At 41.1% G+C, this 57,671-nt stretch carries 52 protein-coding genes and 1 pseudogene (1 of these 53 running past the window's edge); 26 read left to right on the top strand and 27 right to left on the bottom strand.

From position 1 onward, the window contains the following. Positions 1 to 97: 97 nt before the first annotated feature. On the bottom strand, positions 98 to 724 hold the full coding sequence (locus ACFQZJ_RS19235) for a DUF4870 domain-containing protein (protein ID WP_379936600.1): 627 nt from the start codon (positions 722 to 724) through the stop codon (positions 98 to 100). A 520-nt stretch (positions 725 to 1,244) separates the two neighbouring features. Here ACFQZJ_RS19235 and ACFQZJ_RS19240 point away from each other — a divergent pair. The 4 genes from ACFQZJ_RS19240 to ACFQZJ_RS19255 all read left to right on the top strand — a co-directional run bounded on the left by ACFQZJ_RS19240 (position 1,245) and on the right by ACFQZJ_RS19255 (position 3,807). Further along, entirely contained in the window at positions 1,245 to 2,318 is a 1,074-nt protein-coding gene (locus ACFQZJ_RS19240) for an IS110 family transposase (protein WP_379936601.1), read from the top strand. A 254-nt stretch (positions 2,319 to 2,572) separates the two neighbouring features. Beyond that, entirely contained in the window at positions 2,573 to 2,725 is a 153-nt protein-coding gene (locus tag ACFQZJ_RS19245; protein WP_379936602.1) for a hypothetical protein, read from the top strand. A 203-nt stretch (positions 2,726 to 2,928) separates the two neighbouring features. Continuing rightward, positions 2,929 to 3,447: a hypothetical protein gene (locus ACFQZJ_RS19250; RefSeq protein WP_379936603.1), complete on the top strand. Its 519-nt coding sequence runs from the start codon at positions 2,929 to 2,931 to the stop codon at positions 3,445 to 3,447. Positions 3,448 to 3,516: 69 nt separating this feature from the next. Continuing rightward, on the top strand, positions 3,517 to 3,807 hold the full coding sequence (locus ACFQZJ_RS19255; RefSeq protein WP_379936604.1) for an STAS-like domain-containing protein: 291 nt from the start codon (positions 3,517 to 3,519) through the stop codon (positions 3,805 to 3,807). A gap of 310 nt (positions 3,808 to 4,117) precedes the next feature. On the opposite strand, the gene accC is transcribed toward ACFQZJ_RS19255, so the two are convergent. From accC to pdxA, 6 genes are all read right to left on the bottom strand, one after another. Beyond that, positions 4,118 to 5,470, bottom strand: coding sequence for an acetyl-CoA carboxylase biotin carboxylase subunit (accC, locus tag ACFQZJ_RS19260; RefSeq protein WP_379936605.1), 1,353 nt, complete (start codon positions 5,468 to 5,470; stop codon positions 4,118 to 4,120). Positions 5,471 to 5,561: 91 nt separating this feature from the next. Then, entirely contained in the window at positions 5,562 to 6,056 is a 495-nt protein-coding gene (accB, locus tag ACFQZJ_RS19265; RefSeq protein ID WP_379936606.1) for an acetyl-CoA carboxylase biotin carboxyl carrier protein, read from the bottom strand. A gap of 36 nt (positions 6,057 to 6,092) precedes the next feature. After that, positions 6,093 to 7,085 (bottom strand): beta-ketoacyl-ACP synthase III, encoded by a 993-nt coding sequence (locus ACFQZJ_RS19270; RefSeq protein WP_379936607.1) that lies wholly within the window; start codon positions 7,083 to 7,085, stop codon positions 6,093 to 6,095. Between the two features lie 235 nt (positions 7,086 to 7,320). Beyond that, positions 7,321 to 7,518, bottom strand: a complete 198-nt coding sequence (gene rpmF / locus ACFQZJ_RS19275; protein ID WP_379936608.1) for a 50S ribosomal protein L32 — start codon at positions 7,516 to 7,518, stop codon at positions 7,321 to 7,323. Between the two features lie 9 nt (positions 7,519 to 7,527). Further along, positions 7,528 to 8,058 (bottom strand): YceD family protein, encoded by a 531-nt coding sequence (locus ACFQZJ_RS19280; protein WP_379936609.1) that lies wholly within the window; start codon positions 8,056 to 8,058, stop codon positions 7,528 to 7,530. A gap of 124 nt (positions 8,059 to 8,182) precedes the next feature. Then, complete coding sequence (gene pdxA / locus ACFQZJ_RS19285; protein WP_379936692.1) at positions 8,183 to 9,229, bottom strand: 4-hydroxythreonine-4-phosphate dehydrogenase PdxA; 1,047 nt, start codon at positions 9,227 to 9,229, stop codon at positions 8,183 to 8,185. A gap of 139 nt (positions 9,230 to 9,368) precedes the next feature. Here pdxA and ACFQZJ_RS19290 point away from each other — a divergent pair, with 139 nt between their 5' ends. Then, the gene (locus ACFQZJ_RS19290; protein ID WP_379936610.1) at positions 9,369 to 9,959 is read left to right on the top strand and encodes a riboflavin synthase; all 591 of its coding nucleotides are present in this window, start codon (positions 9,369 to 9,371) and stop codon (positions 9,957 to 9,959) included. A gap of 200 nt (positions 9,960 to 10,159) precedes the next feature. Here ACFQZJ_RS19290 and ACFQZJ_RS19295 read toward each other — a convergent pair whose 3' ends face one another. The 5 genes and pseudogenes from ACFQZJ_RS19295 to ACFQZJ_RS19315 form a co-directional block, all read right to left on the bottom strand. After that, entirely contained in the window at positions 10,160 to 11,356 is a 1,197-nt protein-coding gene (locus tag ACFQZJ_RS19295) for a hypothetical protein (protein ID WP_379936611.1), read from the bottom strand. Beyond that, positions 11,353 to 12,189, bottom strand: a complete 837-nt coding sequence (locus tag ACFQZJ_RS19300) for a type 1 glutamine amidotransferase (RefSeq protein WP_379936612.1) — start codon at positions 12,187 to 12,189, stop codon at positions 11,353 to 11,355. Before ACFQZJ_RS19300 ends, ACFQZJ_RS19295 begins: the two co-directional genes overlap by 4 nt. Before the next feature lie 65 nt (positions 12,190 to 12,254). After that, complete coding sequence (locus ACFQZJ_RS19305) at positions 12,255 to 13,352, bottom strand: carboxylate-amine ligase (RefSeq protein ID WP_379936613.1); 1,098 nt, start codon at positions 13,350 to 13,352, stop codon at positions 12,255 to 12,257. Positions 13,353 to 13,619: 267 nt separating this feature from the next. Next, positions 13,620 to 14,564, bottom strand: a pseudogene (locus tag ACFQZJ_RS19310) (ATP-grasp domain-containing protein); the annotation flags it as partial. 211 nt (positions 14,565 to 14,775) lie between these two features. Then, the gene (locus tag ACFQZJ_RS19315; RefSeq protein ID WP_379936614.1) at positions 14,776 to 15,486 is read right to left on the bottom strand and encodes an alpha/beta hydrolase-fold protein; all 711 of its coding nucleotides are present in this window, start codon (positions 15,484 to 15,486) and stop codon (positions 14,776 to 14,778) included. 178 nt (positions 15,487 to 15,664) lie between these two features. Here ACFQZJ_RS19315 and ACFQZJ_RS19320 point away from each other — a divergent pair, with 178 nt between their 5' ends. After that, positions 15,665 to 16,420 (top strand): alpha/beta hydrolase, encoded by a 756-nt coding sequence (locus tag ACFQZJ_RS19320; protein WP_379936615.1) that lies wholly within the window; start codon positions 15,665 to 15,667, stop codon positions 16,418 to 16,420. Between the two features lie 4 nt (positions 16,421 to 16,424). On the opposite strand, the gene ACFQZJ_RS19325 is transcribed toward ACFQZJ_RS19320, so the two are convergent. The 3 genes from ACFQZJ_RS19325 to ACFQZJ_RS19335 form a co-directional block, all read right to left on the bottom strand. Beyond that, a complete protein-coding gene (locus tag ACFQZJ_RS19325) occupies positions 16,425 to 16,799 on the bottom strand; it encodes a DUF2237 family protein (RefSeq protein ID WP_379936616.1) in 375 nt (124 codons plus the stop codon). Positions 16,800 to 17,044: 245 nt separating this feature from the next. Further along, the gene (locus ACFQZJ_RS19330; protein WP_379936617.1) at positions 17,045 to 18,091 is read right to left on the bottom strand and encodes an acyltransferase family protein; all 1,047 of its coding nucleotides are present in this window, start codon (positions 18,089 to 18,091) and stop codon (positions 17,045 to 17,047) included. A 41-nt stretch (positions 18,092 to 18,132) separates the two neighbouring features. Further along, the gene (locus tag ACFQZJ_RS19335; protein WP_379936618.1) at positions 18,133 to 19,944 is read right to left on the bottom strand and encodes a sodium:solute symporter family protein; all 1,812 of its coding nucleotides are present in this window, start codon (positions 19,942 to 19,944) and stop codon (positions 18,133 to 18,135) included. 93 nt (positions 19,945 to 20,037) lie between these two features. Between ACFQZJ_RS19335 and ACFQZJ_RS19340 the strand changes: the two genes are divergently transcribed. Both ACFQZJ_RS19340 and ACFQZJ_RS19345 read left to right on the top strand, forming a co-directional pair. Continuing rightward, positions 20,038 to 20,775: a sulfite exporter TauE/SafE family protein gene (locus ACFQZJ_RS19340; protein ID WP_379936619.1), complete on the top strand. Its 738-nt coding sequence runs from the start codon at positions 20,038 to 20,040 to the stop codon at positions 20,773 to 20,775. A gap of 185 nt (positions 20,776 to 20,960) precedes the next feature. Then, entirely contained in the window at positions 20,961 to 21,152 is a 192-nt protein-coding gene (locus ACFQZJ_RS19345; RefSeq protein WP_379936620.1) for a hypothetical protein, read from the top strand. Positions 21,153 to 22,095: 943 nt separating this feature from the next. On the opposite strand, the gene ACFQZJ_RS19350 is transcribed toward ACFQZJ_RS19345, so the two are convergent. Further along, entirely contained in the window at positions 22,096 to 22,485 is a 390-nt protein-coding gene (locus ACFQZJ_RS19350) for a hypothetical protein (protein WP_379936621.1), read from the bottom strand. A 337-nt stretch (positions 22,486 to 22,822) separates the two neighbouring features. Between ACFQZJ_RS19350 and ACFQZJ_RS19355 the strand changes: the two genes are divergently transcribed. From ACFQZJ_RS19355 to ACFQZJ_RS19370, 4 genes are all read left to right on the top strand, one after another. Beyond that, positions 22,823 to 23,263 carry a thioredoxin family protein gene (locus tag ACFQZJ_RS19355; protein WP_379936622.1) on the top strand — a complete coding sequence of 147 codons (441 nt, stop codon included), beginning with the start codon at positions 22,823 to 22,825 and terminating at the stop codon, positions 23,261 to 23,263. A gap of 86 nt (positions 23,264 to 23,349) precedes the next feature. Then, the gene (locus ACFQZJ_RS19360) at positions 23,350 to 24,246 is read left to right on the top strand and encodes an FAD:protein FMN transferase (RefSeq protein ID WP_379936623.1); all 897 of its coding nucleotides are present in this window, start codon (positions 23,350 to 23,352) and stop codon (positions 24,244 to 24,246) included. Continuing rightward, positions 24,243 to 24,455, top strand: coding sequence for a DUF4266 domain-containing protein (locus ACFQZJ_RS19365; protein ID WP_379936624.1), 213 nt, complete (start codon positions 24,243 to 24,245; stop codon positions 24,453 to 24,455). The genes ACFQZJ_RS19360 and ACFQZJ_RS19365 overlap by 4 nt, the downstream gene beginning before the upstream one ends. An 84-nt stretch (positions 24,456 to 24,539) precedes the next feature. Then, positions 24,540 to 25,865, top strand: coding sequence for a DUF3570 domain-containing protein (locus tag ACFQZJ_RS19370; protein WP_379936625.1), 1,326 nt, complete (start codon positions 24,540 to 24,542; stop codon positions 25,863 to 25,865). Between the two features lie 44 nt (positions 25,866 to 25,909). Here the strand turns inward: ACFQZJ_RS19370 and ACFQZJ_RS19375 are convergent, their stop codons facing one another. Continuing rightward, positions 25,910 to 26,143, bottom strand: a complete 234-nt coding sequence (locus ACFQZJ_RS19375) for a hypothetical protein (protein ID WP_379936626.1) — start codon at positions 26,141 to 26,143, stop codon at positions 25,910 to 25,912. 327 nt (positions 26,144 to 26,470) lie between these two features. Between ACFQZJ_RS19375 and ACFQZJ_RS19380 the strand changes: the two genes are divergently transcribed. Continuing rightward, positions 26,471 to 28,054, top strand: a complete 1,584-nt coding sequence (locus ACFQZJ_RS19380; protein ID WP_379936627.1) for a sulfatase — start codon at positions 26,471 to 26,473, stop codon at positions 28,052 to 28,054. A gap of 140 nt (positions 28,055 to 28,194) precedes the next feature. Further along, entirely contained in the window at positions 28,195 to 28,668 is a 474-nt protein-coding gene (locus ACFQZJ_RS19385) for a GAF domain-containing protein (RefSeq protein ID WP_379936628.1), read from the top strand. Between the two features lie 128 nt (positions 28,669 to 28,796). Here ACFQZJ_RS19385 and ACFQZJ_RS19390 read toward each other — a convergent pair whose 3' ends face one another. The 4 genes from ACFQZJ_RS19390 to ACFQZJ_RS19405 all read right to left on the bottom strand — a co-directional run bounded on the left by ACFQZJ_RS19390 (position 28,797) and on the right by ACFQZJ_RS19405 (position 33,335). Continuing rightward, positions 28,797 to 29,885 carry a sulfatase-like hydrolase/transferase gene (locus ACFQZJ_RS19390; RefSeq protein ID WP_379936629.1) on the bottom strand — a complete coding sequence of 363 codons (1,089 nt, stop codon included), beginning with the start codon at positions 29,883 to 29,885 and terminating at the stop codon, positions 28,797 to 28,799. Between the two features lie 175 nt (positions 29,886 to 30,060). After that, on the bottom strand, positions 30,061 to 31,059 hold the full coding sequence (dusB, locus tag ACFQZJ_RS19395; protein WP_379936630.1) for a tRNA dihydrouridine synthase DusB: 999 nt from the start codon (positions 31,057 to 31,059) through the stop codon (positions 30,061 to 30,063). Between the two features lie 282 nt (positions 31,060 to 31,341). Then, positions 31,342 to 31,893 carry an HNH endonuclease gene (locus ACFQZJ_RS19400; RefSeq protein WP_379936631.1) on the bottom strand — a complete coding sequence of 184 codons (552 nt, stop codon included), beginning with the start codon at positions 31,891 to 31,893 and terminating at the stop codon, positions 31,342 to 31,344. 215 nt (positions 31,894 to 32,108) lie between these two features. Next, the gene (locus ACFQZJ_RS19405) at positions 32,109 to 33,335 is read right to left on the bottom strand and encodes a M28 family peptidase (protein WP_379936632.1); all 1,227 of its coding nucleotides are present in this window, start codon (positions 33,333 to 33,335) and stop codon (positions 32,109 to 32,111) included. 32 nt (positions 33,336 to 33,367) lie between these two features. On the opposite strand from ACFQZJ_RS19405, the gene ACFQZJ_RS19410 reads away from it, so the two are divergent. From ACFQZJ_RS19410 to ACFQZJ_RS19430, 5 genes are all read left to right on the top strand, one after another. Then, positions 33,368 to 34,486, top strand: a complete 1,119-nt coding sequence (locus ACFQZJ_RS19410; RefSeq protein WP_379936633.1) for a TolB family protein — start codon at positions 33,368 to 33,370, stop codon at positions 34,484 to 34,486. A 269-nt stretch (positions 34,487 to 34,755) separates the two neighbouring features. Continuing rightward, entirely contained in the window at positions 34,756 to 35,502 is a 747-nt protein-coding gene (locus tag ACFQZJ_RS19415) for a prolipoprotein diacylglyceryl transferase family protein (RefSeq protein ID WP_379936634.1), read from the top strand. After that, entirely contained in the window at positions 35,489 to 36,880 is a 1,392-nt protein-coding gene (locus ACFQZJ_RS19420; protein ID WP_379936635.1) for a radical SAM protein, read from the top strand. The genes ACFQZJ_RS19415 and ACFQZJ_RS19420 overlap by 14 nt, the downstream gene beginning before the upstream one ends. An 88-nt stretch (positions 36,881 to 36,968) precedes the next feature. Further along, positions 36,969 to 37,265, top strand: coding sequence for a hypothetical protein (locus ACFQZJ_RS19425; RefSeq protein ID WP_379936636.1), 297 nt, complete (start codon positions 36,969 to 36,971; stop codon positions 37,263 to 37,265). 249 nt (positions 37,266 to 37,514) lie between these two features. Further along, entirely contained in the window at positions 37,515 to 38,456 is a 942-nt protein-coding gene (locus ACFQZJ_RS19430) for a helix-turn-helix domain-containing protein (protein WP_379936637.1), read from the top strand. Here ACFQZJ_RS19430 and ACFQZJ_RS19435 read toward each other — a convergent pair. Both ACFQZJ_RS19435 and ACFQZJ_RS19440 read right to left on the bottom strand, forming a co-directional pair. Continuing rightward, a complete protein-coding gene (locus ACFQZJ_RS19435; protein ID WP_379936638.1) occupies positions 38,453 to 40,852 on the bottom strand; it encodes an outer membrane beta-barrel protein in 2,400 nt (799 codons plus the stop codon). The two genes, ACFQZJ_RS19430 and ACFQZJ_RS19435, sit on opposite strands and share 4 nt — an antisense overlap. Before the next feature lie 93 nt (positions 40,853 to 40,945). Next, on the bottom strand, positions 40,946 to 43,327 hold the full coding sequence (locus tag ACFQZJ_RS19440) for a TonB-dependent receptor domain-containing protein (protein ID WP_379936639.1): 2,382 nt from the start codon (positions 43,325 to 43,327) through the stop codon (positions 40,946 to 40,948). A 242-nt stretch (positions 43,328 to 43,569) separates the two neighbouring features. On the opposite strand from ACFQZJ_RS19440, the gene lepA reads away from it, so the two are divergent. Then, positions 43,570 to 45,366 carry a translation elongation factor 4 gene (gene lepA, locus ACFQZJ_RS19445; protein WP_379936640.1) on the top strand — a complete coding sequence of 599 codons (1,797 nt, stop codon included), beginning with the start codon at positions 43,570 to 43,572 and terminating at the stop codon, positions 45,364 to 45,366. A gap of 459 nt (positions 45,367 to 45,825) precedes the next feature. After that, complete coding sequence (locus tag ACFQZJ_RS19450; RefSeq protein WP_379936641.1) at positions 45,826 to 46,059, top strand: GTP-binding protein LepA; 234 nt, start codon at positions 45,826 to 45,828, stop codon at positions 46,057 to 46,059. Positions 46,060 to 46,187: 128 nt separating this feature from the next. On the opposite strand, the gene ACFQZJ_RS19455 is transcribed toward ACFQZJ_RS19450, so the two are convergent. Further along, positions 46,188 to 46,421: a hypothetical protein gene (locus ACFQZJ_RS19455; protein WP_379936642.1), complete on the bottom strand. Its 234-nt coding sequence runs from the start codon at positions 46,419 to 46,421 to the stop codon at positions 46,188 to 46,190. 288 nt (positions 46,422 to 46,709) lie between these two features. Then, positions 46,710 to 48,569 carry a cation:proton antiporter gene (locus ACFQZJ_RS19460; protein ID WP_379936643.1) on the bottom strand — a complete coding sequence of 620 codons (1,860 nt, stop codon included), beginning with the start codon at positions 48,567 to 48,569 and terminating at the stop codon, positions 46,710 to 46,712. 321 nt (positions 48,570 to 48,890) lie between these two features. Here ACFQZJ_RS19460 and ACFQZJ_RS19465 point away from each other — a divergent pair, with 321 nt between their 5' ends. The 3 genes from ACFQZJ_RS19465 to ACFQZJ_RS19475 all read left to right on the top strand — a co-directional run bounded on the left by ACFQZJ_RS19465 (position 48,891) and on the right by ACFQZJ_RS19475 (position 53,357). Further along, positions 48,891 to 49,751, top strand: a complete 861-nt coding sequence (locus tag ACFQZJ_RS19465) for an MBL fold metallo-hydrolase (protein WP_379936644.1) — start codon at positions 48,891 to 48,893, stop codon at positions 49,749 to 49,751. Between the two features lie 98 nt (positions 49,752 to 49,849). Continuing rightward, positions 49,850 to 51,481: a S8 family peptidase gene (locus ACFQZJ_RS19470; protein ID WP_379936645.1), complete on the top strand. Its 1,632-nt coding sequence runs from the start codon at positions 49,850 to 49,852 to the stop codon at positions 51,479 to 51,481. Between the two features lie 10 nt (positions 51,482 to 51,491). Beyond that, positions 51,492 to 53,357: a M1 family metallopeptidase gene (locus ACFQZJ_RS19475; protein ID WP_379936646.1), complete on the top strand. Its 1,866-nt coding sequence runs from the start codon at positions 51,492 to 51,494 to the stop codon at positions 53,355 to 53,357. Between the two features lie 184 nt (positions 53,358 to 53,541). Here ACFQZJ_RS19475 and ACFQZJ_RS19480 read toward each other — a convergent pair whose 3' ends face one another. After that, positions 53,542 to 54,747: a succinylglutamate desuccinylase/aspartoacylase family protein gene (locus ACFQZJ_RS19480; protein ID WP_379936647.1), complete on the bottom strand. Its 1,206-nt coding sequence runs from the start codon at positions 54,745 to 54,747 to the stop codon at positions 53,542 to 53,544. Between the two features lie 3 nt (positions 54,748 to 54,750). Further along, positions 54,751 to 56,676 carry a CBS domain-containing protein gene (locus ACFQZJ_RS19485; RefSeq protein ID WP_379936648.1) on the bottom strand — a complete coding sequence of 642 codons (1,926 nt, stop codon included), beginning with the start codon at positions 56,674 to 56,676 and terminating at the stop codon, positions 54,751 to 54,753. Between the two features lie 58 nt (positions 56,677 to 56,734). Between ACFQZJ_RS19485 and rnpA the strand changes: the two genes are divergently transcribed. Together rnpA and ACFQZJ_RS19495 are read left to right on the top strand one after the other, a co-directional pair. Next, a complete protein-coding gene (gene rnpA, locus ACFQZJ_RS19490; protein ID WP_379936649.1) occupies positions 56,735 to 57,142 on the top strand; it encodes a ribonuclease P protein component in 408 nt (135 codons plus the stop codon). A 72-nt stretch (positions 57,143 to 57,214) separates the two neighbouring features. Then, a protein-coding gene (locus ACFQZJ_RS19495) for a S41 family peptidase (RefSeq protein ID WP_379936650.1) crosses the window boundary here: on the top strand, positions 57,215 to 57,671 show its 5' end (the start). It continues 1,172 nt past the right edge of the window; 457 of the gene's 1,629 nt are visible here — the first part of the coding sequence; the start codon lies at positions 57,215 to 57,217; its stop codon lies beyond the right edge, outside the window.

Below are 57,671 nucleotides of genomic sequence, written 5' to 3' on the forward strand. Positions count from 1 at the left end.
AAAAGCACCGCAGAGCGCCTTATATGAATCCGTTTTTTTCGGGATTAATGACTTGTGCAACGGTTACTTGTGTTGTACTCTGGCTTTTTCCGTTCTGCTAAGAAACCATTTTTAAAAACTTAATAGAAGGGAAATATTTCAATTTTTTTCCATCCTGAATTCGAAACGTATTGAGCATTATGAAAGTAATATTTGCTAAATACATAAGTATCCAAATGATTTTTGCATCTGTCCAATGGTCATACCCAAAATTTACGTATGACCCATCGTTAATAATATTTAGTATTGGCTCAATTAATGAAAATAAAAGAGGTTTGATGAATAAAGGAATAAGAAAGAACAAGATTACCCAGGTAATTTCAAAGTTAATTACCTCTTTAGCTATTCTATCGATATCTTTTATCTTGTCTTTTTTTGAAACCCACATTAAGGTTGGCACTAATATTCCGAGTATTGGAAAAAATATGAATGTTAGGGCTGATAGGTTTAATTTCTTTAGAAAATCAATATCTTCCACAGCAGTCCATTCTAATAGTTCATTGGGACTGACTTTCAAAGCAACGGCCAATTTTTGGCATGTATCTCCATTTGGAGCGGTTTCGCCTTTTTCGATTCTTTGGATAGTCCGTATGCTTAAACCCGATTCTTCAGCCAGAAACTCCTGAGATATTCTTTGAATGTTTCTAAGTTTCTTTACTCGATTACCTAAATTTTGTTCCTGCATAATACTTAAGTTAATTATTATGAAACAAAATTATGAAGTCCTACTCTTTTTGATAATGTCATAATACCGACATCTTTACGACATTTTTGTCAATATCCATTTTGGTTGGCTTGTACTAGGTTTATTTATAGCCCTAAGCTTTTTCAAGCTTGCGTACAACGGTTTAGCTCGTATGTTTGGTATTTAATATGAAGATAAGATATTTAGAACAATGAACTGGTTTAAAAAGGAGAGTGATTTCGAGGTTCGGCTAGATACATTTAGATGATATCGTTGCATTGGTTTCATACTCTTCTTAAGCTAATGCTTTAAATCATTAGCTTAGATATTTAATAACAAGCTTAAATAGAAGGGATAGCGAGTTCTCGGCCAGATACATTGAAAAATGATATCGTTTCATAGAAATCCCACCCTTCTATAATTTTCTTAGAGTCTGAACAGTACCTAGATCCTATAGAGCAGAGATCGAATCAAATGCGAGCAAAGATGCTAAAGAGAATTCAAGCTTTAAATAAATGATATGGAAAAGCGTTTAAAACAAAGTTTAGGTATTGATGTTTCAAAGTTAAATTTGTCACTGTCCTTAGGTTTTCTAACAGATACCTTAGCGAAAGAGTTTCTCTCACATGAAGATGTGTCAAATGATGTGTCAGGCTACAAAATGCTTTTGAAATGGTTAAAAAAATCAGTTGATAGTAGTGTTGATTTTTTGATAGTTATGGAAGCTACAGGAGTGTATCATCAAGGTATAGCGCATTATCTGCATGATAAAGGTTATGCTGTTAGTGTGATGCAGTCAGGTCGTGTAAAGCGTTATGCGCAGAGTTTAGATCAGCGTTCAAAGACAGATGCTTTAGATAGTAGAATGCTCAGTATGCTGGGTCTGGAAAGGAATATCCGTCTTTGGCAACCGCCCAGTGAAGAGCTACAACAACTAAAAGGTTTGAGCAGGGAGCGTAGCTCTTTGTTAAAGGATAGAACGGTAGAGACCAATCGTCAAGGCGCTATTTCGTGTAGTGTTCATAGCAACTCCAAAGCTTTGAAAAGACATAATAACAGATTGAAGCTTCTCAAGGCCCAGATAGCCATTATCGAAGAAGAGATGCAAGAATTGGTATCTAAAAGTGAAGAGCTGGAAAGAAAGATCGGTTTTCTGACCAGTATCCCTGGTATCTCTTTCAAATCAGCAGCTGGTGTAGTAGGGGAGACCTTAGGTTTTGAATCCATAGTGAATGCAAAACAACTTACAAGTTATGCAGGTTATGATGTCGTGTTAAGAGAATCTGGTAATTTTAAAGGCAAGACTAGGATTAGTAAACGAGGTAATAGTCACATCAGGGCGGCATTACATATGCCATCGATGACTTGTGTGCGTTGTAATCCAACATTGAAGGTTTTTTACAATAGACTTAAGCCTAAAAAAGCAAAGCCACTGGTGGCCTTGGTAGCGGTCCAGAGAAAGCTGTTGATATTGATGTACACCTTATGGAAAAACGAAGAAGTTTACGATGCAAAGTTTGAAACAAAAAAGCAGCAAAAGCATGAAGCCCTTGCTGCGCAGGATAACAAATTGATTGCTCAACTTGTTTCCTAAAATTTTAAAGAAAAAACTTGTTTTTTAACGGTTTAGCTAAGCGTAGTGCGGAGGCAAGGAAACCTTTTGTTTCCGTCGTAGCACGAAGCTAAAGCTTATTGTTTAGTTTTATTTTTTACTATCCAAAGCTAAATCAATAAGATTTAGCGACTTCATAAATATACACAGACCATTCGGTTTTGCCCTAAAGTCCGCATTAAGTTTAGGTATTGTTAGCCACTGGCTTTTCTCTATATTTGATTATAAAGTTAATTATGAACACGTATATTTTAAAAGTCCCTTCGTCTCAAAGAGCCGAAGATTGGTTCAAATTTGTTAACGAAAGTATTCAAAATACGGATGATATAGATTCTTTGGTGGTGGACTTCAATGATGTCCGATTTATGGAGACGGATGATTCATTCTAGCATGTTTAATTGAAAGTTTTTACATTACCAAGTGTGATATATCATTTACAGGAGGAACGGAAGGTTTCAATAATCATTTGTTCAATATCAAGTTTAAAGAATATTGGAAAGATGGTTTTGATAGAAGCAAGTTCACTTTGTCTTATAATCAAACGACATTATGTTTATGGAAGATTTCCGAAAATATGATATACTCCTATTCAATGTATGCAAGAAAGTATTTTGAAAGATTTACTGATAATAAGGATTTAATTCCAATGTCAGCCAATATGGACGAAGTGTTTAACAATATTTTTGACCATTCAAAATCTCCAGTTACTGGTTATATTATAACCCAATATTACCCAAGGAACAATAAAATATCATTTTCTGTTTGTGATTTTGGTGTTGGAATACCAAATTCAATCAAAAATGCTAATTTGGAAGACAGCCTCAATTATGAAGGATGGAAAGCAATTTTGAAGTCTTTAGAAAAGGGGTTTTCAATAAAATCAACACCAAGAAACCGAGGTTTCGGTTTGAATAATTTATTAGAGCTAACTGAAAGCTCCAACGGTGTCCTTCAAATAATATCTAATGATGGTTTAGTATTCAAAAAAGCTGGAGAAATGTATAAGGCTGGTAATTTAGATTTTAACTTTAAAGGAACCTTAATTAAGGTAGAAATTGACCTAAATACCTTTGAAGAGAAGGATGAAACGGATGATATATTCGGCTTTTAGCAAAAGTTTATTATATTTATGTATACTTTTGCACGGAATTTGAACGTTATGATTTAAATATTTTTTCTTATGAAAACCTTGATTTTAAAAGACATAGTGAAAAATTCAAGTTCAGTAGATGAGGGTTTTGTTTTGTTCAATCATTTGAAAAATGCTTTTCTTAACAATCAAACAATCATTTTACAAGTTGATTCTGATTTGTCATTATCGTCATCTTTCCTTAATTCTTCGGTTGGTGAATTCCTAGACGCTTATGGTTTTTCTAATTTTAGAAAGACTCTAAAATTCAAGGGGTCGAAAACTCAGTTCGAAAGATTTAATAAATATATCAAAGAATATAGAGATTTGTTTTTGGCCTAATTTGCTGATAGCTTGTGCCCCAACAACAGAATATAGTAACAAGTTTCTATATACCTATTTTAAAAACTAAGATACCAAAATCACAAATAGGTACTTACGGGAATCTGTAAAAGACTATTCATTTCTATAATGTGATGATTAAATTTTTGGGAAACCAATAGAAAAATAAATAATGGACTTCGACTGCGCCCAACCTAACATATTTTATTCGTAAAAATGCAACAACACGCCTTGGAGCTACTGCCAGAAATACATACTTTGCTTATCTCAAAAAAAAACTCCGACCTACTGGCCGGAGTTTTTATACTCTTTAATCCTTTGGTTCCGGGGCCATGACAAAATCGTCCATAAAAGCCGTGGTATAGTTTCCGGCCAGATAATCCGGATGTTCCATCAATTGTCTATGGAAAGGAATCGTTGTTTTTATACCTTCGATGACAAACTCGTCCAAAGCGCGTTTCATCTTATTGATCGCCTCTTCGCGGGTCTGTGCCGTAGTAATCAACTTGGCGATCATGGAGTCGTAGTTGGGCGGTATGCTGTAACCACTATATACGTGGGTATCCATACGCACACCATGACCTCCAGGAATATGAAGGGTGGTAATCTTACCCGGTGAAGGCCTAAAGTTGTTGTAAGGGTCTTCCGCATTGATCCTGCACTCTATAGAGTGTAGTTTGGGATAGTAGTTCTTGCCCGAGATCGGAACACCTGCCGCCACTAAAATTTGTTCCCGGATAAGATCATAATCAATTACCTGTTCCGTAATCGGATGCTCTACCTGAATACGTGTGTTCATTTCCATAAAATAGAACTTCCGGTGTTTGTCTACCAAAAATTCTACGGTACCGGCTCCTTCGTATTTTATATATTCCGCTGCTTTTACCGCAGCATCGCCCATAGCATCGCGAAGCTTATCCGTCATAAAAGGAGAAGGGGTCTCCTCCGTAAGTTTTTGGTGCCGTCTTTGTACCGAACAATCCCGTTCGGATAAATGACAGGCTTTGCCGTACTGGTCGCCCACCACTTGTATTTCTATATGTCTGGGCTCTTCTATGAGCTTTTCCATGTACATACCCCCATTTCCAAAAGCCGCGGTAGATTCTTGTACGGCACTCTCAAAAAGCTCCTCCATTTTATCTTCGGACCAAACGGCTCGCATTCCTTTACCACCACCACCGGCCGTAGCTTTGATCATAACGGGATAGCCCATTTTAGCGGCTATTTTTTTGGCGTCTGCAACATCTTTCAATAGCCCTGCAGACCCTGGCACACACGGGACTCCTGCCTCTTTCATAGTAGCCTTGGCCGTAGCCTTGTCTCCCATGCGGTCTATTTGATCGCCCGAAGCGCCAATAAACTTAATATCATGCTCCGCACATATTCTGGAAAATTTGGAATTTTCGGATAAGAATCCGTACCCCGGATGTATAGCATCTGCATTGGTAATTTCGGCAGCGGCTATGATGTTGGGGATTTTAAGGTAGGATTCACTACTTGGAGCGGGGCCTATGCAAACAGCTTCGTCCGCAAAACGCACGTGCAGGCTTTCTTCGTCTGCCTTGGAGTAAACGGCCACGGTCTTAATGCCCATTTCCTTGCAGGTACGTATTACGCGCAAGGCAATCTCTCCTCTATTTGCTATCAGTATTTTTTTGAACATAGTATTTGAGTTTAAGAGTTTATGGTTTAGTAGTCCAGTGCACCAATATCAACCTATTACACCGAGAACAGTAAAACTTCTAAACTTAACATTAAGATGGGTCTACCAAGAATAAAGGTTGGTCAAACTCAACAGGGGAAGAATCATCTACCAATACCTTAACTATTTTTCCAGAAACTTCGGATTCTATGTCGTTGAACAATTTCATTGCCTCTATAACGCACAATACATCTCCTGCAGCAATTGTATCGCCTACCTCAACGAACAAAGGTTTGTCAGGAGCCGGTTTTCTGTAGAATGTTCCAATGATCGGGGATTTGATCGTAATATATTTAGACTCGTCATCGGCGGCAACTTCGCTAGTAGGGGCAACCGGTGCAGCAGGTGTTTCCGCAGGTGCAGCAACTGGCATAGCGGCCGTCATTTGTGGTTGTGCCATAGGCAGGGATTGCACGTATGTAGGCTCGTTGGAGCCAAGGCTTCCGGTACGAATCGTAATTTTAATATCGTCCGTTTCCAATTTTACTTCACTTGCGCCAGATTTGGCTACAAATTTGATCAGGCTTTGTATTTCTTTAATATCCATAGTGTAAAATATGTATTTAGGTGGTGGTTTAATAAATTAGTAGGCCCATTTTAAATATATCGAGCCCCATGTAAAGCCGCCGCCAAAGGCAGCAAAAACAAGATTATCCCCTTTTTTGAGCTGCTTTTCGTAATCGTGCAACAGTAAAGGTAAGGTTCCAGAGGTGGTGTTCCCATAACGCTGAATGTTCATCATTACTTTGGAATGGTCCACGCCCATACGGTTTGCAGTCGCATCAATAATTCGCTTGTTCGCTTGATGTGGTACCAACCAGGCTACATCGGAACTACTTAGGTTGTTCTGGGCCATGATGCGTTCCGCTACATCGGCCATATTGGAAACGGCAAATTTGAATACCGTTTTCCCTTCCTGAAATATATAGTGCTTTTTATTGGTTACGGATTCTATGGTCGCCGGCATAATAGAGCCACCGCCTTCCATTCCAAGAAATAGTCTTCCGGAACCGTCTGCCCGTAAATATTCGTCCTGTAATCCCAGTCCCTCCGTATTCGGTTCAAAAAGTACCGCACCGGCACCGTCTCCAAAAATGATACACGTAGTACGGTCTGTATAATCCAAGATAGAGGACATTTTATCCGCGCCGATCAACAACACCTTTTTATAACGCCCGCTCTCTATGTAGGCCGCCACGGTAGACATTCCAAAAAGAAAACTGGAACATGCAGCCAATAGATCATAAGCAAATGCATTTTTAGCGCCGATCTCCGAAGCAACAAAAGCCGCTGTGGACGCCACCATACTATCTGGCGTAGCGGTTGCTACAATGACCAGGTCTATCTCTTCCGGATCGAGCTTTCTTTTTTCCATAAGGTCCTTGGCCGCTTTAATGGCCAAATAAGAGGTGCCTTCCCCTTCTTCCTTTTTTAGGACCCTTCTTTCTTTTATTCCTGTTCTAGTGGTAATCCACTCATCATTGGTGTCTACCATGCCCTCAAGCATTTTATTGGTGAGAACAAATTGGGGAACATAGCCACCCACAGCGGTAATAGCAGCTGTTATTTTGGTCATATTTAAATTGCTTTTGTATAAAACCGTTCAAAAACAGGTCAAAAAGTGGTGAAAATTAAGAATTTTAGCTGACTTTTAACTTATAACCTATCGGTTTTTAAAAAAATACTGCTGTAAAAACCAAGGCTGGCGAAGATAATCCGTTATAATCCCCAAACTTTTACAATAGTATATAACGAAAAAAAACTCCCTACCCTGTTTAAAGGTGGGAGTTCTATAGCAAGATCAAAAGCTTCTATGCTTCTACATCTTCTGTTTTGTCGACCAATACCTGGCCTCTGTAATATAATTTACCTTCGTGCCAGTGTGCTCTATGGAACAAGTGCATTTCCCCGGTCGTGGAATCGGTAGCCAATGTAGGGGCGACCGCTTTGTAATGTGTTCTTCTCTTATCTCTCCTAGTTCTGGAAATTTTTCTTTTAGGATGTGCCATTATAAAACTTTATTTATCCGTTAATAGTTTTTTCAATTCGTCCCATCTTGGGTCGTTTTCTTCCGTATTCCCTTCTTTTTCTTTTGGTTGAAGCTCTTGGAGCCTATCCAGAACATCAGACTTTAAGGTGCCGTCCGCAATGCCGGGATGCACTCTTTTCTGAGGAACTGCCAGTACCGACATTTCATAAATGAACTGCGCCGTATCCAATTCATGCTCGCCGTGGGGAAGGATAAGGATTTCATCGTCCTCATCATTATATTCATCCCCGAACTTTACGATCAGTCTTAACTCCGAAGCTATAGCTTGGTCATAAGGTTCGCTTGTGATGTCGCAATTTACATTTACGCTGCCGGAAGCCTCAAAATCTAGCTCCATCATCGTAGATGCCTTGTTTAAAAGAACCGCTACACTGATTTTGGCATCGTTAAAATCATCGTATTCAAAAGAATCAAAGAACGTTTTATCAATTTCAAAATTAAAGTTGTGCTTTCCTTGCTTCAATCCAGAGAAAGGAATAGTATACTCCTTTTGCTTCATTGTGTACAACTTAAATTATAAACCTTACCTTAAAAGGCGGGTGCAAAGATACTATTATTTTAATAAATGCCAATAGTTATCAACTATTTATCTTGATGCGATTTAGCGTCAAAAAATGTTGCGGTCAACGCTTCATTCGTTGTTTTTTAAGGACGTTTTCCGTGAGACCTTTATACTCGGTCCTATTCTTAAAAATAGCGATTCCGGTAAACACTGCTTCTTTGAACGAACTATGGTCCGCCTTGCCCTGACCGGCTATTTCATAAGCAGTACCATGGTCCGGCGAGGTGCGTACCTTGTCCAGGCCGGCGGTGAAATTAACACCTTTACCAAAAGACAAGGTCTTAAAAGGAATAAGTCCCTGATCATGGTACGCGGCTAAAATAGCATCGAATTTCTTATACCCATCGGAGCCAAAAAAACTATCTGCGGAATATGGCCCGTAAACCAAATGACCATTATTTGCCATTTCCTTAATAACGGGTTTCAACACCTCGTCATCCTCTTTTCCTATAACGCCGTTATCCCCGCTATGTGGGTTTATTCCTAAAAGGGCAATGCGCGGTCTGCGAATACCAAAATCCATCATAAGGGATTTTTCAATGGTGTTTACCTTGTCGCGTATCAATCTTGGGATAATGGCGGAGGCCACATCCTTAACCGCAACATGATCGGTAAGCAGGCCAACTTTAAGCTCGTCCGTTACCATGAACATAAGGCTTTCGCCACCTAGCTCCTGTGCTAGGTAGTCTGTATGGCCTGGAAACTTGAATTCGTCGGATTGAATATTGTTCTTATTAATGGGGGCGGTAACCAAAACATCGATAACGCCCTCTTTTAATGCAGCTACGGCAGCTTTTAAGGATTGTATGGCAAACTTACCTGCCTCCTCGGTTGCCTCTCCAAACCGGATATTAGGGATTTCCCTCCAAACGTTCACAATATTTACTTTCCCATCTATTGCCTTGTCCGGAGAAGGTATGCCATTAAATACAATATTGATATCCAAAACCTTCATTTGGTGCGAAATGGTCTTGTTGGAAGCGAAAAATATGGGCGTACAAAAATCCAACATTCTACTATCCTCAAATGTTTTTAGCGCAACCTCACAGCCAATCCCATTCAAATCCCCAATAGATATCCCTAAACGTATTTTCCTGTTTTCCTCCATGATAATCTTTACCTTTGTATCCCCGTTCAAAACCGTTTTTTCAGTTTGTCCTCTCCAAAGAAGAGGTTAAAGGGCTATATCAAATCAATTTATTGTGCCATTTAAAAGCAAGCACAAAACTACTTAATAAAAACGATACATGTTTACAGGTATTATTGAAACCTTAGGAGAAGTCGCTCGTTTGCATACGAACGCAGGCAATCTTGACATTACCATAAAATCCAACATTACGTCAGAACTAAAAATTGACCAAAGTGTAGCGCATAATGGGGTTTGTTTGACCGTAGTGGCGATCGAAGGAGACCATTATACTGTAACGGCAATCGAGGAAACGCTACAAAAGACAAGTCTAAAGAATTTAAAGGTCGGTGATCGCGTAAACCTTGAACGGGCAATGATCTTGGGTTCCCGCTTAGACGGCCACCTAGTTCAAGGCCATGTAGACCAGACAGGGGTCTGTACAAACGTTACAGAGAAAGATGGTAGTTGGTTTTTCTCTTTTGAATATGACCCATCTAAAGGCAACCCGACCATTGAAAAAGGATCCATAACTATTGATGGCACCAGCCTTACCGTGGTAAATTCAGGTGTAAACACCTTCCAAGTGGCCATTATACCCTATACATACAACAACACAAGGTTCAATTCCTACGAGAAAGGTACAGTTGTGAATCTTGAGTTTGATGTAATCGGGAAGTATGTGGCGAAGTTGATGCAGGTTCGCGGCTAGAAAGTAAAAATTTTGGCATAATTCAGGGCTAAAAAAGTTAATTCTATCTGTGGCCATATCGAGCGCAGTAGAGATGCTTGGGGTGTTATACTTGTATTATACCAATTTAACTTCTAGATGTCGCATAAAATCAGTTTCTTTTTTAGCAAAAGCTCATTCCCAAAGAGGGAGTGAAAAATCTACCCTTTTAAGAATGAAGATTACTGTTCAAAAAAACCGATAGAAGATCCTATCCAGGTTTCTTCTGTATTATGGGAAACGTTGATCAACTCTCCTTTGCTCATACGACCTAAATTTATGACAGGTTTTAGGCGGTCGTTTTTCTTGTCCCAGATGTATAGGATGCGTATTTCTCCTTTTGAATTTTTTTCGGATTTAGTCTTTATGGCCGACGCGTAGGTTACTTTTTCTTGAAGAATATAATTTTCCTTATCTGAAATGCCAGCAATTTTTTCTTTTGTAGGATGAAGGTCTATCCCTAATCCCGCAAAAGAAAACAACGGTTTCAGCACATAGCTCTCCAGGTCGAAATCCTTTGGAAAATCATTTAGATAAAAAGAATTTGGAATGTTGGCATGCTTTAATTTGGGCATCACACATTTAGATATCATAAAAAACCAATCTGGATGCGTTACCCAGTCCACATCTACATCGTCATTAAGGTTAAACTCCGTTTCTAAATCTTTTGTGCGTTCGATTTCATCAAAAATAACCCTGTTGTATATTCTTTTGATTTGGGTTTTTACCCCGTTTTTATCATAGAACAGGTTCTTGCCTTCCTTCTTTATTTTGGTCATACATACGACCTCTATGCCCAATGCTTTTTGTGTAGCCCAAAAATCGATTCTGGTCTTTTGTTTCTCCGGGTATAGCTCCATTAAGACTACATGTTCTGGCTGCTCGTTTGCAAGGATCACATCACGCACCTCGTTTATATATTGATTTTCGTCCAGGCCACTAAAAAAGTAATGAAGTCCCTCTTTGGGCATGGTGGGGTAATTGTTCATAAATGCCTTTCCTAAAAAAGGCTGGTAAAAAAACAAGGTAGGAAAGGCCTGCAGCTCTATTAATTGAGGCCTAATGCCACCGTTACCGTCTTCGCAGAGTCCAAAATCTATGGCCAAGAAGTGCGGCTTTTCGATTTTTGAGGGAGATTGAATTTGCTTGGGCACGAACTGCTCCCTGATCTTTTCAAAATCCAACCGCCACAATTGGTCTATGATACTTTCACAGGTATCAAATATTTCACTCTTAACTTTTTTATCTATAAAAATAGGGGTTTCGGACAAACGGAAGGCAGTGCCCTCGCCGTAGGTCTCTTCTACTTCTTTCTTTAGGTTTTCGTAATACTCTTCCTTAAATCCCGCATTGAACTGTTCCCTTATTTTTGAGATCATAGTAGTTGCGATTTTGTTGCTTCAATTGCTTCAGCTGCCAGCTTCAAAAACCTAGGGATAATAACGGCGTTTGTTTTCATAATTTTATCATCATCGTTAAGATGTTCCAACATGTCTTTATATTTTCGTTTTCCATATTTCTTGATCACTATCGCTTTTTTGTCCTCCCGTTTAAAATAGTGAGTCATACCTGCTGCATCTGCCTCTGGGTGAAACTGTGTGCCAAATATCTCATTTGAAAACCGTATCGCCATTACTGCGCGTTCCAAAGCCACATTGGGCCGTTCCTTCTCAATACACAACACCTGACCGTCCAAACTGTCCAACTTCCATTCCTTTGGGCCTACCACCTGGTAATCTCTGGAGTCTACGGCGTAGAAGGGGTCGTCCAAGTCCTGGAACAGCACCTCGTGCTGCCCGCTTTTTGTCTTGTGCATAGGCAAAACTCCGAAAGAAGTAGATCTACGTTTGGTCACCTTGGCCAAATCCCAGTGCAAACAAGCCATTTGAAAGGAATGACAAATTAAAAACATGTGCTTTTTATTGGGCTTGGAAAGATTGTGCAGCAATACCGCATCCAAAAAATTAAAATAGGCGTTCTCCCATGGTTCGCCCATAACCAAAGGGGTGCCCGGACCACCGGACGATATAAACATATCGTAATCCTTTAACTTGGGAATCTCATTTTTTACACGGACATCAAAAACATCATAACTCCCTTTAATGTGCTTCTGGTCCAGAAATTGTTGCACCAACATATTTATACAGCGCATTCCTTCATTAGGGCGTCCTGCATTCATGTCCAAAACAGCAATTTTATATTTTCCTTGCATGTACTTATTGTCTAACTAATTTAAGAGTAGGTCTGTATACGTATCCATCCTATCAATGGCTAAATCTATAAGCCTTTCTTAGTTTGGGCCACTACGTATTCCATTACTTTTTTAAGGTCCTTGGTATCCTCATATACTTTTAATTGCCTGTCCGCTCCCGAGCCCTGTTCCAGCATTTGGTATACATAGTTTACCTCTGTACGGCAACCCAGTTCATCTACCACATCATCTATAAACTCTAACAGCTCGTTGATCAATGTTGGAAAAGCGACCTCTTCCTGCCTGCCAAAATCTATCAACTTAGCATCTACTCCCCAACGCGCGGCACGCCACTTATTTTCATTAATTAAAATACGGCGATACGACCTAAAACTTTGGTTTTTTTGGTGTAGCTTGCTCAACTTGGCAATGATGCATTGCATGAGCGCGGCGATACACACCACCTCATCTACAGTCATGATCATATCACAAACACGGAACTCAACGGTTGGATAAAACGGATGCAACCGGATGTCCCACCATATCTTTTTGCCGTTGTCTATGCAGTTTGTCTTTACTAATAGATTCACAAATTCATCATACTCGGAAACGCTTCCAAAATAAGGCGGGATACCTGTTCTCGGAAATTTATCGAATATCTTGGAACGGAAGGATTTAAAACCCGTTTCCCTACCTTCCCAAAACGGCGAATTTGTTGAAAGTGCATATAGATGTGGTAAAAAATAGCGGGCCACGTTCATAATATGCAAACCCTCTTCCCGGTTAGGTATGGCGACATGTACATGCATTCCAAAAATGAGGTTGGAACGCGCCACATCCTTCATTTCTTCAATAAGCACATCATATCTTGGGTTCGGTGTTATTAATTGCTCGCTCCAATGAGAATACGGGTGCGTGCCAGAGGCTGCTACCGCCAACCCTTCTTTTCCGGCCAATTCAAAAATCTGTTGTCTTAAATACGAAACCTCATCCCTGGCCTGACCAATATTTTCACAAATATTAGTACCCATTTCTACCATGGATTGGTGCATTTCCTCTTTAATCCGCTCTTTTAAAAATACTTTTCCGCCATCAATGATCTTCGACATCTGGGAATGAAGCTTTAAGCTGTCGCTGTCCAGAATTTGAAATTCTTCCTCTATTCCCAGTGTGAATTTATGCATGATGGTGTGTGCTTTTGGTATGCTTTTCTATTTTGTTTTCTTAGCTGTAGTTTTTGCCTTTGCGGGCGCTTTTTTTACCGCCGCAGCCTTTTTCAAAGGTGCTGCTTTTGCTTTGGCAGGTGCCTTTTTAACTGCTTTTTTCGCAACTGTTTTCTTGGCCACGGGAATCTTTTTGTCGGTAACGATTGCTTTTTTAACTACAGTCTTTTTTGCTTGTGCAGCTGTTTTTAAAGTTACTTTTTTTGCCGCAGGTTTTAAAGGTGTAGACGCATTGGTAACATAAGAGCCCCAAGAAGTTCCGTTTTTCTTTGGCTTATGTGCTTTTGCTTTTTCTATGGCGAGCTTTGCGGAATGCTCCACGATCCAGTCAAAATTCTCTTGTCCTACAGAATTGATATCGGCATCTGGCGCTGGGTTACAAAAATCGATTGCATAAGGAATACCGTTACGTATGGCGAACTCCACCGTATTAAAATCATAGCCTAGTGATTTGTTTAGCCTTAACGTATAATCCGTAATTAGTTCCATTAATTTCGTATGCTCTGCTCCTTTCGTCTTTGGCTCTGTAGCATAACGTGCATGAAACTCGTTTCTAGGCTCATAAGGCATAATGTGCACATATTTTTGACCTAAACAGTATACTCTATAATAATCTTCAAACTCTATTTCTTCTTGAAGCATCATTACCAACTGCCCTGTTTCTTCCAAACACTTAAAAAGGTGGTCTGCATTATCAACTTTGTATACGTTTTTCCAACCACCACCATCGTGCGGTTTCATATACGCTGGAAAGCCTATATAATTGAACATGTAGTCCCAATCCAACGGTGCTTTTAAGTTTCTGAAAGATGTTTCAGAAGTGTCGTCCGGTCTTTCCTTAGACGGTAACAACACCGTCTTAGGAACGGGAACCCCTAGTTCCATTGCCAAACAGTTATTAAAGAACTTTTCGTCCGCACTCCACCAAAAAGGATTGTTGATTACCGCAGTTCCCATTAAAGAAGCATTCTTTAAATAGGCGCGATAAAAAGGAACACTTTGAGAAATACGGTCAATGATCACATGATACCCGTAATCTATACCTTGCTGTAATTTGTCTATTTGAACGGCCTCTGCGATTACCTCGCCTTTGCCCATTTCATTTACCTTATCAATAAAGGCCCATGGAAAAGTGTCTTCCATTCCAAATAAAATACCTACCTTTTTTGCCATAATTTTGTTATTTACTTTCATTCCCGCACTTGCGCTGAAACCATTTCAGTAAAGGCTTGAATCTCTAATTTATATTTTGATTTTTTACTTGTAAACTTACCTAAGTAAACTACCTCGGGGCAAGCCCGCGAGGCATTCGAAGGAAACGAACCTTTAATTTCGAGGCAAGCCTCGGGGTATTATACCCTTTGGCGGTGCCAATAAAGCAACCTCAGAAATACTTCCCCAAATACTCTGGGAACATCATTTTCCATAAAGGCCAATCATGATCCTGCCATTTTTTTTCATCGTACCAATGGTCAATTCCCTTTCGTTTTAGTATACCGGACATGTGTTTGTTCTTGTCCAAACAAATATCCCAATCGGATGTACCCAAGACAATCTTCATGTGATTGTATTTCCAGCCCTCCTCATTCTCCATAAACTCGGCCGAACAATTGAAATAAATACGCATATCCTCTGAATACGGGGTCATGTTTCTTATACTAAATGCCGCGCTCATGCCAATTAAATGGGATACTACATCCGGGAAACGAAAGGCAACATTGGCGGCATGAAATCCACCAAAACTCACTCCCGCAACACCAATTCTATGCGTATTACATTCTTTTTGAACAAACGGAATGAACTCGTTCTTTAAAAATTGCATGTACAATTCATAATTATGAATCTTGGTCTCAGAATCCATATTGTCATCATAAAAAGACAACATATCTATCGTTTCTACATTGTAGAGTTTTACCCTGCCCTCCTCTACCAAGTGCATTACGGAAGTATTGAGTCCGAAATCCGAATTTTGGGTATACTGTCCGCCAGAGGAAGGAAACATTAAAATAGGATGCCCCCAGTGCCCTGTTACCTCAACCATAATGTTACGCCCAAGGGTGTTGGAGTAATAGGGAATATGTTCAATTTTTGCCATTGTATTAAATTACGTAAATAGATTAATACTCAACTATTTAAGGGGCGCAAAAGTAATTTATTTTTTGACATAATGAATTTTATTTTTCACTTAGCGTTATACTTGCAGTCGTTAAGCGTAAAACATGGGGTTTCAAATCGATTTTATAAGTGCAAAAGGTTCTTTTTTTTCCAAAAATTTGAATAGGAAAGTCGTTTTTAGGTTCGTAGCACCCGGTAATTACCGCCAAAGCGAGCGGCCATTTCCTGTATTGCTTATGAACGATGGTCAAGATTATGCGGCCATGAACTTGGAAAAAACACTAACCGAGGCTTTTGACGACAAGGACATAAAGCCCTTTTGCTACGTTGGTATTTCCTGTAACGACAATAGAATCAATGAATATGGAACGGCAGGAATTCCGGATTTCAAAAACAGGGGGAACAAAGCCAAAGAATATTCCAAATTTATTATTGAGGAATTCATTCCTTTCTTAAAGCTAGAATTTAAGCTATCTAAAAAACAAGCGGATTGGGTATTTTGCGGCATGTCCTTAGGCGGATTGTCTGCCTTGGACATCGTTTACAACCACCCTGCTCATTTCGCTAAAGTAGGGGTGTTCAGCGGTTCTTTTTGGTGGCGCAAAAAAGCTTACATAAAAGGGGATACCCTAGACCGAAGCAGAATTATTTTAGATGTCATTAAAAACAGGTCTTATGTAGCCGGACAAAAATTTTGGTTTCAATGTGGCACGGCCGATGAAGCAGCGGACCGCAACAACAACGGTATCATAGATGCTATCGATGACACATTGGATGTAATTAAAGAACTTGAAAAAAAGGGCTACTCCTATCCTGGTGATATTACCTACCTGGAGATCAATGGAGGAAAACATGATTTACCGACTTGGGGAACTGTATTTCCAGAATTTTTGAAATGGGCTTTTAAACAGTAACACACTAGTGTTCAACGAATTCATACCGCTGCAACACCTCTAAGGTGGTATACTCTAGCGCCTTTTCGTGGGTCGCCTCCAATACGATCTTAGGTGCTTTTTCCGCTTTAACCGCCTCTAGCCATCGCATAATGCACAAACACCATTTATCCCCGGCTATCAAACCCGGAAAAGACCACTGCGGTATGGGTGTTGAAAGGTCGTTGCCTTTGGATTTCGTGTACGCTAAAAATTCAGTGGTCATGATGGCGCAGACGACATGGGTCCCATAATCTTCCGCACCCGTTTTACAAAAGCCGTCCCTATAAAAACCTGTTTTGGGTTCAAAGCAACAGGGCTGTAACGCAGTTCCTAATATGTTTTTTGGTTCTTTTTCCATTCGTTAAAAAAGTCTACAACTTCAAGTACGTATTTGAATTCCTTTTTTTAAATCTTTGTTGCCAAGGGTGGACAGTCGGCAAAAAATTGACCTTACCTTTTTCGTTTGAGTCCAAATATACCTTGATTTGCTCGTACTAAAGCACTGCTATTTTCTTTTGCAAATTGTGATAAAAGCGTGTTTGTCCCAACAAAAAAAGAATATTAAAACTACAATAGCGTTGAATTAAGCAAAGCCATGTGCCGTCATACTTTTATGAATATGCTTCTTTTGTACAGGAAATACGCCAAGAAACAGTAAAAAGTTACAACGGAGAGTGCGTATAACAATGACGATAATTCCATGGACATGAAACTATGAACGTAGATGTTTTGAAAAAGCCATCCGTGCAGCGAGGTGTCGCCTACTTTAATCTGACCCATGATTTTGGCTATGAAGCTGGATAAAAAATATACAATAATGGCATTGGCACCGGCATATCTGAAAATACTGCCAAATTGTATTTTCTTAACATCTGTACTATAGTATATGAGTGCCAATATGAGATTGGCCCATCCGGCGGTGACCAATACAAAACTACTGGTCCACAAGGCCTTATTTATAGGAAAAACAATATCCCAGATATGACCGATAATTAAAAAACTACCGCCTATGCCTACCAATAATCTTGTTTTTTCGACCTGTTTAGAGGTCAAAATTAGCCCTGTAAAAACACCCAGCAATGCACTGGCAATGGACGGCAGCGTACTCAACAGGCCTTCCGGGTCGTAATCTGGCTGCCACATGTGACTGCCCAACACGTTTAAATCAATATAATTGGCCAAATTGTTAGGTGCCCTATCCAAGGTAGAGGCTATTCCGTTTACGGGTACTAATGTCATCAAAAGCCAATATCCGACCAATAAGGCAATGGTGATGCCAATTAGGGTCCTCCACTTGAAGTTAATAAATAGAATGGCCGTAAAAAAGAAGACTACCCCAATTCGCTGTAAAACCCCTGGAAAACGAATATCCGTAAAATCCTTGATGAACGGAAAACTAATGGTAAAGGCACCCAAAAAAAGTCCCAGCCCAATGAGTTTAAGACTTCTGACCGTAATTTTTCTGTAGACCCCGGCATCTATCGATTTGTTTTGATAGGAGAAAGCTATCGAAGTCCCAACGATAAACAAGAAAAAGGGAAACACCAGGTCTGTTGGGGTATAGCCATGCCATTCTGCATGTAACAAAGGACCATATACATTAGACCATGTACCGGGCGTGTTTACGAGCACCATCAGGATGATCGTCATTCCCCGAAATATGTCAACCGATAGGACCCTCTCTTTCATAGCTATAATAAATTACCTTTCATACGGTTCCATGCCTTAATTAATAAAAAGGCTGCTATAACGGAAACACCGGTTAAAATAAGGGCTGATGTTGTTTTTCCGTAAATCCAATAGCCTGTTGCGAACATAATGGAATAAATCAACCCTACGCCTAAAAGCATTGCCGTAATGCCTGAGGGAACGCTCCATTTGTCGTTATGCTCTAAAATGTTCACGTTTTCATCTTTAGCTTTCCTAACAACCTTTGACCATCCTGGACCACCAGGTTGCGTTTTTCTGTAAAAACCTCTTAATGTTTTGTCTGATTCCGGTTTTGTCATTAACGTAACCAGCATCCAAATGGCGGTAGTAACAACTACAATAAAGGGATAATTGGCCCAATCTGGAAACACACCCGTTGCAGGGTCAAAAAGGATATCGCCCAAGCTTGTTTTGGCTAGTGTTATGACTAAAATACCCGATGCGAACATGGCCGTAATCTCGCTCCATGCATTAATGCGCCACCAGAACCAACGTAAGATAAACACTAATCCGGTACCCGCTCCAAACTGTATCAATAAGTCAAAAACCTCAAAGGCATTTTGTAAAGTTAGTGCGAACAAAGCACTAAGCACCATAAGTAAGACCGTAGACAATCTACCCACCGCAACCATTTGTTTCTCGGTTGCATCTGGATTTACCTGTCGTTTATAAAAATCAAATACAATGTAGGAGGAACCCCAATTCAATTGTGTTGAAATAGTGCTCATATAAGCTGCAATTAAAGAGGCAAGTACCACTCCTAAGAGTCCACTTGGTAATTTCGTCAACATTGCGGAATAAGCAAGGTCATGTCCCAATTTGCTTTCCTCGATATTTGGAAAGGCTGTTGCAATACTCGCAATGTCCGGATAGACTACCAAAGACGCCAGGGCTACTAAAATCCAAGGCCAAGGTCTTAGCGCATAATGCATTATATTAAAAAAGAAAGTTGCACCTATGGCGTGGTTTTCATCTTTTGCCGCCAACATACGTTGCGCAATATAGCCGCCGCCGCCCGGCTCTGCACCAGGATACCAAGAACTCCACCATTGGACTGCCAACGGAATTATCAATAAGGTTATCAATGCTTTACGATCACTGAAATCGGGCAGAATCGCTAATTTTTCACTAACGTTTTCATTTGCCATAAGCGCCGTAATCCCTCCAACTTCGGGAATATTCACCAAATAATATGCAGCTCCAATAGCACCTGACATGGCCACAAAGAACAAAAGAAAATCGGTATAGACCACACCTTTAAATCCGCCCAAAGCACTAAAGGTTACCGTAATCAACCCGGCCCCAACAACAGTTTGCCAAGGTTCCAAACCAAGCATAATACCACCAATTTTTATAGCTGCCAAGGTAACCGAGGCCATGGTAATAATGTTGAACAGTCCTCCCAAATAAACTGCGCGGAACTTTCTAAGAAAGCTGGCCGGTTTACCGCCGTAGCGCATTTCATAAAATTCTAGATCGGTGTTTACATTGGATTTACGCCATAGTTTGGCGTACACAAAAACAGTTAGCATTCCTGTAATCAAAAAACACCACCATACCCAGTTACCTGAAACCCCGTTGGTTCTTACGATATCGGTTACCAAATTTGGCGTATCCGTAGAGAAGGTTGTGGCTACCATGGAAAGGCCCAACAGCCACCAAGGCATGGTTCTACCGGAAAGAAAAAATTCGGTAGAGTTTTTACCTGATTTTTTAGAGACATAAATTCCGATCCCTAAAATGATAGAGAAAAAAACGACTATAAAACTATAATCCAGCGTGCTTAATTCCATGATTCGGTAGTTGGTTAACGTCTAAAGGTAAAATAATTTAGGATACTTTTGTGTTTTGATCGCCCAACAACTTTTACGCTCACACTAACGACTATGGAAATTACACTAACTTCTTGGATACTGGCCAGTGCCGCCGCGTTCGTAATAGGGCTTTCAAAAGCAGGTATTAAAGGTATTGCCGTAATCAATGTCACCTTTATGGCGCTGGCTTTTGGTGCAAAAGAATCCACTGGCTTGGTAGTTCCGTTACTTATTCTTGCCGATGTTTTTGCGGTGATCTATTACAATAGGCATACACAATGGACCTATGTTTACAAGGTGCTGCCTTGGATGGTCTTAGGTGTGCTCATTGGTGCTTTTATTGGTAAGGACCTTCCTGAATCCTTATTTAAAATTGGGATGGCGATCATCATTCTAATAACGGTTTTTATGATGTACTGGTGGGACAGAAAAAAAACAAAAACAGTACCAACACACTGGGCATTTGCGAGCACGATAGGTGTTGTTGCCGGCATTACGACTATGGTAGGAAACCTGGCAGGAGCATTTTCTAATATCTATTTTTTGGCGATGCGATTACCTAAAAACCACTTCATAGGCACCGCTGCTTGGTTGTTTTTAATCGTTAATATTATAAAACTGCCCTTTCATATTTTTATGTGGGAAACTATATCGGAAGAAACAATAGTGCTCAATGTAAAGCTCCTACCCGGTATTTTACTTGGTTTCTTAGTAGGTATAAAAATTATTAAGCTGATAAAGGAAGCTTACTTTAGAAAAATGATTTTAGTGCTAACGGCGTTAGGGGCAATTATAATCATGTTCCAGTAAATAACCACGGAACGGACCTGTCAAAAAACTACAAGAAAACATCCTAAATATTACGATCAAGGCATACTTTATAATTCAAATCTCGATTATAGCGTAAACTGCGATGTTAGGATAGATTCTTAAATATTTGTTAATTTTAATTTTTTGTGCTATCTTCCCAACTGACAATCATAAGTTTAGATAGCATGAAAGATAAAAGAAAAACACAAGCGACCAGATTAATAATGGATGTTGTCGTTGTTTTAGCGGTCATCGTATTTTGTTTTCTTTATCTAGAACACTCCAACCAGATACAAAACGAGGCAAATACAATTTTGATGAACTCTTTGGAGGATTTAAACAACAGCTTGGCCAATACAGCTTCTCCAAGCAACTAAATATGGTTGGTTACTATCGATTCAAAAAGATGCTTTGGCTTATTGGGAAAAAAAATGAATTGACTTAGGCACTTAGCTAATAAATGTTAAGCCCTACGTTTATTGGATTTCAGTAATTCATTAAGCTTGCTTTACCATCATACCTGTTAAATTTCGGCTTACGGTTATATCGTGTATGCATAATTTTTTTGCTCCCCTCTCTAGAAAAGAGGGGCGGCAGCTTTGCTGACGGGGATATATGACCGTAAAATTGCTCACGTACGGTGCGTCACCGCATATCCGGGGAAGTTCGGTGTCTTCTTTCAGCTTGGCGTCGGTAACGGCATGCGTATCAAGAACCAAGCTGTCCCGAGCAAGTTTGCGGGTCAAACCCTCCGTCCACCTTTGGCGGACACCTGTGCCTTCCTCTCACTCATACTTCGTTCGTCGGAGGCAGGGATCTCAAGAGAGGAGCCTTTAACAGTCCCTCCCATGAAAACATGGAACGGACCTGAGCTTATAAATCGGGCAACTAAATGACATTGGGCTTAGCCCATTCTTAATAAAGAGTATTGATTATGTGCCTAAGTCAAAAAATAAATTTATATTGAAGTGGTTTATACTATTCGCGTACCAGCGAAAATTAGTGGTTTTTTGAACATTTGAAGACTTTTTTGATTTGTATAGCATCACTACGGAAGGTAAAAAAAGAGAGGTCCGAAACTAAAACCAACAATTTGGCTTTTAAATGTGGAGCCAGCTGCAGCGCGCAGCGAAAAAGAGCAATTTTTTAGCGAACGAAAAAAAATTAAATGACTTCATTGTTTTGAATCATTCATTTACAGTTATTTATAAGATTAATCAATTAGGTCTTATTAACTGACTGTCTCTTTTTCTCATTATCCCGGAGTCTCGTGAGAGCTTATAGCGTAGCGGTAAGGGTGCATATAAAGGTTCAAAACACCTAGTTTTTACACACTAATATTTTAACGCTCTTTTCCAAATCTTCGATTTCGCAAAACGTGTACACATCTTTTTTGTCGTTTCCTTCTATCATTACAAAACTCATGGTAACGCCACTCACATAAGTAGTTTTTATAATCTGAAAAAAACCATGGTTCGCTTTATGGCATTTTGTGTAGGGGCCGAACAATTCTAACCAATCCGATTGGTTCATATATGCGTTCACCCTATCGGTTACAATCATAAATTTTAGCGATGGGTTACTGTTCTCGGAATGTGGTTCATCATTATTTCCATCAACATCCATTTGAAGTATACAGGATATCCCCACCTCATCAATACCCCATCTTTGTAATTTTAATGTTATTTCCTCTTCTATAAACTTTACCACAATCTTTGATTTCGTTATATCCAGAAAAATTCTACACCCCTGTAAGTACTATAAATATAATGATCCTGCCAAAAATCACTAGTGCTAAAAGCAGTATTTGGAACTTGTGACAACAACTAGCGCATCCGGATCTATCATTAATGACCCCCTTTTTTAACCCATCTATTTATCCCTTTTTAATTAAGTGAAAGACCTTGGGCTGTTTTTCAGGTTCTTCTGTTTTTATGCTAATCCGTAGTATTAGCTTCTGGGTATTTGAATAGCTTTTACCTACGTTACAACAATTTATATTGAAAATGTAGGTTTATATTTAGGTATACGTGTGATAAAGCTAGAAATGAGCAAACCTCTTTTGTTGATCGTCCTATTTTGTCTGTTTTCCTTGAACGGAACATCCCAAGAGTGGCAAACCGATTTTGAAGCGGCAAAAACGATGGCAAAAGAATCCGACAACCCTATTATACTCGTTTTTCAAGGTTCGGATTGGTGTGCGCCCTGTATAAAACTGGACCGTGAGGTTTGGTCTACCTCTATTTTTAAAGCGTATGCGAAAGAACATTATGTGATGCTACAAGCCGATTTTCCTAGAAAAAAGAAAAATGCACTTTCAAAAGAGCTAGCAGATTCCAACACGATGTTAGCGGAAAAATATAATCAAAAAGGCATATTTCCTTTAGTGGTACTGCTAGATTCCTATGGTAGGGAACTGGGACGTACCGGATATAAAAGGCTTCCGCCCATGGAATATATAGAAGAACTTAATCGTTATTTGAACTGAATTTGAAAACTATCCTATTTTTTGTCCTTGGATGTTTTTGTTGGATAGCAAACGCCCAACAGGCCTACAAGCAAACGGTAAAGTTAATGGGCAGTCGCTTTGAAATTACTGTTGTTGCAGAAAATGCTTTGGATGGGGACAAGCACATCGCAGAGGCCATTGCTGAAATTGAGCGTATAGAAAAATTAATATCCTCATGGGACCCAAATTCGGAAACATCCAAGATCAATGAAGCTGCAGGCAAAACCCCTGTAACCGTTTCCCAAGAACTTTTTGATCTGATAGAGCGCTCCTTAAAAATCTCCAAACTCACCGATGGTGCCTTCGACATCTCCTATGCCTCCATGGACCGTATCTGGAAATTTGATGGCAGCATGACATCAATGCCAAGTAAAGAGGCTATTCAACATTCGGTTGCCAAAGTAGGTTTTCAAAACATTGTTCTAGACAAACAACATAACTCGGTTTTTCTTAGGCTGCCCGGTATGAAAATTGGTTTTGGCGCCATTGGAAAAGGGTACGCGGCGGACAAGGCAAAAGAAGTATTAACAAAAAAAGGCGTGTCCTCCGGAATTATAAACGCAGCGGGCGATATGAATACCTGGGGCAAACAACCTAATGGTACGGCGTGGAAAGTAGCCTTGACCAACCCCATGGACAAAAACAAGGGCTTTGGTATGCTTCCGGTTACAAACAGAGCCGTGGTAACCTCTGGAAACTATGAAAAACAAGTGGTTTTTAATGGAGTAACGTATTCCCATATTATTGACCCCAGAAGTGGCTACCCAGCTACAGATATTCTTAGCGTTACGGTCTTTGCGCCAAAAGCGGAACTTGCAGATGCCCTGGCCACATCGGTATTTGTTATGGGAAGGGAAACGGGCCTGGACCGTATTGATCAACTACCGCAAGTAGATTGTATCATTATAGCCGAGGACGGTAAAGTTTTCAAATCAAAAAACATTAAAATAGACACCTTATGACCAAAACATGGGTTTTTATACTCCTTCTTTCCTGCACGTTTGGTAGCTGTGTGGTAGTAAAAGAATATGAAAAAGTGGCGATAAACGATCCGGATATGGGCCTTTATGACCAACCTTGCGACCGTAATGTTGTTATAGCGCACACCTACAGGGAAGGTGCCGCAGGAGCTAATGGAGGACAGACCGGAGGCGGCTGTGGGTGTAATTAGGTTTTTAACGCCTTGCGTAAGTCACTATCCATTATGCGCTTTTAACAATTCAACATGCAACAAAATGGACTACCGATTACTTATATGAAGAGTATTAAAATAAACATAACGCTTCTATTTTTCCTGACGTCGTTTCTGGGGTTTGCACAACAACGGAACAACGATGAAACAGGCTATAAAAAACGTGTGCTGGAAACTGTGGAAGTGGATATATTATCCAGCTACTATACTCAAGATGGTGATAATGCAGCGGTAACGGGTGGCCGGGGAACGGAAGAACTTACGGACGCTACCGGAACTATTATCATATCCATACCGTTAAATGAAGACGATGTATTGACCATTGATGCAGGGGTATCGGCCTACACATCGGCTTCTTCGAGCAATGTTGATCCTTTTGACGGTAGGCGCCAAGCAGACCCGTTCGTGGCCAGTTCCGGAGCATCCCGTAACGATGTGTGGACCAACCTTACGGCATCCTACAGCCATACGTCCGATGACAGGAACCAAATTTGGAGTGCAATGGCCTCGGTATCCTCGGAGTGGGATTATTTTTCCCTTGGTTTTGGCGGCGGGTATACCCGTTTGTTCAATGAACGAAATACAGAGCTAAGTGTTAACGGAAGGGTCTATCTAGATTCATGGACCGCCATTTATCCGTTTGAACTACGCCCTTTTACTCCCGGTGGAAACGGTCTCGCCAACGGATTTTTTCTGGACAATACTATCACGGGAAATACCGCTTACAATCCACAATTTGTTCCTTTTGAAAATGAAAAAAGAAACTCGTATAATCTAGGATTTGGTTTTTCGCAGATTCTACATAAAAAAGTTCAAGGGTCTTTGTCCTTGGATTTTGTACAGCAACGGGGACTGCTTTCCACTCCGTTTCAACGTGTTTATTTTGCCGATGTTGCCGATTCCTACGTTGCCAATTTTCAGTTGGCGGATGCCGTGGAACAACTTCCCGATACGCGTTTTAAAATAGCCTTGGGCGGTCGTTTAAACTGGTTTATGAGCGATAGGTTCGTGCTAAGAAGTTTTTATAGATATTACAGCGATACTTGGGGTATAGTTTCGCATACGGCAAATGTAGAACTGCCCATTAAACTTTCGGACCATTTTACGGTTTATCCTTCCTACAGATACTACCGGCAAACTGCGGCAGATTATTTTAGGCCGTTCGAATCGGCATTGTCAACGGAAGAATTTTATACTTCGGACTACGATTTATCAAAATATGTAGCCAATCAGTTTGGTCTTGGTGCTTCCTATACAGATATCTTTACAAAAGCCCGTCTTTGGAAGTTTGGGCTCAAGCGTATCGATTTAAAGTTTTATAAGTACGATAGGGACACCACATTTTCCTCTAGCATTGTTACCATAGGATTTAATTTTGAGGTATACTGACTTCCGTTCGATATAGGTAAAATGGAACTAAGTAGCTGTTTTTTTTACCTATACCGTTCCTCTCTCCCTATAGGATTATCCTCATAAAAATCGGCAAAGGTTTTCTCCGTTTTGTAGTTGTCCGTCAACACACGATATACCATGAATGCGACCATAACCTGTCCCAATACGGTAACATAGAATACCCAATTAAACGGAAAATTCATTGCCGCCATAATAGTTACCGTTAGTAACACTAAACTCGTTGCCCCTACCCAAAACATTCCTGTATCTTTCATACGTTTTTATTTTCAAGGTACGGAAAAAATAAAAACCATTCCTTAGTGCTTCATCAATTGTGCGCTTTTTAAGAAAAAGCTAAGATTCCATAGGATAATTTTAACAAAAATCTTGCAGGCAGTAGCCGGATACCGAGCTGCTACTATTCAAACGCATACCCTCAACTACTATGTTTTGGGCCTTTAATTGCTTATTATTGAAGGAAATTTAAAATGACCTATTACTTTAAACCAAAAACATACATTAGAAATGCTGTTGCAGCTCACATCTTTATATCGAAGTTGCAACATATAATTTGGGTTAAAGCGATACAAGCCTAATCTGTCATGAAGCAACTAAACCACCTTGTCCTAAGTCTTTTCGCTCTTTTTTTCCTGTCTTGTAATTCCAAAGAAAAACCGCCCCTAAAGAAAAAACCCAATATCCTTTTTATATTGGTCGATGATCTTGGCCTACACGACCTCAGCGTTACGGGAAGCACCTTTTACGAAACACCGAACGTGGACCGCATTGCCAATGAAGGAACTGTTTTTACCCAAGGCTATGCAGCAAGTCGTGTTTGTAGTCCTTCCCGAGCCAGCATTATGTTAGGCCAGTTTACCGCAAGACACCAGATTACGGATTGGATAGGCGCAAAATCCGGTACCGAGTGGAGAACCCTGAACAGAAACGATAAATTACTGCCGGCCGACTACAACCATGTACTCCCTAAAAACGATACAACGTTAGCGGAAGCATTTGCGGCCAACGGTTACAGAACCTTTTTCGCCGGAAAATGGCATTTGGGCTCAAAAGGTAGCTGGCCCACGGACCATGGATTCCAAATAAATAAGGGTGGCTGGGACAAGGGCAGTCCCATCGGAGGGTTCTTTTCGCCATGGGAAAATCCAAACCTGGAAAATACGGTTCCGGGCGAAAATCTATCCATACGCCTAGGTAAGGAAACAGCGGACTTTATAGAGAAAAATAAGGATGCTGCCTTTTTGGCCTACCTCTCCTTTTATGCCGTGCATGGGCCTATACAGACCAGCGAGGAAACTTGGGCAAAATATCGAGAAAAGGCCGAAATGCAAGGGATACAGGATTCCGGTTACGAAATGGAGCGGGTCTTGCCCATACGAACGGTACAGGACAATCCGATCTATGCGGGATTGGTACAGCAAATGGATGATGCCGTGGGTATTGTTTTGGATAAATTAAAAACCCTAGGACTCGAGGAAAATACCATCATCGTGTTTACTTCGGATAATGGCGGCGTAGCCTCGGGCGATGCATTTTCGACAACAAACCTCCCCTTGCGCGGTGGAAAAGGCTACCAATGGGAAGGCGGTATACGCGAACCCTATTTCATAAAAGTGCCTTGGATAAAAGATGTGAAGCAGATAGATTATCCCGTTTCTGGAACCGACTTGTACCCTACGTTGTTAGATTTGGCCAATATTCCGTTAAAACCGCAACAGCACTTGGATGGCGTAAGTCTAAAGCTACTTTTGGAAGGAAATGAACTTCCAGGTCGTCCCTTATTTTGGCATTACCCGCACTACGGGAACCAAGGTGGCGAGCCATCGTCAATAATTCGTGAAGGCAATTGGAAACTCATTCATTATTGGGAGGATGGCCGTAAGGAGCTTTACAATCTGGCTGACGACCCCAGTGAGCAAACCAACCTATGGGCAGCGCATACAGAATATGGCACAACCATGTGGAATAGCTTAGATAATTTCCTTACCAACGTAAAAGCAAACAAGCCCAAGCCGGATGACATGTATGATCCGGAACTGGCAAAACAACTACAGCAACAAAAAATTGATGTTTTACTCCCACGCTTGGAAGCCCAACGCATGGAGTTTCTATCCCCGGAATTTCACCCCAACGAGGACTGGTGGGGGAGTAAGGTCACCAAGGATTAAACCTCAAATAGGCGAGCAAGGAAGCCTGTGGTAAACTATACTATTGTCCAATGAAAATAAAGCCGATCGCTTCTGCGTTAGAAGTATAGAACGGCAAACAATTAAAAGAATCTGTTTTTAATCACCAAAAAATATATACCATGCAATCCAATACCTCATCCATACTAGAAAAAGTCAATACATTGTTAGGAAGTACCGAAGTAGATTGGCAACACCTACTTGAGACCGTAGTTTCAAATTTTGATTGCACCACAGGCACACTACATTTTTTAGACCAAGAAACGAAACTTTTAAACGTACAGGCCCATGTTGGCGTTCCCGATTTTTTACTCCCTAAACTCGCTACGATTCCTATAGGGAAAGGTATGGCAGGGATTGCGGCGGAACGAAAAAAACCGGTAGAAATGTGCAACCTTCAAACCGATGCCAGTGGTGTTGCACGGCCGGCTGCCAAAGAGACCAAGGTAGAAGGTTCCGTTGCCGCTCCTTTATTATTAAACGATACGCTGTACGGCGTCATAGGCATAGGAAAACGTGTGCCATACGATTTCACAGAGGCAGAGACACAAGAGCTTATGGCCATTGGAGAAGCGATAAGTGTTGTGATTTCCTAGTAAACTACCTAGGTGCAAGCCCGCGAGGCATTCGAAGGAAACGAACCTTTAATTTAGAGGCAAGCCTCGGGGTATTATACCCTTTGGCGGTGCCAATAAAGTTTTGATGGTTAGCCGTTAACAGCACCCTAGTCGGTTCGCAATTGTAAAGGTTTGCCTTCCATTGCCATTGCCCCTCGCGTAAGACCTAAGGCTTTTAACACCGTAGGAGCAATTTGATTGCTATATAATTGCTCCGCGTTGGCAACCTCCCCTTTGGCAGAAACCCCTTTGCCAAAAGCAATTAACCAAACGGAACCGGCACCTTTAACAGCATCACCATGGCCTTTCCATGTTTTCAAAGGTTCCGTACCGCGACCATGGTCCGTTGTTATAAGAAATAACGTGTTGTCCTTGTAAAAAGGGTCGTTCTGAGTCAATTCCCAAAGCTCTTTAAGGAACGTATCCGTGTTTTGTGCAGATTTTAAATAAGCCGCATAGTCTCCGTCATGGGCAAAATCGTCGGTTTCTCCATAGGCGATATAGACGAATTCAGGTTGCTGTTTTTTAATATGCTCTACGGCATAATAATGCGTAAAAGCATCCAGCCTCACGGTTCCCCAAGGACTTGGAACTCTAGGTTGTAATTGATTCAGGAATTTTTCCCGTGCTGTAAGGTTATCGCCCTGTGCCAAATCAAACCCTGCATTTACAGGTACGCCCGAACGTATTTCGTTTACGATATACGGAAACACGTCCCAACTAGCAAAAGCTGCCACTTTACCGGTATATCTTGAGTCTTTGTTCGCCAGCTCCAACACCGTTGTATTGGGATTGGGAAATTTATCGTTACTGGTAATTCGGGTATCGTCTGCATGTCCCGTAAGGATTTCACTATAGCCTGGATAGCTAAACCACAGGGCGTTTGTTAAATCTACCTTGCTGCCCAGGTTTCTATTTCCGTGCAATTGACCCATGTTTGCAGCTTCGTTCCATAAGAACGGGAAAAGAACGTTTCTCCGTTCTGTGGCACTTTCCCTCCAAAATTGGTCTTTCAATGCTAGGGTGTCCTTCACAAAATCGGTGTTTGCAACAAGTAGCGGATCGGCCCCCGAAAATAACTCTTGCCAGCGTAGTCCGTCCAAAGTGATCAAAACCACTTTTGTGTTATCGGTTTGTGCCTGAATAAAGGTGCAGGCCAACAGCAAAGCGGTAAGAAGTAACATAGTATGTTTCATGGTTTAAGCTTTAGATTGGTCGATTCTAAAATTACCAGTGATTTTGTTTGAACCCACACCAAACATAAGAATTTTTGAAAAATGTAATTGTACTGTTGAAATATAGGCGACTAGACTCCTATTCAAAGCTTGTTACCCACCTAGATCAAATAAAAAAGTAGTCTGTATTTTACCTCTAAATTGAAGCAAACTCGAAATCCCCAAACTTCTGCAATACCTCGTCAAAAGCTGCGAAAACATCAGCAGATTCATCGCTGGTGACCATTTTCATTCGATACGGTTTAAAATCCGGGATGCCCTTAAAGTAGTTGGTATAATGTCTTCGGGTTTCAAAAACACCCAGTTTTTCCCCTTTCCAATCTATGGACATTTGTAAGTGCCTACGTGCGGCATCTACGCGTTCTACCATGGTTGGCGGTGCCATATGGCTTCCGGTTTCAAAAAAGTGTTTCACTTCCCTAAAAAACCAAGGATAACCAATACTTGCCCTACCGATCATTGCCCCGTCCAAACCATATTCGTCACGCATTTTAACGGCAGCTTCCGGAGTGTTCACGTCACCATTTCCAAAAACGGGAATATGCATTCTCTGGTTGTTCTTAACTTCGGCTATGGGGTTCCAATCGGCGTTTCCTTTGTACATCTGTGCGCGGGTACGCCCGTGTATCGCAATCGCCTTACAACCCACATCTTGCAAACGCTCCGCTACCTCAACAATTTTGATGGATTCATCGTCCCAACCTAAGCGCGTCTTTACGGTAATGGGAAGTTTGGTATGTTCTACCATAGCTTTGGTCAAGGAAACCATTAAATCGATATCCTTTAATATACCCGCTCCCGCTCCCTTGGAAACCACTTTTTTTACGGGACATCCAAAATTTATATCGATAATATCCGGCCCTGATTTTTCAACAATTTCGACCGATTGTAGCATGGATTCCAAATTGGCACCAAAAATCTGAATCCCCACCGGGCGTTCTTTCTCATAAATATCCAACTTCATGACGCTTTTTGCAGCGTCACGAATGAGGCCTTCCGAGGAAATAAATTCCGTATACACCACATCGGCACCCTGCTCCTTGCATAAAGCACGGAACGGCGGGTCGCTTACGTCTTCCATAGGGGCAAGTAGCAAAGGAAAATCCGGTAGTTGTATGTCGCCTATTTTGGGCATGTGCTTTTCTATTTCTTTTCGGATGACAAATTTAAGGAAAAATAAACGATGGTTTTTATAGCTGTACTCCCTGCCTGCCTTCGTAAAATAAGAATTATTGTGGCTGCCCCCAGTGTTTGACCAATTAAGGAGGCAAAAAACCGATTTAACCGTTGCTGAGGAATACGGCTAAAAGCGTAACGTAGCCCTAAATCCTTTTTTCTCAAATCTGAGAAACCCTTGCTCCTTGTACAAAATTGGCAACAGTATATTCATTAGATGGTTCTCGACGAGCGTCTAACTTTAATACTCGGACACAGATCCCCAGTTCTCCCCGGATTTTATACGATACAGTTGCATTTCTGAAATCCCGAACTGTTTGGCGATCATTTTCATACGCGTACGGCGGTTGGGGTCGTTTATTTTTCTTTTGATAAGTTTAACCTTGGTCTCCGTTAATTTAGAATAGCAGCGTTTGCGTGGTGTATTCAGGTACTCGGGATTCGTAAATTGATGTACTTCCTTTTCTCTTTTAGTGACCCATTTTAGGTTATCTACCCTATTGTTCGTCTTATCATAATCTAAGTGTATGACGAACCTATCGCCTTCTTTTTTTTCTAAAAAATGCTCTGCCACCAACTTGTGTACATACCTGCTGGTAGACTTACCGTTCCTTTTTTGTTTTAGCGGTAGGTTTTGGTATCCGTTTATGTATTGTTTTTTAACCAATTTTTCCTCGGCACCGTTACAGTTTAAAATTCTGCCATAGTTAGAAATTTTAAATCTAAAATTATCGGCAATTTTATCATCGAACTGTATCTCTTTCCACTCTTCTTTCCGGTAGTTCCGTATCATAATCTGGTAATTTACTGTATTTATTATAATTTTGTCCCTGGTGTTAAATCCAAAATATGCATTTGAAAAACTATTACAGCCCCGAGCTACTTTTAATACTACCGCCGCGCTACTTTTTACGATGTAACCATAGCGGCGCTATGCTAAAATCGATGCAACCCCAATATTCATTGTATCTCGAAGCTTCATAACAAAGTTCCAATACATAATTTGGGTTAAAAGGTCACCTTGGCTTCCACCTGTTTTCCGTCCCTATCTACAACCACCTTGGCCGTGCCACCTTCCTCAAAAGCGGACAGGGCACGCATATAACTCATCATATCCACCACGGTACTATCGCCCAATTGTATAACAATATCCCCTTTTTGGAGTCCGGCTACAGCGGCAGGTCTGTCTTCCGTAACACCATCTATTCGCATACCTTTCCCATCAAAAAGATAATCGGGCATCACCCCAAGGCCAACTTTAAATCTAGGTACTTCCTCACTTTCATTTTTGGTGGTCCTAAAGGAAAGTTTAGCAGCGTCGTCCAATTCGGCGATAACGTCCACAATATAGTCCTCGATCATTTTCATACCTTCATAATTCAACTTTTCCGAATCGTCCGAAGGCTTGTGATAGTCTTCATGCTGACCGGTAAAGAAATGTAAGGCGGGGATATCCTGCAAATAAAAGGAGGTATGGTCACTTGGCCCCATCCCGGATTCGCCCAACACTAGTTTAAAGTGCGCATTGGTGCTGTTCAACACTTGGTTCCATACCGGTGCAGTTCCCGTTCCGGTAATGGAGAGCGTTTTGTCTTCCCGCAAGCGGCCCACCATATCCATATTGATCATGTAGTTGGCACTATCAAAATCGATCGTTGGATTTTTACAAAAGTAGTTACTTCCCAAAAGACCCATTTCCTCTCCGGAAAATCCAATAAAAAGATAATTACTGCCCGTAAGCGTATCCTGCAAGCGTTGGGCCAATTGCAACATAATGCCAACGCCGCTGGCATTATCGTCCGCACCATTATGTATGGCCTCCCCTTCCGCATACAATGAACCCTCGCCGCCCATTCCCAAATGATCGTAGTGTGCTCCAATGATAACAGTTTTATCGGTGTTGTTATCTATATATCCAATAACATTCGTACCGGTAATGGTACCGTCTCCGGATACAAATTGCGCCTCGGAATGAGGGTCGGTCTTTGGTTTAAAGGTGAATGTTTGGAAGTAGGTACCTGCATTTCCTTTGGGCAACAATCCTATATTCTCCATACGTTGCTGTATGTAACTGGCTGCCATCAGTTCTTGGGGAGTACCCGTTTCACGACCTAGTAAACTATCGTTGGCCAAAAAGGAAATATCTTCTTGAAGACTTATTTTTTTGGGGACTTCTTTCTTACAGGAAACCGAAAACGTGAAAATTAAGAGTAACATGGTGATTATACGAGTCATAGCCTTTATTTTTACCCAAAAATACATATCAAATGAGAATTCCTTTTGTTTTGTTCCTTCTAATTATCATTGCAAGCTGTAAAACCGAAACGAAACCGGTAGATAACACCCCAAAAGAGGCCGAATCTTTAATGGCGGGGAGTGATACCCTTATTTATCCCGAAGAGAAGTACTTTAAAAGTATTCGTCAAATAACTTTTGGAGGAGACAATGCGGAAGCCTATTGGAGTTGGGACGACAAGCAACTAATTTTTCAATCCAATAACAAGGCGTGGGGAATGGAGTGCGATCAAATGTTCTTAATGAATATTGAGGAAAATTTTAAGGATACCAAACCACCTATGGTCAGTACCGGAATGGGGCGTACCACCTGCGCCTATTTTATGCCAGATAATAAACACTACGTATACGGGTCTACCCATTTGGCAGACGCGGCATGTCCAGAGGTTCCCTTGCGTAAAAACGGAAACTATGTGTGGCCCGTGTACGATTCCTTCGATATTTTTGTAGCCGACCTGGAAGGGAATATCACCGCACAATTGACCAATGAACCGGGTTACGATGCAGAGGCTACCGTTTCTCCGAAAGGAGATAAAATTGTATTTACCTCCGATAGAAGCGGTGACTTGGAGCTGTATACCATGAATTTGGATGGCAGCGATGTACAGCAGATTACCGATGAGCTGGGCTACGATGGGGGCGCCTTCTTCTCCCCGGATGGCAGTAAATTGATTTTTAGGGCATCGCGGCCAAAAACCCCGGAGGCCATCAAAAAATACAAGGATCTTTTGGCAGAGGGATTGGTAGAACCCACCGATATGGAGCTCTTTATCTGTAACGCAGATGGATCCGACCTAAAGCAATTGACATTTTTAGGCAACGCGAATTGGAGTCCGTTTTTTCATCCATCAGGAAAGAAAATATTGTTCTCCAGTAATTTTGAGGCCGAAAAAGGCTTTCCCTTTAACCTCTATTTTATAGATATTGATGGTAAGAACCTAGAACGTGTTACCCATGGAAAAACCTTTGATGCCTTTCCCGTTTTTTCGAACGACGGAAAATATTTGGCCTTTTCGAGCAACCGAAATAATGGCGGTACGCGCGACACCAATCTCTTTATTGCGGAATGGCAGGAACAACCAAATAACTAGTTTGATTTAAGCGCTACAAAACCTGTTGGATGTTGAAACCAAAGGTAGACACAGCGTAATGTTAGGATGTCGGACATAGAAATCTTTTCAAGTAATGATTTGTTCCTTTTGGGGCTTACGCTCATGGTCCCATTGGCTATTTTGTCGATTTTAGGGTGGCTTTTAACTGCTGCCAACAAACGTAAAGCTGCCAAGGTGTTCTTTTATCTAGGTGGCCTCTATGTATTACTTGTTATTGGCGTTCCTTTATTGCTAATCTTTTTTAAGAAATGAGCATTCCCTACGAACCGGTGTTTTTGGGTGTTCCGTTTAACATGCACCTAATATTGGAGTACCTAGCCTTTTTTGTTGCGTTCAGGTATTATTTATATCTACGTAAAAATAGTAAGGACAACATTTCATCTACCAACCGACTCTCGATTATCATAGGTGCCGTATTTGGGGCGCTTATATGCTCTAGGCTTATCGCGTTTATGGAAAACCCCATAGTACACTACGACCAAGGTTGGATGACAACCGTAAACAATAAAACCATTATGGGCGGACTATTTGGTGGCCTGCTTGGTGTAGAACTTGTTAAAAAAATCATTGGGGAAAAGCAGTCTTCCGGAGACCTGTTCACCTTGCCCATTATTCTTGGTATTATCATTGGTCGGGTCGGTTGTTTTTTGGCGGGCACGACTGAATTTACGTATGGGAAATCAACTACTTTCTTTTTAGGAATGGATTTGGGTGACGGACTGTTACGGCATCCTATTGCCTTATACGAAGTAGTTTTTCTCCTACTGCTGTTCTTTGGAATAAAGGTGTTACAAAAACAATCCGAAAAGTTTAAAGACGGTGATTATTTTAAACTATTCATGGTAGCTTATTTCGGCTTTCGCTTTGCTATCGAATTTTTAAAACCAAATGCCTTTTTTGTGCTAGGGCTAAGCAGCATTCAACTATTATGCTTAATTTGTTGGGCATACTACTATAAATTCATCTATCAAATAGCCATCAATGCCCAAAAGTAAGTACACCTACTACGATTTTACCCTAAGCCTTTGTCCAGAATGTTTGCGCCGTGTAAACGCCAAAATCGTTTTTGAAAACGAAAAGGTGTACATGCTAAAGAACTGCAAGGAACACGGCAGAAGCAAAGTACTTATAGCGGACGATATCGAATATTACAAGAACATTCGCAATTACAACAAAGCATCGGAATATCCCAAGACCTTTAATACGGAGACACATTTTGGTTGTCCGTACGATTGCGGGCTCTGCCCAGATCACGAGCAACACTCCTGTCTTACGGTCATAGAAATGACGGACCGCTGCAATCTTACCTGCCCAACCTGTTATGCCGGTTCCTCACCTACGTACGGGCGACATAGAACCTTAGAGGAAATGAAAAAAATGCTGGATGCCATCGTAAAGAACGAAGGCGAACCGGATGTGGTGCAACTTAGCGGAGGGGAACCCACCATACATCCCCAATTTTTTGAGCTTTTGGATTATGCCAAAACCCTGCCCATTAAACATTTAATGGTAAATACCAACGGGATAAAAATTGCCAAGGATTTTGATTTCGCAAAACGATTGGCAACCTATGCCCCGGATTTTGAGATTTACCTACAATTCGATTCCCTTGATAATACCGTGTTGCGCACCCTGCGTGGTGCAGATTTGGCAGATGTACGCTTAAAAGCCATAGAACATCTGAACCAATTAAATCTTTCCACGACCTTGGTGGTAACCCTTCAAAAAGGCTTGAACGATGATGAAATGGGCCAAACCATAGATTTTGCCTTAAAACAGAAATGTATTAGGGGCGTTACCTTCCAGCCTACCCAAATAGCCGGTCGTTTGGAAAATTTTGAGGTAGACGAAAATAGGATTACCCTTACCGAGGTACGCCGAAAAATATTGGAACAGTCCCCGATCTTTGAGGCGGACGACCTCATCCCCGTCCCTTGTAATCCAGATGCCTTGGTCATGGCATACGCATTAAAACTTGGAGAAGAAATAAGTCCGTTAACGCGTTATATAAACCCGGATGATTTACTGAACGAAGGAAAGAACACCATCATATATGAGCAAGACGACCAGCTTCATGGCAAAATGATAGAATTGTTCAGTACCGGAAATTCCGTAGAAAAAGCATCCGAAAACCTAAAGAGCATTATGTGCTGTTTACCAGAAATTGATGCCCCGGAATTGGGATATGACAATCTTTTTCGCATCATTATCATGCAATTTATAGATGCCCATAATTTTGATGTAAGGGCAATAAAAAAATCCTGTGTTCATATTGTAAACAAGGATTATAAAATTATCCCTTTTGAGACAATGAACCTCTTTTATAGGGACGATAAAATAGAACGTTTAAAAGAATTACGGCAAGAGGCCTAATATTTCTACCAAATGAAAATGGGAATATTGGTCTCTTTCTTTTTCATGACGAAGCAGTATAACAAAATACCGATACGCTTGTGAATGTTTGCGCGCTGCGGTTCGCATGATGAAAAAGCCTAAAATTAATACTGTTCAAGATAACAGATTAGCATTAAAACCCTTCGAAACAATGATAGGATTACTACCTTTAGAAGTAAATTTGGATGGCCTTGTCTATTTTTTGGGACTTATAATGTTCGGCCCAGCTTTACTATTCCTAATTATAGGAGCCATTCTTTTTTCGAAAGAAAAGAAAAAAGGCGGAAAGATTTTTATGATCCTTGCCGGCGTGTACTTAATAATTAGTTTAGGAACGTGTGGGGCATTAATGGCTGCCAATTAACCCTGTTATAATTCCAGGTTCAGTCATAAAAAGAATCAAAAAAACGAAATAAGCAAAACCATGTTTTTTAATATTTTGCATCTAACCGGGGTCATATTTTGCCTGTTTACGGCATTATTGATTTGGTTTCGTTTTAACAAACACAACTCACTGTCAGGAATATTATTGGGGGCACTTCTTTTCCTGATAGGATTTTGCAACTCTTTTTATTTGTTGATACTTTATGGGGTTATCAACCATTTTCCTTACTTGTACAAAGTTCCCGCTCCCCTTACTTTCTTGATTTTTCCACTTGCCTATCTCTATATAAGAGCAGTACTTCATGGGGAAAAGAGACTGAAATTACGGGATGGACTTCATCTCATTCCATTTCTATTCTTTACTATAAATTACCTTCCGTTTTATCTGATGGACCTGAGCGAGAAAACAACTTATGTTTGGAACATAACCCAAAACTTTGAGCTTAGCTACAGCGGACAGGATGGAATGTTGCCAGAATGGTTCAACATAGTTTGCAGGGCTGTTTTATCCGTATGTTATCTACTGCTACAATGGCATTTGATCATTTCATTTTTTAAATCACATGCCAACCAAGGCTCACGTCAATTTAATACCGTAAAAAAATGGGTGTTTAACTTAACGACTATTCAAACAGTCTATAATACCGCCCTGCTGTTTTTATATATTTTCAATGCCTTATCGGCCATGGATTTTATTGCCAACTTTAATGAGTTTAAGTATGTGGTATCCTTTTTAGTGAACGGTAGTTTTTTGGTCTTGGCCTGTTATCTCTTATGGAATCCGCATTTACTTGTTGGCCTACCAAAACTGCACCTTAAAACAGAACAGCCCGAAAACGTGCTGCCCTTGAGTAGGATTCATGCTTTGATCGTAGAACAGAATAGCTTTTTAAGTCCGATACTTACAGTTCATTCCCTCTCCAAGGCAATAGGCGTGCCATCACGAAGAATATCCACCAGTATCGGACATTCCAAATACAGTAATTTCAACGATTATATAAACCATCTACGTATATGTTATGCGGTAGAGAAAATTAATGAAGGCTACTTAAAAACATACTCTGTAGATGCCTTATCGGAAATCTCGGGATTCAATTCCAAGAATGCTTTTTACAGGGCCTTTAAAAAAACGCATGGTTGTACCCCCTTAAAATATCAAAAAGCGTCTTAAATTCTATTGCGCTCCTCTACCCGTTTTCGTTTTTTATTGTTCCGGATCTTGGTGTTCCCAAAGGCATATCTGAAGCCTAGCACTACCAGTCTATTCTCTCTCCTAATGGAAGAGGTGTTGTCCTGGGTTAAATATTGTCTGGAAAAAAAGGGGTTGCCTTGATTAAAAAGATCGTCTACCGTTAGCGATACACTAGCGTTCTTGTCCCAGAAACTTTTTCTCACAAAAAAACCAAACTCGCTTATACCGTCCCTTCTGGAGTTTCCTATGACAAGGGGCGAAAAATAGGAAAGAACAATATCGGCATACAAAGAACGATCTTCTAAAAAGGTATAGCTCTGGGTGGTCCTAAACTGGGTGATCCAAGCCGTGTTGCGCAATAGTTGTCCGCTATCCAAATCCCGGAAATTATTTTCCGTAAAATAATAGTTGAACATGATGTAGGAAGACCATCTATTGGTCATTGCCTTATTAAAGTTGGTGTCTACCCCGTAACTTATGGTCTCCTCCAAATTTGTAGCGATAAACCGCAGTAAATTGCCCTCATTATCCTGGTTTACCTGTTGTAAAAAATCATTGTTACGCCGGTTATAAAAAGGACGTATGGTCAAGTTTTTATTAAAAATGTACCCCAACGAAACAAAATCGCTAAAACTGGGAAGTAGATTAGGGTTGCCCTCTACAACGGTATTATTGTTTTGAAAAAACTGAAAGGGATTTAACCACCCGTACCTTGGGCGGGTGATACGGCGATAGTAATTAAACTTAAATTCATGTTTCTTTTTATGGGTATATAGTAATGAAAGTGACGGAAAAAATTCCAGGTAATCGTTTATATTGATTTCCGTGTCCGTATCCAACTTACTTTCTGTCTCCGTATATTCTGCTCGTAAGCCCATATTTAACTTTAGGTTGTCCCAATTGTTGTTTAGGCTAAGGTACCCGGCAGAAATGGCCTCGTTGTAAACAAACTCACCTGTTTCGGTAGGATCTATTCCCGGTTGGCTTCTATCAAAACCTTGTTGGTCTATGGTATTGTCCGAGCTTATTTTCGCATATCTAAGACCTGTTTCCAGTTTAGTATTATTTCCCAAGTTGGTGGTAAAATCGGTTTGTATACTAAACAACCCTGTGTTTTGCAGTGTTTTGGTTATAAAATCGTTCGCTCCTGTTACATTTTGGTTGGCATCAAAAAAATCGGTTTCGATATCCTGCGCGCGATCATATTCATAATATGTGTAGTGTGTATTAAAAGAAATCTGTTTTCCTTTTTGCTTGAACTTATGAACCCAATCCAAATAAACTGACGCGTTATATAGGTCAAAATCGGAATCGTTTTCGGTATCAAAACCGGTAATTGTATTTGTCTGGTCGCTATTGATTTCGGTCTCGGAAAAAGAGAACCTATTTACCTTGGGCGCGAGGGAATTAATAGTAGATAGGCTTATGGTATTGCGCTCGTTCAGATGATAATCAAAAAACGCACTTATATTATGCTCTTGGCGCTTGGTAATCGTATTTTGTTCTGCCGTCCAAACAGAATTGGGTGTGCCATTTTCAAAGAAATTGGTGACATCCGTATACCGCACCAGATCTTTGTTTTTCTGAAGCGAGTAGGCCAATGAAAAATCGGTTTTGTTGCCTTTAAAAAAATGGTCCGTGCCTAGGGTATGTTTGGCAAAAACACCTTGGGTGTATCTGTTGTAAACAGATCCGTTATAGCCTGCCACCAAATTGGACTTCATTTTTATATCGATAAGAAGACCGCCCTCTGCACTATATTTTACTGGTGGGTTGGTAATGACCTCAATGGCTTCTACCTTGCTTGCAGAACTGCCGGACAATAGGTTGATGATATCCTTTTCCGGGATGTTCACCTTTCTTCCGTTGATCAGGATCCCTATATTTCCTACATTATTAACGGTTAACTTATCGTTGACAATGACAATACCGGGTGTACGTTTTAAAACGTCCCAAATATCACTATCCGATAAAGCGGTGGTTTCGATGTTAAAAACATAACGGTCCGCCAGCTCCACGAGCCTGGGTTTTTGCGAAACAACTACCACCTCGTCCAGAGCTTGCGCATCGTTCGAGATAATCAATGGACCAACATCTAGGTTGTCCGTAACAGAAATATTTAGGGTTTCAGAGGTGTTTTCGATATAACTGGCCAACAGTAAATAATCTCCGGTTGTAACATTGGTCAATTTAAAACTTCCGTTCGCATCCGTGGTTGCTCCTTTTACCAGCGTACTATCCATAGTTCGTAGTAGCACATTGGCAAATACGAGCGGTTTTTCATCGGCATCATAAACCGTTCCTTGAATGGTAAAGTCTTGTGCGTTCAATGCAAAGAAGTAGAAAAAAGAAAAAAGAAAAAAAGCGGATTTCATTATCGGTTAGGTGGTATTTGGGATAAAAATAGACAATGGATGCTGAAATATCTTACAAAATTTGATGAATTGTTAGAAATTTCCAAAAGCCCCTTACTCGGAACTAAGGCGGTCCCGTTCGTTCTTGTCTATTTCCCGGTCATTATCTTCCAGCCTAAAGTTTCCAAAATTATAAGTAAAACCAAGACGCACATACTGTGTTTCCGGCACCAGCAAATAGCCGTTGTCCTGATTCAAATACTTGGATACGACCCGTGCATTGGCTTTCCCCAGAGCGTCGTTAACGGCAAGACTTACCAAAGCCCTTCTGTTCCAAAAAGACTTCCGTACCCCAAAGGTAAGGTTGGTGGTTTCACCCATAAGATAAGACCCGGTCAAAAAACCCGATAAGTAAGTAATACCTAGCTCCCCTTGAAAAGTGCCATCTTTGGAAAGCGTAAGGTAATTGGTGATGTCCGCATAAAAACCATCAATTTCGTTCTTAACTGGAATAGTACCGCTCTCCAGCGCCAAAAAGGTCTCGTCTTCATGAAAAATGGAAATATAGCTATACAGGTACCAGTTATCGGTAATGGATTTTCCGTAATTAAAATCGAAGCCGTACGAGGTGCTTTCCAAAACATTTTGGGAAATGTCCCTTAAAATTTGGTTTTCATTGTCCTGAAACGAAAGTGTAGAGATAAAATTACCATTGTCCCTATAATAAAAATCAAAAAAGAACTCTTGGTTCAAGGTGTAATTTAAGTTAAAATTATGGCTGAAATTGGGGAGCAGGTTAGGGTTGCCTTCTATAAAACTATTCTCGTTGATAAACGTCCGGAACGGGTTGAGGTCTTGGTACCGTGGTCGTCTTAGTTTTCTGGAATAATCAAAGGAAAAGCTATGGTTCTCGTTTCTGTTGTGCAACAGATAAAAACTGGGGAACAGCTCAAAATACTCCAAACGGTTACTGGTAGACAGGGCTGCGGAAGTTCCCGTGCTTTGTGTGTGTTCTGCCCTAAGCCCAGCCTTTATGCTCCATTTTTCCCAGTCGTGCGATAGGCTGGTATACGCGGCATATACATTTTCGTCATATAAAAAACTATCGCTCAGCGCCGGATCCAGTACCAGACCGTTGCTCGCAGAAAAATAATCCAAGGTGCTTTTAGATCGGATAAAAGAGCTTTTTAGACCGGCATCTATGGTCGTTGTTCCTAAGGTTCCGGCATAATCTGCCTGCGCCGTGGCTATTTCTATATCTTGGTCGGCATCGGTTACAAAACTAAAATCCCTGATAAAAGATCCATCGGCATTAAAATACTCTGAATTAACGTTCTGTGTTCTAGAGAGGTCAAATGCCGTATAATGGGCGTTTACGGATAGGGAGCCGTTTTCCTTGAACCTGTGCTTATAAGTAATATCTCCGGATAGGTTGTTCTTTTCCTCATCCTCGGGGCTGGCCGTCGTAAAGGTAGAATCGATGGCGTTTAGCCTATTGCGCATTACGGTAGTCTGCCGGTTATCATATTTACGGTATGGGGATAGTTGTGCGTTTGCCGTAAAATTGAGCTCGTTTCGATCATTGAACTGGTAGTCCGCCACAAAACCTGCCACATGACTTCTAAACTTTTCGGTGGTATCAAAATCTGTTGCCCACCTAGAAAAAACGCCGGTATCGTTTATAAAATTGGTCTCGCCCTGTAAATTGCTGAAATCCTTTCTTGGGGCAAAGGAGTAGCTAAGGTTCAGGTTTAGTTTCTTGGTCTTATAAAAGTGTGAGGTGCCAAAAATGTACTTGGAAAATATTCCTTGCGTATAGGAGGTATTCAAGTTGCCCTTGTAGCCTAGAGAAATATTCTTGCTGGTGATGATGTTGAGCACCGCGCCGCCCTCGGCATCATATTTTGCAGGAGGGTTGCTGATGACCTCAACGGATTTTATGTTTTCCCCTTGATAGTTTTCCAAGAGATTTCGTACTTCCTCTGCCGATAATTGCACCTTGCGGTCATTGATATATACCGTGGCAGCTTGGTTCCTAATTTGCAGTTCGTCCTGCATGGCAATGACCCCTGGGGTTTGTTTTAAAATGTCCCAAGAACTGCTTTGTGACAGCACGGTATTTTCCACATTAAACACCAAACGATCTACTTTGCGCTCTACTTTTGGCCTAGTTGCGGTCACTACTACCTCGTCCAAGGCTTCGGACTCTTGTGCTATGATTACGGCGCCAATGGTAATATCCTCGGAAATATCCAATAACATATTTTTGGAAGTCCAACCTATGTAACTCGCCTGCAGTAGATAAAGACCTTTAGAGATATTGCTTAGTTCAAAGCTTCCAAATTCATCTGCCGATGTACCTTTGACCATAACAGAATCCGAAGAACGTAACAAAAAGACAGAAGCAAAGGGAATAGCCTCGTTTTTTTGGTCTCGTACCTTTCCCTTGAGTCCATAGGATTGTCCTATTACCGCCTGACCATAAAAAAAGATCATAAATAAAAGAAAGGGCAAGGATTTCACTTTACATCTGGGTTGGTTATCAAATCTAACAAAATATTATGGCTTTTCTGTATAAAATGTGTAATCCCTTCCTACGCTCCTATTCGCTCAACAACACCTTATTTTCGGTATACTAGCTCAAAATTACGCCGTAAATTAGAGTATATTTGCAATTGCTTTTACAGCACAACGATATACCGTGCCGTTAAAGCGTATATATTTTAGTATCTATTGCTATGAAAAACATAAGAAACTTTTGCATTATTGCCCATATAGACCATGGTAAGAGCACCTTGGCCGATCGCTTGTTGGAATTTACGGGGTCTGTTTCCGATCGCGACAGTAAGGCCCAGTTATTGGACAGTATGGATTTGGAGCGGGAACGCGGCATTACCATAAAAAGCCATGCCATTCAAATGGAGTATACCTATAAAGGAGAGGACTATATTCTTAACCTTATAGACACCCCGGGACATGTTGATTTCTCCTATGAAGTATCCCGTTCTATAGCTGCTTGTGAAGGCGCTCTTTTGGTGGTTGATGCGGCTCAAAGTATACAGGCACAAACAATTTCAAATTTATATCTGGCGCTGGAAAACGACTTGGAAATCATCCCGGTACTCAATAAGGTAGATCTGCCAAGCGCCAATCCAGAAGAGGTAACGGACGATATCGTAGATCTTTTAGGTTGTAAAGCCGAGGAAGTGATTCCGGCCAGTGCAAAGACAGGTATTGGAATAGAAGAAATATTGGCCGCTATAATTGAGCGCATCCCTGCACCTTCGGGAAACATCGATGAATCCTTGCAGGCCTTGGTCTTTGATTCGGTCTACAACCCTTTTCGTGGTGTAGAGACGTATTTTAGGGTGATTAACGGAGAAATCAAAAAAGGACAAAAAATTAAATTCGTAGCAACGGATAAAGATTATTTTGCCGATGAAGTGGGAACTTTAAAATTGACACAACAAATAAAACAAAGTGTTAAGGCAGGAGATGTGGGTTATTTAATAACTGGGATAAAGGATGCACGGGAAGTGAAGGTTGGCGATACCATTACGGATGCTGCCAACCCCACAAAAAACCCGATTGGCGGTTTTGAAGATGTAAAACCGATGGTTTTTGCCGGAATTTATCCGGTAGACACCGAAGAGTTCGAAGAACTGCGAAACTCTATGGAAAAGCTACAACTAAACGATGCCTCCTTGGTCTTTGCCCCCGAAAGTAGCGCGGCACTGGGCTTTGGTTTCCGTTGTGGATTTTTGGGAATGCTACACATGGAGATTATTCAGGAACGATTGGAGCGGGAGTTCAATATGACGGTAATTACTACCGTGCCCAATGTTTCCTATCATGCGTTTACCCGTAAAAATCCCGATACCCCTTTGATCGTAAACAACCCAACGGATTTACCGGACCCGTCCAGCATAGACCGTGTTGAAGAGCCGTATATAAAGGCCACCATTATCACAAAATCCGATTTTGTGGGCAACGTAATGTCGCTCTGTATCGAAAAAAGAGGGCAGATTACCAACCAGACCTATTTGACCACCGAGCGTGTAGAGTTGAATTTTGATATGCCCCTGGCCGAAATTGTTTTTGACTTTTACGATCGTTTAAAAACCGTCTCCAAAGGATATGCTTCCTTTGATTATACCCCAATAGGCATGCGCACCTCTAAACTGGTTCGTGTAGATATTCTGCTGAACGGACAACCCGTAGATGCCCTTTCCGCTTTGATACATGCGGACAATGCCGTACACATTGGGAAGAAGATGTGCGAAAAACTAAAGGAGCTCATACCAAGGCAACAGTTCGATATTCCGATCCAAGCCGCTATCGGGGCAAAAATTATATCCAGGGAAACCACTAAAGCCCTACGTAAAGATGTAACCGCCAAGTGTTACGGTGGTGATATTTCCCGTAAGCGTAAACTGTTGGAAAAGCAAAAGAAAGGTAAAAAACGTATGCGCCAAGTGGGGAACGTAGAAGTACCGCAGGAAGCCTTTATGGCGGTGTTGAAGTTGAACGATTAAATAGTATTTACATTTGCTCCAGCCACTTTCTAAAGCCAGGGTTAGCGCCAGCGTAACACTCGTCCCGCCATGGCTGTTCTAATGGTTGTCTTTCAGAAAAACTACCATAAGTTGGTCGTTCAATTCTTTTATACCTTGCCGAAAAGGGATAACCATTTAAGGTTATAGTCGGAAATCATAAGCAGATTCGGGTTACGATCTTTACGTTCGAATGCGCTGGAGAAAAGCTTTTTCGATAAAAACCATGGGGACTTATTGTTTACTAAAAGTATCCTGTTATATCAAAATATGCCTCCGGGAAACCCATAAGGGAATTTATGCGAAAATAAACCGTAGATTTTGAATCAAAAAAGGAATAAACCTACATTAATCGAAAGAGCTTTCTTCATTTTTTAACCTGTTGCATTTTTAAAATTGAACGATTAATTGGATATTTGTCTCTTAATTCCCCTTATACAGATGACCACCTATATTGCACAATTTACGGCCAAACACCGAATAATTCAGGTAGCGCAAAACACTATTTTTACTTGGCAACAAGAAAGCGGTGATATAGACACCGACTTATTGGGTCCAAAAATCATTAGGGAATCGTCTATACACTTTTTTCGAATGGTTGCTGGCGCAAACTATGAGATTTCAACGGATGACATATCAATTACTGTATTAAAAACAGAAGTATTTAATGGTTAATACAGGCCAATAATTAGTTTTTCTCAAAATTAAAAATCGGCAGGTCTAAAAAACAACAAAACCGGAACTCCATCTCCAATAGATAGATTTCCGGTTTTAGTATTTCAAAAAGCCTATTTACGGCCTTTTTAATTCGATAGTAATCCACAACCTTGTTCCAGTGCCTCCACATATTCTGCTGCAGACTGCCCTTCTAACTGCTCTCCTGATATCACTTCTGATTCTCCACCTCCAGAAACTGTAACAGTTCCATCTCCGTTATCGCAAGCTTCAATAGCGACTCCTAATAAATTACATGAGGCACATTTGTTCTCATCATCATCATCGGAACACCCAATAAATCCAAGACATACAATTGCCATTATACTAAATACTAATTTTTTCATTTGATCGGTCTATTTAATAATTAAGAAGACTAAGCTAAGGCGGTTAACCATGTTACCCTAAGATTTGTTGTGAATGTAGGAAAATACGTTGCGAAGAACGGTGTGTTGGGTCTAAGTGATTAAAACCCTCCTGCTTACCCGCGAACTCATGGTTTGCTCATTATAATAAGGGAAAGGCCTGTCCACGTGTATTTACCCCTCCATTTTATTTTGTTTAGAACTACTTAAAACAACACTATACGCCAAGTAAAGAGACCTATTTGGCTAGGATTGCAGCTTCTTGGCCGTGCCTTTTTTGGTTTCGTCCGGAAACATTTTTCCCAAATACGACAATTTATAGCCCTCTTTTATATCAGAAAATTCTTTACTGAAAGCGGAAATAATCTTTAGATCGCCACTAGGGCTTTTCAAAAAGAGGGGCACAATGTCGGGATCCGCCTTGGTAATCTCTATTAGACCTTTATAATGTTCGGTGTCCTTTAAAGCAATTTCATGAATTGCAGGGTTTTTTCTTGCTGCTTCCGAGAGTTTTATAAAATCGTCTGTGTGTGAAAAGAGCCCTTCTTTCGGATTGTTTTCCGGGTCGTTCATTTCATCGGCGTCGACCAATCTAAAAGATCCATTTTCACCATAATCCTTCTGAAACTTGTCTATGGCATACTTGTTAATGTCCGAATTCCCGGTCAAGGCCATTAAATAGCCAACATCGCTCAGTTCTATATAATCGCTAAGCGAATCGGCATATATATTGGCGGAAAAAGCCTCCAGACCCAGCTTGCTTGCCTTTTTTACATTGGTCTCGTTATTGTCTATAAGAACTACGTGCCGGTTATTGCTCTGTAAATAGTTGGCAATAAGCCTAGAAACCGAGGAAGCACCAATGACCAAGATGCCTTCCGATTTGTTCAAAAAGACCTTTACCAGTTTGGCAAATAATCGCGCCGTAGTGGCATTGAGCAATACCGTTCCCAAAACGATCATAAATACGAGCGGAGTAATATACTCTGCCCCAGGAACCCCCCTGGCAATTAATTTAGATCCAAATAGCGATGCGATACCGGCCGCAACGATACCTCTTGGCCCTACCCAACTTATAAAGAGTTTTTCCTTTAATAATAAATTGGAACCGGCCGAACTTAAGAAGACCCCAAGAGGCCTAATAACAAAAACGATGATGGCAAAAAGGACTATGGTTTGCCAAGTTAGTAAAAGTTCAAGGTCGGATATATTGATGTTGGCGGACAATAGGATAAACAATATGGATATGAGCAAGACACTAAGCGATTCCTTAAAATATAAAAGTTCCTTTCTATTGGGAAGGTCCATATTTCCCATAACCATTCCCATGACCACAACGGCCAATAATCCAGACTCGTGCGCAAATATTTCCGACTCTACAAAGACCAATAACACTACCGATAATGAAACAACGTTTAAAAGATAGTGCGGTATAAAGTTCTTTTTAATGGCAAAAGCCAAGCCATGGGCAAATGTAAAGCCAAAAGTGAACCCAAAGAGCAATATTTTTCCAAACTCGATCAAAGCCGTCAAGGTATACCCTTCGCCTCCACCAACACTAATAAACTCAAACACCAATACTGCCGCTAAAGCGCCGATCGGGTCTATTAAAATACCTTCCCATTTTAAGATCGTAGAGACGTCTTTTTTTAATGGAATGTTTCTAAGAATAGGTGTAATTACCGTGGGACCGGTCACGATAATCAAAGCGGAAAACAAAAAGGAAATCTGCCAACTCAGCTCAAATACAAAATGCGCGGCCAAGCCCGCAGCCAAAAAAGTGACCAAAGAGCCCAAGGTTATCAACTTTGTAATTACAGGGCCTACATTCTTTATTTCGGACCGCTTTAAGGTAAGTCCCCCCTCAAAAAGAATTACGGCAATTGCCAAAGACACAAAATAATACAATCCATCTCCAGGAAAAAGTCCTTTTTCCCCGGTCCAAATAGGCTCTATAAGTTTTCCTCCGTCTTCTGTATATAATGTCGCTAAAGGCCCAACAATTAATCCGATCAGGATCAAAGGTAAAATCGCAGGTAACTTTAGACGCCAAGCCACCCATTGCGCTACAATACCTAAGATGATGATTCCAGCAAGTTCTAACATAATATACGTTTTGGGTAAAAATAATAATTTAAGAAGCTAGAATAATCGAAATTCCGACCAAAAAGCAACAAGTTTTTCAGTACCATCACCCTTAGGGCAAGGTAGGTTTGAAACCTAAACACAGATTTTCCCTACTGTTGTCCCAAAAACAAAAAGAAAGAAAAAAGCTGGAACGCCTTTTTTAATCCTCCTAAATGCTGAAAACATAATGACGACCTATTAAACAAAAACGCTAAAAATAGGCTTTTTTATCCTAGTCCTAAATGATAAACTATTCTTAATACTATTAGGGTTTCATCAGGTTTTGTTATTTTGCCCCCTATGACTATTTACCCCATAGAAACCGGTAATTTTAAGTTGGACGGAGGCGCAATGTTCGGCGTGGTTCCCAAGACAATATGGCAACGAACAAATCCGGCAGATGCCAATAACCTTATAGATATTGCCGCGCGGAGTATTTTAATAGAGGACGGTGACAAACTTACCCTTATAGATACAGGATTGGGAAATAAACAATCCGATAAATTTTTTGGGTATTATAACCTCTGGGGCGAATATAATTTGGACACCTCCTTGGCCGCACACGGTTTTCATAAAGACGATATTACCGATGTTTTTATGACCCATTTGCATTTTGATCATTGTGGCGGTTGTATACAATGGAACAAAGACAGAACCGGGTACGAGCCCGCTTTTAAAAATGCGAAATTCTGGACCAACAGAGACCATTGGAAATGGGCTACGGAACCCAATGCAAGGGAAAAAGCTTCCTTTTTAAAAGAGAACCTCTTACCTATGCAAGAAAGTGGTCAGCTCCATTTTTTGCCACTGAACCAACTTCCGTTTTGCGAAAAATCGGCTCTTGGGTTTGGAATCCATTTTGTAGATGGCCATACGGACAAGCAAATGCTGCCTCAAATTACCTACAAAGGCAAGACCATTGTTTTTGTTGCCGACCTGATACCTACCGTAGGTCATATTCCCCTGGTTTATGTCATCGGATACGACACCCGCCCCTTGATCACGCTTAAGGAGAAAGAGGTTTTTTTGAACTATGCCGCGGAAAACGAGATCTACCTGTTTTTTGAACATGATGCCCATAATCAACTATGTACCGTAAAGCATACGGAAAAAGGGGTTCGTTTAGATACTATTTACACTTTTAATGAACTCTTTAATTAATATCTTTGTTCGTTTATAGATCAAAAAAACATCCTTGTTAAAATCATAACGTGCACATAAACTAAAAAGACATTGCATTAACACTAACACTTATAAATATGACCAGTACTATTTCAAAGTCCGTTTTTCTCCTTTCGTTATTTGCCCTTGTAGGTTGCGGCAGTACAGGAGGATTGGTTCTTACCCCCGTTGAAAATATAGACACAACTCCCTTAAAAATATCTGATCTTACCACCGCCGAAAAACAGAACTGGGGGCATTTGGACCTAGTTTCGGACACTATTCCCGGTATGAGTGTAGACAAAGCTTACGAAGACATCATCAAAAATAAAAAAGGAAAAAAAGTTATAGTTGCCGTCTTGGATTCCGGTATGGACCTTAGCCATGAAGACTTGAACGATGTGCTTTGGACCAACAAAGGTGAAAAGCCGGGCAACAACAAGGACGATGACGGTAACGGGTACATAGATGACATACACGGATATAATTTTTTAGGCGAGTCCTATAACGAACAACTGGAGTATACCCGAATGCTACGCCTGAACATTGGCGATGAGGCCACACTGGCAAAGGCAAAGGCAAAGCTGGACAAAGAGTATCCAAAAGCTGTACAAAACAAACAACAGTACGAACAAATTCTGCAAGCGGTAAAAAATGCGGACGCAGCCGTAAAAAAAGAATTGGGAAAGGACAGCTATACCAAACAGGAAGTTGCGGCCATAAAAACAACGAACGAAGGGATGTTAAGGAATAAGGCCATCCTTGCTCAAATGTTCGGAATTAAAGAAACCATTCCCGAAGTAATTGAGGAGCTTGGCGATGGAATAAAATATTTCACGGACCAACTTAACTACAACCTCAACAAGGATTTTAACGGTAGGGAAATTGTTGGTGACGACCCCTATGATTGGAACGATAACGACTACGGTAACGGCAACCCTAATAACCGTGTAGACGACGAAAGCCATGGAACCCATGTAGCGGGAATCATTGCTGCCGAACGCAACAACGGTATAGGAGCCAACGGTGTGGCCAATAATGTGGCCCTAATGAGCATACGTGCCGTGCCAAATGGCGATGAGTACGACAAGGACATCGCCAAGGGAATACGCTATGCCGTGGACAACGGTGCTAAGGTAATCAATGCAAGTTTCGGAAAATCGTTCTCCCCTAATGCCCAGTGGGTGTACGATGCCTTAAAATACGCCGCAGAAAAGGATGTGCTTTTTGTGCATGCTGCAGGCAACGATGGTGCAGATTTGGATGACCCGGCAAACCCCAACTTCCCGAACGACCAAGTAAACAATGGTCAGGAATTTTCGGACAATGTAATAACTGTTGGAGCCTTAGACCCAAAATATGGCTCGGAACTTTTGGCCTCCTACTCCAACTACGGTAAAATAAACGTGGATATTTTTGCTCCCGGTACGGATATCTACTCCGCATACCCAAATAACGAATATGAGTATTCGCCAGGCACCTCTATGGCAGCTCCAGCGGTTGCAGGTGTTGCTGCTTTATTATTTTCCCAATACCCAAACTTGACCGCCGCACAGGTAAAAAAGATTATTCTGCAATCTGGTTTGCCCATAAAGGCAAAAGTGGTCTTGGGCGGTGATAATACCAAAACGGCTACACTACAAGAAATTTCCGTATCCGGTAAAATTGCAAATGCCTATAACGCGCTTATAATGGCCTCCAAAGTCGCAAGCGGTACGCTTCAACTATAATTTTAAAAATATGAAAACAATGCGATTACTAACAACGGTACTTCTTGTTCAGGGATTTGTGCTATCTGCCTTGGCACAAAACACCAATGCCTATTGGCAACAACGTGTAGACTATACCATGGAGGTAGCTATGGATGTAGAAACCTTCCAATACACGGGAACCCAAAAACTGGTCTACACCAATAATTCTCCCGAAACATTGGATAGGGTCTTCTACCACCTGTACTTTAATGCCTTCCAGCCCGGAAGTGAGATGGATATGAGGTTACAGAGCATCGCAGATCCGGATAGCAGAATGATGACGCCGGACAAAAAAAGTCGTATTTCCCTACTGTCCGAAAGTGAAATAGGTTACCTGCACGCGGAGAGTTTAACCCAAGATGGGCAAGCCGTTACATTTAATGAAGAAGGTACTGTACTCGTTGTCAATTTGGCAAGCCCCATAGCCCCAGGTGCAAAAACAACCTTGGATATGCGTTTTAAAGGGCAAGTACCCCTTCAAATAAGAAGGTCTGGTCGCAATAACAAGGAAGGCGTTGCCCTTTCCATGGCACAGTGGTACCCAAAATTGGCCGAATACGATTTTGAAGGCTGGCACGCCCATCCATATATTGCCCGTGAATTTCATGGCGTGTGGGGAGATTTTGATGTAAAGCTTACCATTGACAAGGACTACACCGTAGGTGGTACGGGCTATTTGCAGAATCCACAAGAGATTGGACACGGCTATGAGGCCGAAGGCACCAAAGTAAAAAAGCAAAAAGGGAAGACTTTAACATGGCATTTTAAGGCCCCGAAGGTGCATGATTTTATGTGGGCGGCCGATCCGGATTACGTACATGATACCTTGCAAATGGAGAACGGTCCTACCCTGCACTTTTTGTATAAGGACAATCCTGAAATCAAGGAAAACTGGAAAAATCTTCAGCCAAAAACAGCAGATGCCATGCGGTTCTTAAACGCGGCCATTGGAGAATACCCTTATGAACAGTATTCGGTTATTCAAGGCGGTGATGGTGGTATGGAGTATGGAATGAGTACTTTGATTACCGGTGAGCGAAAATTTGGAAGCTTGGTAGGCGTAACGGTTCACGAACTGGCACATTCCTGGTTTCAGTTTGTATTGGCCACCAACGAGTCCAAACACGAATGGATGGACGAAGGCTTTACCTCTTTTATCTCCAGTCTCTGTATGAACGAAATCATGGAGCAGAACAAGGCCAACCCTTTTGAGGGGTCGTACAGGAGCTACTTTAACTTGGCAGCATCGGGCAAGGAACATCCACAGAGCACTCATGCCGACCGCTATGAATACAACGCGGCCTATGGAGCTTCGGCCTATAGTAAAGGAGCCATCTTTTTAGCGCAGCTGGGCTACGTAATCGGTCAGGACAAACTAATGGAGACCCTAAAGAAGTACTATGCCGATTTTAAATTTAAACACCCTGTTCCCAATGATATCAAGCGAAGCGCGGAAAAAGTATCGGGCATAGAGCTGGATTGGTACTTGACGGACTGGACACAGACCACCAATACCATAGACTACGGAATAAAAGAAGTGACGGCCGATGGTTCCCAAACCAGCATCACCTTGGAGCGCATTGGTTTAATGCCCATGCCTATAGATATTCTGGTCGTATACGAAGATGATACCCGCGAAACTTTTTATGCGCCCTTACGCATGATGCGAGGCGAAAAAGACAACCCGTACCCGGCCATTACGCGCACGGTATTGGAAGATTGGCCTTGGACCAACCCTACCTACCGGTTTAACATCTCCAAGCCCATTGCAAGCATCAAGGCCGTTATGATAGACCCATCACAATTAATGGCGGATGTTAATGCGGAGAATAACCTTTGGCAAGCAGGGGAATAGGTTTGAGCGGTTGGTTTTTAAAGCACGGTTAATTTATTCGTAACAAAAGAGAAGTGCTTCGCCTAACAATGACCTAATTACTTAGTGCTTAGGTCATTGTTAGGCATTTTTTTGTTGTAGGAGGTGTAAAACTTGAACTGGTATAACGTTTTTGCGCTAGCTTTACCTCCGGTAGTGTTGCCTATTATGACCTATACCAGCCTTCGTTGCGGTACATGGTGTTTTTTGCCGTTAATTCCCTATTGTACATAACTACCTCAACGTCGTTTTTCTGCTGTGAACGGTAGCCCAATAGATGAAAAAAGGATTTTGCAAAAAAGCGCGCAACGGAAAGATTCACCAAAAGTGCTTCTTTTTTAGGGCCTTCCCAAGAGATGCCGGGAAGGTACACCAACAGGTGATCAAATTTTATCCTTCTAAGGGCTACGGACCATGCCAAAGCACATTTTGAAATTTCACTGATCAAGAAAAAACCCTCCGCACCTTGTTCTTGGTATAAAGGCATAAAGAGCATTGTGTCTCTTTCTGCCCGTACTTCTTTTTCGTCTTGGTATGCCAAAAGCATACCCTTTTCCACTTTCTGAAAACTCTCGAAACCTGGCAACATGGCAAAAACCGTATCTGGTTTCAATACGTGCCTAAAGGCCACCTCATAAAAAGTGCTGTTGTTTTGCGCAGACAGGCTCAGTTGCTTGTAATGTCCTTCAAAATTGGGAACCGTCTCTTTTTGTAATACACCTGCAAAGACCAGGCATAGCCAAAAAAAAGATATACTATTGGTTATGGAAATTTCCTCGTTATGTTGGCCAGATTCAAAGCCTAGGGATACATAACCAAATTGGTTCATCCTGCTCAAAAGAGGGCCTTCCAAATATTCCTCAATACCCAAAATAATCGGGACCGGAAACTGTTGGGAAAACTTTCTGTTGATCAAGGCATCGTTAATAGTGATAAAAGGTAGGGTTTTACTGCTGGTGGTATGAAAATCGATAAAATAAAAGGGAGGGGACTGCTCTTTTAGCAGTTTGGTAAGGGTGTGCTTAATATCCAACAATTCCATTTCCTCGGGTCCCAGTGTTTCATGGGGTTTGTTTTCGATTTCGATTATTTGCGCATGGGTCCAAAGGCGATTTAAATCGGCATTAATAAAACGCTTCTTTTGAAGTAGCGCAGGTATATTGCCGCGTATACCACAGATAGTACCCTTAATTTCTAGGGGTATTTCTTGCAAACGAAAAAAAACATGTTCCAGGGCTTTAACCCCTGCCGGCTCGTTGCCATGGATACCTCCAAAAAAAACTACGGTCGGTCCTTTTGTATTTCCCTCCAGTTTACCTATGAATCTTGTATTTTTAGCTATTTGAACTTGCTCCTCCGACGGTTTTAGCATACTTTAAAGGTCTTTAGTGGTAATGATTCCCCTCAGTTTTTTCCCTTCCACTACCGGTAGACAATTGATTTCTTTTTTTTCCATCAATGCATGGGCATCGGCGAGCATTGTGTCTTCTGTAATCGTAATAAGTTCGGTTCTCATAATATCGGCCACGCGGCTGTGTAACCTAAGCGCATCGTTGGAATGGTCCCTAACATCTGTCCACGTTAGCAATCCGGTTAAATCGCCCTTTACGTTTACAATGGGTACATGGTGAATATTTTTCCACTTCATCATTTTCAAGACCAGGGCGGCACTATCGTTTTCCCCTGCTGTAATAAGTTTGGTATTCATAAACAGGCGTACCGTTTTAGCTGCCTCCGTTGGTGTATATTCGTTTCCACGTACCGCTTGCCAAGCATCTATGGTATACCCTTTTTGTTCGTTTGCGTACATGCTTGCCGTAAGTATACGCAGGGCTTTGGGTGTCTTATGTTTTTCTTTCAGGCTTCTTAGATTTTGAACGATCCAGCGTGCTCCGTTTTTTCCTTGGGTCCGTTTCTCTATGATTCCCAAATACTTTTCCACATCTTCCGAAGACACCTTCATGGCATATAATCCTCTATAAGCAATAGGAAGCAACTCGTGAAGCACCAGCTCACTACAGGGGGTTAACGTACCGTTCCAATACAACTGTGCGGCATTCCCGTATCTTGCCGCGTTGTAAAAGTTGCTCTTTACGTCCTTAAAATTCATCTTCTTGGGTAAATTATCATAGGTTTTTGGTCGCCCACGCATTAAGCCTACCCAAAACATAAAGTTTGCAATCTCGTCTGCCGTAGTTGGTCCGGCAGGCAGGTAACGGTTTTCTATACGGACATGGGGCTTCTTATCCGTAATACCGTAACAAAGCCTGTTCCACTTATACACCGTACCGTTGTGTAACTGTAAGGCTTTGAGTTTAGGAATACGCCCTCCTTCCAATTCTTCCAAACTGTTTGTATTAAGCGCCATTGTAACCAAACTGGGAAATTCTACGATACTATCACGATAAAAATCTACAATGGATCCCTGTACCCAATCTTTTCCGAAACCCACCCTTGCATCATATTCGTTGGGCAGATAGGTACTCCCTCTCGTGTCTACACTCTGTGTGAAAAGGGCAATGCGAGATTCTTGCCACAGCTCCCTTCCAAGAAGTACGGGCGAATTTGCACAAACGGAAAGAATAGGCCCGGCAATGGCCTGTGCCCAATTATAACTGTTCGCAAAATCATCCGCATTAAGCTGCAAATGACCTTGAAAACTGGTATTACACCCCTCCAAAAGAATGGAGTCGTGCCTTAGGTTGAGTTCGTCTACCCCCTTAAGATGCAGGTACAGGTCGTCTCCCCTTAGATCACAGATAATACTGTTCAAAACCTCATACCGCTTAATGGGTGCCATATAACCGATTTCCAAATGCCTGGGGTCTATGGTCGGTAATATTCCCGTGAGAATGATTTTTAACCCTTCTTTATCGGCTTTCGCCCTAGCCTTTTCCAGTAGCGTTGTTAACTGTGCGTGCATTTCTGAAAAGCAAGTATCCGCTAAGACCAAAGGGTCTAAATTTACCTCTAGATTATAGCGTGCGATCTCTGTTGTAAAATGATCGTCATTGATCGCTTTCAATACTTCCATGGCCTTGTCGGAGGGCTCCCAGTTATCATCTACCAGACAGAATTCCTGTTCTGCGCCTATTCGTATTACATCGTTGGCGAACATACCCTTGGCGAGCATAGCTTCTAAGGCCTTTACATCACTTAAAAGATGTCCTATATAGTGGGCCTTGGCTGCACTTCCCTCCAATCTGTCTATTTTAAGCTCTCCCATACTATAAGGATTGTTACAGAAATGATCTTTTTCCAAAAAATTAGCATCTTCTAAAATAAGGACTTCATCAAACAAGAACTATGACAATTGTCATAAGGATAAACTGCCCTTTTATATGTAATTTTACCATTGTATGCAGTTTACCTTTCCTAAAAAAGAAAAGCTAAAAAGTAAGACACGCATTGCGCAACTCTTTTTAGAGGGAAAGACAATTACCGTCTTTCCGATTAAATTAATCTACCTAAAGGTTGATCAGCAGGATGCCGTTGTACAGGCTGGGGTGGCGGTGCCAAAAAAAAACTTTAAAAGCGCCGTAAAGCGCAACCACCTTAAACGACTTTTAAGGGAGGCCTATAGGTTAAACAAAGGGCTAGTTGTTAACAATACGGAGGACAGCTTTGCGTTTCTATTCTTATATATTGGTAAGGAAACACCTCCTTTTGGTATTGTAGAGAAAAAAATGACGCTTTTGTTGCGTAAATTTAATGCTCGTACAACAGAAAAAGCGTCCTCTGCCAAAGACGACATAAAAGAACAATAGTTGAGAATAACAGGAAATACCATTGGTACTGCCAATGTTTTATCCTCCCTCTCACAAATTAAGAATATATACATGAAAACAGTACTTAGAAAAAGAATGCTTGTTCCAATTATAGCGGTTACCTTTCTTGTAGTAGGCAGTAGTTTTAAGAGCGACTTTTTTGAGATCGCCAAACAGATAGAGATTTTCACTACCCTTTTTAAGGAGCTTAACATGAACTACGTGGACGAAACCAACCCGGCCGAGTTGATGGATACCGCCATAAAAAACATGTTGGAAGACCTGGACCCCTACACCAAGTTCCTAAATGAACAGGACGTTGAGACCTATCGCATAAACAATGCCGGGGAATATTCCGGTATTGGTGCCCTTGTGCGGTCCTATAAAGACCGGTTGTTGATCGTGGAACCCCATGAAGGTTACCCTGCGGACAAAGCCGGATTAAAGGCCGGTGATGAAATCATTCAAATCGGCGATATTAAAGTGGCCGATTTTGAGGATAATGCCAGCGAACTGTTAAAAGGAGCCA

The sequence above is a fragment of the Maribacter chungangensis genome (assembly GCF_042676845.1).
GTDB lineage: Bacteria > Bacteroidota > Bacteroidia > Flavobacteriales > Flavobacteriaceae > Maribacter > Maribacter chungangensis.

Coding starts and splice junctions, on each gene's coding strand:
- ACFQZJ_RS19235 (WP_379936600.1), bottom strand. CDS start 724: ATGCAGGAACAAAATTTAGGTAATCGAGTAAAGAAACTTAGAAACATT.
- ACFQZJ_RS19240 (WP_379936601.1), top strand. CDS start 1,245: ATGGAAAAGCGTTTAAAACAAAGTTTAGGTATTGATGTTTCAAAGTTA.
- ACFQZJ_RS19245 (WP_379936602.1), top strand. CDS start 2,573: ATGAACACGTATATTTTAAAAGTCCCTTCGTCTCAAAGAGCCGAAGAT.
- ACFQZJ_RS19250 (WP_379936603.1), top strand. CDS start 2,929: ATGTATGCAAGAAAGTATTTTGAAAGATTTACTGATAATAAGGATTTA.
- ACFQZJ_RS19255 (WP_379936604.1), top strand. CDS start 3,517: ATGAAAACCTTGATTTTAAAAGACATAGTGAAAAATTCAAGTTCAGTA.
- accC (WP_379936605.1), bottom strand. CDS start 5,470: ATGTTCAAAAAAATACTGATAGCAAATAGAGGAGAGATTGCCTTGCGC.
- accB (WP_379936606.1), bottom strand. CDS start 6,056: ATGGATATTAAAGAAATACAAAGCCTGATCAAATTTGTAGCCAAATCT.
- ACFQZJ_RS19270 (WP_379936607.1), bottom strand. CDS start 7,085: ATGACCAAAATAACAGCTGCTATTACCGCTGTGGGTGGCTATGTTCCC.
- rpmF (WP_379936608.1), bottom strand. CDS start 7,518: ATGGCACATCCTAAAAGAAAAATTTCCAGAACTAGGAGAGATAAGAGA.
- ACFQZJ_RS19280 (WP_379936609.1), bottom strand. CDS start 8,058: ATGAAGCAAAAGGAGTATACTATTCCTTTCTCTGGATTGAAGCAAGGA.
- pdxA (WP_379936692.1), bottom strand. CDS start 9,229: ATGGAGGAAAACAGGAAAATACGTTTAGGGATATCTATTGGGGATTTG.
- ACFQZJ_RS19290 (WP_379936610.1), top strand. CDS start 9,369: ATGTTTACAGGTATTATTGAAACCTTAGGAGAAGTCGCTCGTTTGCAT.
- ACFQZJ_RS19295 (WP_379936611.1), bottom strand. CDS start 11,356: ATGATCTCAAAAATAAGGGAACAGTTCAATGCGGGATTTAAGGAAGAG.
- ACFQZJ_RS19300 (WP_379936612.1), bottom strand. CDS start 12,189: ATGCAAGGAAAATATAAAATTGCTGTTTTGGACATGAATGCAGGACGC.
- ACFQZJ_RS19305 (WP_379936613.1), bottom strand. CDS start 13,352: ATGCATAAATTCACACTGGGAATAGAGGAAGAATTTCAAATTCTGGAC.
- ACFQZJ_RS19315 (WP_379936614.1), bottom strand. CDS start 15,486: ATGGCAAAAATTGAACATATTCCCTATTACTCCAACACCCTTGGGCGT.
- ACFQZJ_RS19325 (WP_379936616.1), bottom strand. CDS start 16,799: ATGGAAAAAGAACCAAAAAACATATTAGGAACTGCGTTACAGCCCTGT.
- ACFQZJ_RS19330 (WP_379936617.1), bottom strand. CDS start 18,091: ATGACGATCATCCTGATGGTGCTCGTAAACACGCCCGGTACATGGTCT.
- ACFQZJ_RS19335 (WP_379936618.1), bottom strand. CDS start 19,944: ATGGAATTAAGCACGCTGGATTATAGTTTTATAGTCGTTTTTTTCTCT.
- ACFQZJ_RS19340 (WP_379936619.1), top strand. CDS start 20,038: ATGGAAATTACACTAACTTCTTGGATACTGGCCAGTGCCGCCGCGTTC.
- ACFQZJ_RS19345 (WP_379936620.1), top strand. CDS start 20,961: ATGAAAGATAAAAGAAAAACACAAGCGACCAGATTAATAATGGATGTT.
- ACFQZJ_RS19355 (WP_379936622.1), top strand. CDS start 22,823: ATGAGCAAACCTCTTTTGTTGATCGTCCTATTTTGTCTGTTTTCCTTG.
- ACFQZJ_RS19360 (WP_379936623.1), top strand. CDS start 23,350: ATGGGCAGTCGCTTTGAAATTACTGTTGTTGCAGAAAATGCTTTGGAT.
- ACFQZJ_RS19365 (WP_379936624.1), top strand. CDS start 24,243: ATGACCAAAACATGGGTTTTTATACTCCTTCTTTCCTGCACGTTTGGT.
- ACFQZJ_RS19370 (WP_379936625.1), top strand. CDS start 24,540: ATGAAGAGTATTAAAATAAACATAACGCTTCTATTTTTCCTGACGTCG.
- ACFQZJ_RS19375 (WP_379936626.1), bottom strand. CDS start 26,143: ATGAAAGATACAGGAATGTTTTGGGTAGGGGCAACGAGTTTAGTGTTA.
- ACFQZJ_RS19380 (WP_379936627.1), top strand. CDS start 26,471: ATGAAGCAACTAAACCACCTTGTCCTAAGTCTTTTCGCTCTTTTTTTC.
- ACFQZJ_RS19385 (WP_379936628.1), top strand. CDS start 28,195: ATGCAATCCAATACCTCATCCATACTAGAAAAAGTCAATACATTGTTA.
- ACFQZJ_RS19390 (WP_379936629.1), bottom strand. CDS start 29,885: ATGAAACATACTATGTTACTTCTTACCGCTTTGCTGTTGGCCTGCACC.
- dusB (WP_379936630.1), bottom strand. CDS start 31,059: ATGCCCAAAATAGGCGACATACAACTACCGGATTTTCCTTTGCTACTT.
- ACFQZJ_RS19400 (WP_379936631.1), bottom strand. CDS start 31,893: ATGATACGGAACTACCGGAAAGAAGAGTGGAAAGAGATACAGTTCGAT.
- ACFQZJ_RS19405 (WP_379936632.1), bottom strand. CDS start 33,335: ATGACTCGTATAATCACCATGTTACTCTTAATTTTCACGTTTTCGGTT.
- ACFQZJ_RS19410 (WP_379936633.1), top strand. CDS start 33,368: ATGAGAATTCCTTTTGTTTTGTTCCTTCTAATTATCATTGCAAGCTGT.
- ACFQZJ_RS19415 (WP_379936634.1), top strand. CDS start 34,756: ATGAGCATTCCCTACGAACCGGTGTTTTTGGGTGTTCCGTTTAACATG.
- ACFQZJ_RS19420 (WP_379936635.1), top strand. CDS start 35,489: ATGCCCAAAAGTAAGTACACCTACTACGATTTTACCCTAAGCCTTTGT.
- ACFQZJ_RS19435 (WP_379936638.1), bottom strand. CDS start 40,852: ATGAAATCCGCTTTTTTTCTTTTTTCTTTTTTCTACTTCTTTGCATTG.
- ACFQZJ_RS19440 (WP_379936639.1), bottom strand. CDS start 43,327: ATGATCTTTTTTTATGGTCAGGCGGTAATAGGACAATCCTATGGACTC.
- lepA (WP_379936640.1), top strand. CDS start 43,570: ATGAAAAACATAAGAAACTTTTGCATTATTGCCCATATAGACCATGGT.
- ACFQZJ_RS19450 (WP_379936641.1), top strand. CDS start 45,826: ATGACCACCTATATTGCACAATTTACGGCCAAACACCGAATAATTCAG.
- ACFQZJ_RS19455 (WP_379936642.1), bottom strand. CDS start 46,421: ATGGCAATTGTATGTCTTGGATTTATTGGGTGTTCCGATGATGATGAT.
- ACFQZJ_RS19460 (WP_379936643.1), bottom strand. CDS start 48,569: ATGTTAGAACTTGCTGGAATCATCATCTTAGGTATTGTAGCGCAATGG.
- ACFQZJ_RS19465 (WP_379936644.1), top strand. CDS start 48,891: ATGACTATTTACCCCATAGAAACCGGTAATTTTAAGTTGGACGGAGGC.
- ACFQZJ_RS19470 (WP_379936645.1), top strand. CDS start 49,850: ATGACCAGTACTATTTCAAAGTCCGTTTTTCTCCTTTCGTTATTTGCC.
- ACFQZJ_RS19475 (WP_379936646.1), top strand. CDS start 51,492: ATGAAAACAATGCGATTACTAACAACGGTACTTCTTGTTCAGGGATTT.
- ACFQZJ_RS19480 (WP_379936647.1), bottom strand. CDS start 54,747: ATGCTAAAACCGTCGGAGGAGCAAGTTCAAATAGCTAAAAATACAAGA.
- rnpA (WP_379936649.1), top strand. CDS start 56,735: ATGCAGTTTACCTTTCCTAAAAAAGAAAAGCTAAAAAGTAAGACACGC.